53 protein-coding genes, 3 tRNA genes and 1 pseudogene (1 of these 57 cut by a window edge) are annotated in these 56,419 nt (G+C 68.0%); 35 read left to right on the plus strand and 22 right to left on the minus strand.

Annotation, left to right across the window (positions count from 1 at the left end):
- A pseudogene (locus Q9S36_RS40215) lies at positions 1–675 on the minus strand (heavy metal translocating P-type ATPase); the annotation flags it as partial.
- Between the two features lie 78 nt (positions 676–753).
- On the opposite strand from Q9S36_RS40215, the gene Q9S36_RS40220 reads away from it, so the two are divergent.
- The 4 genes from Q9S36_RS40220 (at position 754) to Q9S36_RS40235 (ending at position 3,956) form a co-directional block, all read left to right on the plus strand.
- The gene (locus tag Q9S36_RS40220; protein WP_311290354.1) at positions 754–1,086 is read left to right on the plus strand and encodes a metalloregulator ArsR/SmtB family transcription factor; all 333 of its coding nucleotides are present in this window, start codon (positions 754–756) and stop codon (positions 1,084–1,086) included.
- A gap of 91 nt (positions 1,087–1,177) precedes the next feature.
- Positions 1,178–1,513, plus strand: a complete 336-nt coding sequence (locus Q9S36_RS40225) for a metalloregulator ArsR/SmtB family transcription factor (protein WP_311290355.1) — start codon at positions 1,178–1,180, stop codon at positions 1,511–1,513.
- A complete protein-coding gene (locus Q9S36_RS40230) occupies positions 1,510–1,854 on the plus strand; it encodes a VCBS domain-containing protein (protein WP_311290356.1) in 345 nt (114 codons plus the stop codon). The genes Q9S36_RS40225 and Q9S36_RS40230 overlap by 4 nt, the downstream gene beginning before the upstream one ends.
- Positions 1,851–3,956, plus strand: coding sequence for a heavy metal translocating P-type ATPase (locus Q9S36_RS40235; RefSeq protein WP_396653942.1), 2,106 nt, complete (start codon positions 1,851–1,853; stop codon positions 3,954–3,956). The genes Q9S36_RS40230 and Q9S36_RS40235 overlap by 4 nt, the downstream gene beginning before the upstream one ends.
- 266 nt (positions 3,957–4,222) lie before the next feature.
- Here Q9S36_RS40235 and Q9S36_RS40240 read toward each other — a convergent pair.
- From Q9S36_RS40240 to Q9S36_RS40250, 3 genes are all read right to left on the minus strand, one after another.
- Positions 4,223–4,295 (minus strand) — tRNA-Phe (locus Q9S36_RS40240).
- Positions 4,296–4,360: 65 nt separating this feature from the next.
- Positions 4,361–4,434 (minus strand) — tRNA-Asp (locus Q9S36_RS40245).
- Positions 4,435–4,462: 28 nt separating this feature from the next.
- Positions 4,463–4,535 (minus strand) — tRNA-Glu (locus Q9S36_RS40250).
- A 296-nt stretch (positions 4,536–4,831) separates the two neighbouring features.
- Here Q9S36_RS40250 and Q9S36_RS40255 point away from each other — a divergent pair.
- On the plus strand, positions 4,832–6,187 hold the full coding sequence (locus Q9S36_RS40255; RefSeq protein WP_396653943.1) for a M23 family metallopeptidase: 1,356 nt from the start codon (positions 4,832–4,834) through the stop codon (positions 6,185–6,187).
- On the opposite strand, the gene Q9S36_RS40260 is transcribed toward Q9S36_RS40255, so the two are convergent.
- Both Q9S36_RS40260 and ppa read right to left on the minus strand, forming a co-directional pair.
- Positions 6,184–7,545, minus strand: coding sequence for a DUF2254 domain-containing protein (locus tag Q9S36_RS40260; protein ID WP_311290358.1), 1,362 nt, complete (start codon positions 7,543–7,545; stop codon positions 6,184–6,186). The two genes, Q9S36_RS40255 and Q9S36_RS40260, sit on opposite strands and share 4 nt — an antisense overlap.
- 9 nt (positions 7,546–7,554) lie before the next feature.
- Positions 7,555–8,088: an inorganic diphosphatase gene (gene ppa, locus Q9S36_RS40265; RefSeq protein ID WP_311290359.1), complete on the minus strand. Its 534-nt coding sequence runs from the start codon at positions 8,086–8,088 to the stop codon at positions 7,555–7,557.
- Between the two features lie 207 nt (positions 8,089–8,295).
- Between ppa and tilS the strand changes: the two genes are divergently transcribed.
- The 13 genes from tilS (at position 8,296) to lysS (ending at position 20,110) form a co-directional block, all read left to right on the plus strand.
- Positions 8,296–9,297, plus strand: coding sequence for a tRNA lysidine(34) synthetase TilS (tilS, locus tag Q9S36_RS40270; RefSeq protein ID WP_311290360.1), 1,002 nt, complete (start codon positions 8,296–8,298; stop codon positions 9,295–9,297).
- A 10-nt stretch (positions 9,298–9,307) separates the two neighbouring features.
- Positions 9,308–9,859 (plus strand): hypoxanthine phosphoribosyltransferase, encoded by a 552-nt coding sequence (hpt, locus tag Q9S36_RS40275; RefSeq protein WP_311290361.1) that lies wholly within the window; start codon positions 9,308–9,310, stop codon positions 9,857–9,859.
- A 135-nt stretch (positions 9,860–9,994) separates the two neighbouring features.
- Positions 9,995–12,004 (plus strand): ATP-dependent zinc metalloprotease FtsH, encoded by a 2,010-nt coding sequence (ftsH, locus tag Q9S36_RS40280; protein ID WP_311290415.1) that lies wholly within the window; start codon positions 9,995–9,997, stop codon positions 12,002–12,004.
- Positions 12,005–12,013: 9 nt separating this feature from the next.
- Positions 12,014–12,604 (plus strand): GTP cyclohydrolase I, encoded by a 591-nt coding sequence (folE, locus tag Q9S36_RS40285; protein WP_251454336.1) that lies wholly within the window; start codon positions 12,014–12,016, stop codon positions 12,602–12,604.
- Entirely contained in the window at positions 12,601–13,434 is an 834-nt protein-coding gene (gene folP / locus Q9S36_RS40290; protein WP_311290362.1) for a dihydropteroate synthase, read from the plus strand. Before folE ends, folP begins: the two co-directional genes overlap by 4 nt.
- Positions 13,410–13,781, plus strand: coding sequence for a dihydroneopterin aldolase (gene folB, locus Q9S36_RS40295; protein ID WP_311290363.1), 372 nt, complete (start codon positions 13,410–13,412; stop codon positions 13,779–13,781). The genes folP and folB overlap by 25 nt, the downstream gene beginning before the upstream one ends.
- Positions 13,778–14,311 carry a 2-amino-4-hydroxy-6-hydroxymethyldihydropteridine diphosphokinase gene (gene folK / locus Q9S36_RS40300; RefSeq protein WP_311290364.1) on the plus strand — a complete coding sequence of 178 codons (534 nt, stop codon included), beginning with the start codon at positions 13,778–13,780 and terminating at the stop codon, positions 14,309–14,311. Before folB ends, folK begins: the two co-directional genes overlap by 4 nt.
- Positions 14,308–14,802, plus strand: a complete 495-nt coding sequence (locus tag Q9S36_RS40305) for a DUF3180 domain-containing protein (RefSeq protein ID WP_311290365.1) — start codon at positions 14,308–14,310, stop codon at positions 14,800–14,802. The genes folK and Q9S36_RS40305 overlap by 4 nt, the downstream gene beginning before the upstream one ends.
- Before the next feature lie 157 nt (positions 14,803–14,959).
- On the plus strand, positions 14,960–15,460 hold the full coding sequence (locus tag Q9S36_RS40310) for a PH domain-containing protein (protein ID WP_311290416.1): 501 nt from the start codon (positions 14,960–14,962) through the stop codon (positions 15,458–15,460).
- Positions 15,457–17,082 carry a PH domain-containing protein gene (locus tag Q9S36_RS40315; RefSeq protein WP_311290366.1) on the plus strand — a complete coding sequence of 542 codons (1,626 nt, stop codon included), beginning with the start codon at positions 15,457–15,459 and terminating at the stop codon, positions 17,080–17,082. Before Q9S36_RS40310 ends, Q9S36_RS40315 begins: the two co-directional genes overlap by 4 nt.
- On the plus strand, positions 17,079–17,786 hold the full coding sequence (locus tag Q9S36_RS40320) for a DUF2520 domain-containing protein (RefSeq protein WP_311290367.1): 708 nt from the start codon (positions 17,079–17,081) through the stop codon (positions 17,784–17,786). Before Q9S36_RS40315 ends, Q9S36_RS40320 begins: the two co-directional genes overlap by 4 nt.
- 19 nt (positions 17,787–17,805) lie before the next feature.
- Positions 17,806–18,558, plus strand: a complete 753-nt coding sequence (locus Q9S36_RS40325) for a glycosyltransferase (RefSeq protein WP_311290368.1) — start codon at positions 17,806–17,808, stop codon at positions 18,556–18,558.
- Between the two features lie 31 nt (positions 18,559–18,589).
- Positions 18,590–20,110, plus strand: a complete 1,521-nt coding sequence (lysS, locus tag Q9S36_RS40330; RefSeq protein WP_311290369.1) for a lysine--tRNA ligase — start codon at positions 18,590–18,592, stop codon at positions 20,108–20,110.
- On the opposite strand, the gene Q9S36_RS40335 is transcribed toward lysS, so the two are convergent.
- Positions 20,103–21,224, minus strand: coding sequence for a DUF4192 family protein (locus Q9S36_RS40335; protein WP_311290370.1), 1,122 nt, complete (start codon positions 21,222–21,224; stop codon positions 20,103–20,105). The two genes, lysS and Q9S36_RS40335, sit on opposite strands and share 8 nt — an antisense overlap.
- A 129-nt stretch (positions 21,225–21,353) precedes the next feature.
- Here Q9S36_RS40335 and Q9S36_RS40340 point away from each other — a divergent pair, with 129 nt between their 5' ends.
- Entirely contained in the window at positions 21,354–21,569 is a 216-nt protein-coding gene (locus Q9S36_RS40340; RefSeq protein ID WP_311290371.1) for a hypothetical protein, read from the plus strand.
- A gap of 59 nt (positions 21,570–21,628) precedes the next feature.
- Positions 21,629–23,083 carry a cardiolipin synthase gene (gene cls / locus Q9S36_RS40345; protein WP_311290417.1) on the plus strand — a complete coding sequence of 485 codons (1,455 nt, stop codon included), beginning with the start codon at positions 21,629–21,631 and terminating at the stop codon, positions 23,081–23,083.
- Positions 23,084–23,106: 23 nt separating this feature from the next.
- Here the strand turns inward: cls and Q9S36_RS40350 are convergent, their stop codons facing one another.
- From Q9S36_RS40350 to Q9S36_RS40360, 3 genes are read right to left on the minus strand one after another with little or no spacing between them, the layout of a single operon-like run.
- Positions 23,107–24,117, minus strand: coding sequence for a polysaccharide pyruvyl transferase family protein (locus tag Q9S36_RS40350; protein WP_311290372.1), 1,011 nt, complete (start codon positions 24,115–24,117; stop codon positions 23,107–23,109).
- A complete protein-coding gene (locus Q9S36_RS40355; RefSeq protein WP_311290373.1) occupies positions 24,114–25,043 on the minus strand; it encodes a glycosyltransferase in 930 nt (309 codons plus the stop codon). The genes Q9S36_RS40350 and Q9S36_RS40355 overlap by 4 nt, the downstream gene beginning before the upstream one ends.
- The gene (locus Q9S36_RS40360) at positions 25,040–26,041 is read right to left on the minus strand and encodes a glycosyltransferase family 2 protein (protein ID WP_311290374.1); all 1,002 of its coding nucleotides are present in this window, start codon (positions 26,039–26,041) and stop codon (positions 25,040–25,042) included. The genes Q9S36_RS40355 and Q9S36_RS40360 overlap by 4 nt, the downstream gene beginning before the upstream one ends.
- 79 nt (positions 26,042–26,120) lie before the next feature.
- On the opposite strand from Q9S36_RS40360, the gene Q9S36_RS40365 reads away from it, so the two are divergent.
- The 6 genes from Q9S36_RS40365 to Q9S36_RS40390 all read left to right on the plus strand — a co-directional run bounded on the left by Q9S36_RS40365 (position 26,121) and on the right by Q9S36_RS40390 (position 32,872).
- Entirely contained in the window at positions 26,121–27,251 is a 1,131-nt protein-coding gene (locus Q9S36_RS40365; RefSeq protein ID WP_311290375.1) for a hypothetical protein, read from the plus strand.
- Positions 27,252–27,425: 174 nt separating this feature from the next.
- Positions 27,426–27,713: a PqqD family protein gene (locus tag Q9S36_RS40370; RefSeq protein ID WP_311290377.1), complete on the plus strand. Its 288-nt coding sequence runs from the start codon at positions 27,426–27,428 to the stop codon at positions 27,711–27,713.
- A 26-nt stretch (positions 27,714–27,739) separates the two neighbouring features.
- Complete coding sequence (locus Q9S36_RS40375; RefSeq protein WP_311290378.1) at positions 27,740–29,116, plus strand: O-antigen ligase family protein; 1,377 nt, start codon at positions 27,740–27,742, stop codon at positions 29,114–29,116.
- Between the two features lie 35 nt (positions 29,117–29,151).
- On the plus strand, positions 29,152–29,979 hold the full coding sequence (locus Q9S36_RS40380) for a 2-nitropropane dioxygenase (protein WP_311290379.1): 828 nt from the start codon (positions 29,152–29,154) through the stop codon (positions 29,977–29,979).
- 93 nt (positions 29,980–30,072) lie between these two features.
- Entirely contained in the window at positions 30,073–31,710 is a 1,638-nt protein-coding gene (locus tag Q9S36_RS40385; protein ID WP_311290380.1) for a polysaccharide biosynthesis tyrosine autokinase, read from the plus strand.
- Complete coding sequence (locus tag Q9S36_RS40390) at positions 31,694–32,872, plus strand: glycosyltransferase family 4 protein (RefSeq protein ID WP_311290381.1); 1,179 nt, start codon at positions 31,694–31,696, stop codon at positions 32,870–32,872. The genes Q9S36_RS40385 and Q9S36_RS40390 overlap by 17 nt, the downstream gene beginning before the upstream one ends.
- On the opposite strand, the gene Q9S36_RS40395 is transcribed toward Q9S36_RS40390, so the two are convergent.
- Entirely contained in the window at positions 32,833–33,810 is a 978-nt protein-coding gene (locus Q9S36_RS40395) for a glycosyltransferase family 2 protein (protein ID WP_311290382.1), read from the minus strand. The two genes, Q9S36_RS40390 and Q9S36_RS40395, sit on opposite strands and share 40 nt — an antisense overlap.
- A 45-nt stretch (positions 33,811–33,855) precedes the next feature.
- Here Q9S36_RS40395 and Q9S36_RS40400 point away from each other — a divergent pair, with 45 nt between their 5' ends.
- The 3 genes from Q9S36_RS40400 (at position 33,856) to Q9S36_RS40410 (ending at position 37,410) form a co-directional block, all read left to right on the plus strand.
- Entirely contained in the window at positions 33,856–35,001 is a 1,146-nt protein-coding gene (locus Q9S36_RS40400; RefSeq protein ID WP_311290383.1) for a glycosyltransferase family 4 protein, read from the plus strand.
- Positions 35,001–36,173, plus strand: coding sequence for a glycosyltransferase family 4 protein (locus tag Q9S36_RS40405; protein ID WP_311290418.1), 1,173 nt, complete (start codon positions 35,001–35,003; stop codon positions 36,171–36,173). The genes Q9S36_RS40400 and Q9S36_RS40405 overlap by 1 nt, the downstream gene beginning before the upstream one ends.
- A gap of 76 nt (positions 36,174–36,249) precedes the next feature.
- Positions 36,250–37,410 carry a glycosyltransferase family 87 protein gene (locus Q9S36_RS40410; protein ID WP_311290384.1) on the plus strand — a complete coding sequence of 387 codons (1,161 nt, stop codon included), beginning with the start codon at positions 36,250–36,252 and terminating at the stop codon, positions 37,408–37,410.
- Here the strand turns inward: Q9S36_RS40410 and Q9S36_RS40415 are convergent.
- The 7 genes from Q9S36_RS40415 to Q9S36_RS40445 all read right to left on the minus strand — a co-directional run bounded on the left by Q9S36_RS40415 (position 37,353) and on the right by Q9S36_RS40445 (position 45,732).
- Complete coding sequence (locus tag Q9S36_RS40415; RefSeq protein WP_311290385.1) at positions 37,353–38,219, minus strand: hypothetical protein; 867 nt, start codon at positions 38,217–38,219, stop codon at positions 37,353–37,355. The genes Q9S36_RS40410 and Q9S36_RS40415 overlap by 58 nt on opposite strands.
- Positions 38,220–38,266: 47 nt before the next feature.
- Entirely contained in the window at positions 38,267–39,280 is a 1,014-nt protein-coding gene (locus Q9S36_RS40420) for a glycosyltransferase (RefSeq protein WP_311290386.1), read from the minus strand.
- A 59-nt stretch (positions 39,281–39,339) separates the two neighbouring features.
- On the minus strand, positions 39,340–41,028 hold the full coding sequence (locus Q9S36_RS40425) for an ABC transporter ATP-binding protein (protein ID WP_311290387.1): 1,689 nt from the start codon (positions 41,026–41,028) through the stop codon (positions 39,340–39,342).
- Between the two features lie 169 nt (positions 41,029–41,197).
- Positions 41,198–42,316, minus strand: a complete 1,119-nt coding sequence (locus Q9S36_RS40430; RefSeq protein ID WP_311290388.1) for a glycosyltransferase — start codon at positions 42,314–42,316, stop codon at positions 41,198–41,200.
- Between the two features lie 31 nt (positions 42,317–42,347).
- On the minus strand, positions 42,348–43,472 hold the full coding sequence (locus Q9S36_RS40435) for a glycosyltransferase family 4 protein (protein WP_311290389.1): 1,125 nt from the start codon (positions 43,470–43,472) through the stop codon (positions 42,348–42,350).
- Between the two features lie 64 nt (positions 43,473–43,536).
- The gene (locus Q9S36_RS40440; protein ID WP_311290390.1) at positions 43,537–44,652 is read right to left on the minus strand and encodes a glycosyltransferase; all 1,116 of its coding nucleotides are present in this window, start codon (positions 44,650–44,652) and stop codon (positions 43,537–43,539) included.
- A 27-nt stretch (positions 44,653–44,679) separates the two neighbouring features.
- A complete protein-coding gene (locus Q9S36_RS40445; protein ID WP_311290391.1) occupies positions 44,680–45,732 on the minus strand; it encodes a glycosyltransferase family 4 protein in 1,053 nt (350 codons plus the stop codon).
- 92 nt (positions 45,733–45,824) lie between these two features.
- Between Q9S36_RS40445 and Q9S36_RS40450 the strand changes: the two genes are divergently transcribed.
- Positions 45,825–46,847, plus strand: a complete 1,023-nt coding sequence (locus Q9S36_RS40450; RefSeq protein WP_311290392.1) for a MauE/DoxX family redox-associated membrane protein — start codon at positions 45,825–45,827, stop codon at positions 46,845–46,847.
- Between the two features lie 15 nt (positions 46,848–46,862).
- Here the strand turns inward: Q9S36_RS40450 and Q9S36_RS40455 are convergent, their stop codons facing one another.
- Positions 46,863–48,809: a glycosyltransferase gene (locus Q9S36_RS40455; protein WP_311290393.1), complete on the minus strand. Its 1,947-nt coding sequence runs from the start codon at positions 48,807–48,809 to the stop codon at positions 46,863–46,865.
- Positions 48,810–48,811: 2 nt separating this feature from the next.
- On the minus strand, positions 48,812–49,924 hold the full coding sequence (locus Q9S36_RS40460) for a glycosyltransferase family 1 protein (protein WP_311290394.1): 1,113 nt from the start codon (positions 49,922–49,924) through the stop codon (positions 48,812–48,814).
- Between the two features lie 84 nt (positions 49,925–50,008).
- Here Q9S36_RS40460 and Q9S36_RS40465 point away from each other — a divergent pair, with 84 nt between their 5' ends.
- The 4 genes from Q9S36_RS40465 (at position 50,009) to Q9S36_RS40480 (ending at position 53,074) form a co-directional block, all read left to right on the plus strand.
- The gene (locus Q9S36_RS40465) at positions 50,009–50,674 is read left to right on the plus strand and encodes a hypothetical protein (RefSeq protein ID WP_311290395.1); all 666 of its coding nucleotides are present in this window, start codon (positions 50,009–50,011) and stop codon (positions 50,672–50,674) included.
- 147 nt (positions 50,675–50,821) lie between these two features.
- Positions 50,822–51,415: a hypothetical protein gene (locus tag Q9S36_RS40470; protein WP_311290396.1), complete on the plus strand. Its 594-nt coding sequence runs from the start codon at positions 50,822–50,824 to the stop codon at positions 51,413–51,415.
- 179 nt (positions 51,416–51,594) lie between these two features.
- On the plus strand, positions 51,595–52,335 hold the full coding sequence (locus Q9S36_RS40475; protein ID WP_311290397.1) for a hypothetical protein: 741 nt from the start codon (positions 51,595–51,597) through the stop codon (positions 52,333–52,335).
- 1 nt (position 52,336) lies between these two features.
- Complete coding sequence (locus Q9S36_RS40480; RefSeq protein ID WP_311290398.1) at positions 52,337–53,074, plus strand: hypothetical protein; 738 nt, start codon at positions 52,337–52,339, stop codon at positions 53,072–53,074.
- Between the two features lie 13 nt (positions 53,075–53,087).
- On the opposite strand, the gene Q9S36_RS40485 is transcribed toward Q9S36_RS40480, so the two are convergent.
- Both Q9S36_RS40485 and Q9S36_RS40490 read right to left on the minus strand, forming a co-directional pair.
- Positions 53,088–53,318, minus strand: coding sequence for a helix-turn-helix transcriptional regulator (locus Q9S36_RS40485; RefSeq protein ID WP_311290399.1), 231 nt, complete (start codon positions 53,316–53,318; stop codon positions 53,088–53,090).
- On the minus strand, positions 53,315–53,938 hold the full coding sequence (locus tag Q9S36_RS40490) for a hypothetical protein (protein WP_311290400.1): 624 nt from the start codon (positions 53,936–53,938) through the stop codon (positions 53,315–53,317). The genes Q9S36_RS40485 and Q9S36_RS40490 overlap by 4 nt, the downstream gene beginning before the upstream one ends.
- Before the next feature lie 213 nt (positions 53,939–54,151).
- On the opposite strand from Q9S36_RS40490, the gene Q9S36_RS40495 reads away from it, so the two are divergent.
- Positions 54,152–56,419 carry the 5' portion of an ATP-dependent Clp protease ATP-binding subunit gene (locus tag Q9S36_RS40495; protein WP_311290401.1) on the plus strand. It continues 258 nt past the right edge of the window, so only the first 2,268 of its 2,526 coding nucleotides appear in the window; its start codon is at positions 54,152–54,154; its stop codon lies off the right edge, out of view.

The raw sequence follows: 56,419 nt of genomic DNA on the forward strand, positions 1-56,419 counted from the left end.
GGTGCCGGCGAACACACGGTTCGCGGCGGGCAGGGTGTCGACGGTGCGCATCGCCCGCTCCGGGTCGGCCACCGGCTCCTTCTCCACCGGAATCGACTCCCCGGTGACCGCGGACTGATCCACCGCGGACACCCCGGAGATCACGAACCCGTCTGAGGGAATGCGGGAGTTCGGGCGGATGACGACGATGTCCCCGACGACGATCTCCTCCACCGGCACCTCCACCGGCTCGTCCCCGCCGCGGCGCACCAGGGCGCTGCGGGGAGCGAGCTCGGCGAGCGATTCGATGGACTTGCTGGCACGGCTGAGGGCGTACTCCTCGAGCGCGTGGCCGAGGCTGAACAGGAACAGCAGCACCGCCCCCTCCGCCCACCGGCCGATGAGGGCGGCGCCGATCGCGGCCACCAGCATGAGGAAGTCGACCTCGAACTTCCCTCGCATCGTCGAAGCGATCGCGGTGCGGAACGTGAAGAACCCACCGAAGAAGTAGGTGGCGAGGAAGAACACCAACGGCCACCCGACCATCGGCAGCCCCAACGCGAACTCGGCGATCATCCCCCCGGCGTAGGTCACACCCGCGGCGATCGCGAACCACAGCTCCCACCGGGCCGAACCGTGGGAATGGTCGTGCGTCTCCGCAGCGGGCGCGGTAGTCGTCGGGGAAGAAGCAGTCATGCGACCAGGATACATCACAAGATCATGATATGTTGTAGTTGTGAATGATTATCGTGATCGGAGGGCACAATGGTGAGCATGGTCGGTACTGAGACGCGTCGGGAAGCAGGCTCCCTGTCCGTGGCGGATGCTGAGCGTCTCGCCGAGATCATGCAGGCGCTGGCGTCACCTGTGCGGCTGCGCATTCTGAGCGCGCTGAGTGTTCAGCCGAGCACCGTGACCGACCTCAGCGAACAGCTGCACATCGGACAGACGACCACATCGAACCATCTGCGGCTACTGCGGCATCTGAGCCTAGTCATCGGCACGCGCGACGGCCGGCACATCCACTACTCACTCTTCGACGACCACGTCTCCGAACTGCTCGAGGAAGCCATCGGGCACCTCGAGCATCTGCCCGGCGGAGGATGACGCGCGCTGTGCGCGATGCACCCGTCGATCGCGATCCTCTGCTACGCATCCCGCTCTCGCATTGATACAGCGGAGAATGTATAGTCAGCGTGTGCTGACTCTTACTTCTCGCCTCGATGTGATGAACCGACTGGGTCGGGCGATGGCCGACCCGACCCGTTCCCGAATCCTCCTCACCCTGCTGGATGCTCCGGGTTACCCGGCCGAGCTCGCACGAGATCTCGAGCTGACGCGGACGAACGTCTCGAACCATCTGACGTGCCTACGTGGCTGCGGGCTGATCGTCGCGACTCCGGAGGGGCGGCGCACTCGATATGAGATCGCCGACCCGCATCTAACCCAGGGGATGCGACAGCTGCTCGAGGCTGTTGTCGCCGTCGACGAGGGCGCCCCGTGCATGGATGATCAGTGCGAGTGCTGCGCATGAGCCTCGTCGACCGTGACCTGTTGCCGGTGGCCTGCACGCTGACGCCCGGCGCTGGCGCTGCACAGCTGGCCGCGTGGCAGGAGTTCAATGACGACTACCTCCTGGACCTCGACAAGACGGCTGGCCAGATCACCGTCCACTACCCGAAGATCGACGACGCGACCGCCCGGCTGACGGAGCTGGTCCGCACCGAGCAGACCTGCTGCACGTTCGTGACCTGGTCGATCGACACGACCCACCCCGACCTGCGCCTGACCGTGACCGGCACCGATGACGCACTGGCCGCGCTCACGTTCCTCGAGCAGACGCCCACCCCCGCAACGAAGGAGAGCGAGCAGTGAGTGAAGAGTGCTGCGGCCCCGACGAGCCGCGCAAGCCCGGCACGGTCCGGCGCATCGAACTGTCCCGGCCTCTCGCGACCGGTGACGCCTGCTGCGCCCCAGAACCCTCCTCCAAGACCACGACGCGAAGCGCGGCACACGAGGCGGGCGATGCCTGCTGCGGACCCGACCTCGCCACCACCGACGCCGAGGCAGCCGAGGAGCCGGAGGTCCGCCCGCCCTGGTGGCGCGACCTCGCCCTGCTCCCCTCCGCACTGTCAGGGCTGTTCCTCCTCGCCGGATACACGTTCGAGTGGACTGGTCTGTACATCCCGGCGCTGGTGCTGCAGTGGGCGGCGCTGCTCGCCGGCGCCTACACATTCGTCCCCGGCGCGATCCGCCGCCTGATCCGGGGCAGGCTCGGCGTCGGGCTGCTGATGACGATCGCCGCCATCGGCGCCGTGCTCCTCGGACACGTCGGGGAGGCCGCGACGCTGGCATTCCTGTTCTCCCTCGCCGAAGCGCTCGAGGACCGGGCGATGGACCGCGCCAAGGAAGGCTTGCGCGCCCTGCTGTCCCTCATCCCCGACACCGTCCGCGTCTCCCGCCTCACCGGCGACATCACGATCCCTGCCGCGGACGTGCGGGAGCTGGACATCCTCGTCGTCGGCGCCGGCGACCGCATCGCGACAGACGGCGTGGTCGTCGAAGGACGGTCCAGCCTGGACACGTCGGCGATCACCGGAGAATCCATCCCCGTCGAGGTCGGCCCCGGCGATGCGGTCGCCGCCGGCTCGGTGAACGGCTCCGCGACCCTGCGGATCGAGGCGACCGCGGACGGCCGCGACAACTCCCTCACACAGATCGTCGCCCTGGTGGAGCAGGCCCACGCCCGTAAGGGCGAGAGGGCACGCCTGGCCGACCGGATCGCTCGCCCCCTCGTCCCTGCTGTCCTGATTGCCGCGGCCCTTGTCGCGCTGTTCGGGCTGCTGGTCGGCGACCCGTGGACCTGGATCGAACGTGCCCTCGTCGTGCTCGTCGCGGCGTCCCCGTGCGCGCTGGCGATCGCTGTCCCGGTGACGGTGATCAGCGCGATCGGCGCGGCGTCGAAGTTCGGCGTCGTGATCAAGTCGGGTGAGGCGTTCGAGCAGCTCGGCACGATCCGCGCCGTCGCCCTCGACAAGACCGGCACCCTCACCCGCAACGAGCCCACCGTCGTTGATGTGCAACCCGCATCGGGCGTCAACCGCGACGACCTGCTCGCGTGGGCTGCGGCGGTGGAAGCGACCAGCACACACCCTCTTGCCGCCGCGATCACCAAGGCGGCGTCCGGCGTGCGTCCCGCCAGCGATGTGGTCGAGGACGCCGGGCACGGCATCACCGGAACCATTGACGGACGGTCGATCCGGGTCGGAAACGTCCGCTGGCTCGATCCCGGTGCCCAGCGGACTACCGCGGAGTCGATGGCCGAGCAGGGGATGACGGTCGTCGTGGTCGAGGCGGACCGGAAGATCGCCGGGCTGATCGGGGTGCGCGACGAGCTGCGCCCGGAATCGGCTGAGACCGTGCGGATGCTGCAAGCGCAGGGCATCGAGACGATCATGCTCACAGGCGACAACACCCGCACCGCCCACGCCATCGCCCAAGAGGCCGGCATCACCGATGTCCGTGCCGAACAACTCCCCGCCGACAAGGCCGCTGCGATCGAGGCGCTCGTTACGCAGCGGCCGACCGCGATGGTGGGCGATGGGATCAACGACGCCCCCGCTCTGGCGACCGCGACGGTCGGGATCGCGATGGGCGTGAAGGGATCCGCGGCGGCGATCGAGTCCGCCGACGTCGCCTTCACCGGCCACGACCTCCGCCTCATCCCCGGCGCCCTCGCCCACGCCCGCCGCGGCCGGCGGATCATGACCGCCAACATCGGTCTGGCGCTGGCGATCATCGTCGTGCTGTTCCCGCTCGCGCTGTTCGGCGTGCTCGGGCTCGCCGGCGTGGTCCTGGTGCACGAGATCGCCGAGGTTGTCGTCATCCTCAACGGCGTCCGCGCCGCCCGTCGCCCCGCTGCACTCCGGCAATTGGCCGCGATACCCGCTCGCGAGCCCGAACACGCCCATGCCTGACTGCGATGCGCGTGTGCCACGCGAGCGAATGGAGCCGATGATGAGACGCCCGAACTCCTGATCCTCGGTCGGAGCCTGACCCATTGCGCGGACGATATTCCGGGTGAACCGGCCCAAGACCGGCCCAACCTGGCGAACGTGTGGTCTTCGACTGGGTATGTCGTGGTAGCGATTCGGGTTCGCAAACAGATTGAGGCCGCTCGAAACGCGCCCTGACCGGGGGATACAAGAAACCCCCGTGCGTAGAAGCCACACGAGGGTCCCAGTGGCTCCGACGGGCGTCGATCCCGTGACCTCACGATTTTCAGTCGTGCGCTCTACCAACTGAGCTACAGAGCCGCGCAACATCCGCGGATGCCGCGTCCTAAACGAAAAGCCCTCCGAGAAGGGCTTGTCGCTCGGAGCGACCCTGACGGGACTTGAACCCGCGACCTCCGCCGTGACAGGGCGGCACGCTAACCAACTGCGCTACAGGGCCATGCATATTCAGTTGTGTCCGGCAAGAGTGACCCCAACGGGATTCGAACCCGTGCTACCGCCGTGAAAGGGCGGCGTCCTAGGCCGCTAAACGATGGGGCCGAGATGAACCCGGTGGGCTCTCGCTTGCCGACGCTCAAGCATACGAGATCATTCCGCGATTCGCCAATCGAGAACGCGTCCCCCTGGCGCGCAGGGGGGCATCGCGGTAACGTGCCCACACGCGGAGAGCGTCTGGGGCGCCTTCGTATGCGCGCCGCAGGGTTGCGGATGTGACTCGTGTTGCTAGTGTGAAACACGTTGTCGCGCGGAAGGAGGGGTCTGTGAGCTCACGGCACGACCTCGACGACTGCGGCTGCGCGCCCGCCGACGGCCCCCAGCGGCTCAGATTGCCGACCATGTCCCGGCGCAGCGCGCTCGGTCTCGGGATCCTCGGCGCCGCCGTCATCGGCGCCATCGCGACGCCCCTGCTCCCGGCCGCGTTCGCGGCGGACTACCCCACGTGGGACGACGTCCAGCGGGCGCGGAACAACGAGGCGGCCAAGGCCGGCGAGATCTCGAGGATCCAGGGTCTCATCGAGTCCCTCAAGGCGGACGTCGCGGCCAAGCAGGCGGCGGCGAAGAAGGCCGCCGACGAGTTCTACGTGGCTCAGCAGGAGTTCTTCGACGCCTCGTATCGCGCCGACCAGCTGCAGGTGCAGGCCGATGACCAGGCCGCCCTGGCCCTGGAGTCGGCCAACAAGGCCGGCCGTGTCGCGGCGCAGCTGTACCGCAACGGCGGCGACGACACATCGCTCGAGCTCTTCTTCGCGGGTTCCGCGGCCTCGGCCGACGACCTGCTCGCGCGCCTGGGCACGATGGACCGACTCATCGCCCGCAACAACGACATCTACGCAGAGGCGGTCACCGCCCGCGACACCGCCCAGAGCCTCACCGATCAGGCCGTCGTCGCGCGGGACGAGCGCGACCGCCTGCAGCAGATCGCCGAAGAGAAGATGGCCGCCGCGCGGAAGGCCGCCGAAGAGGCCGAGGCCGCGCTCGAGCGCCAGACCCAGTTCCTCTCCACCCTCGACGCGCAGCTCGCCGCGCTGAAGGACACCACGTCGAAGACCATCGCGGACTACCAGGAGGGTGTCCGCGTGCGCGAAGAGGCGGCCCGTCGCGCTCGCGAAGAAGCCGCGCGTCGCGCTCGGGAAGAAGCCGAGCGCCTCGCCCGCGAACGTGCCGCCGCAGCGGCTGCCGCGGCTGCCGCCGGCGGTGGCGGTGGCGGGGGCGGCTCGTCCAGTGGTGGCGGCGGTGGCGGTTCCAGCGGCGGCAACGGCGGTTCCGTCGCCGGCTCCGGCTGGGCGCGGCCCTCGTCCGGCTACTTCTCTTCCGGGTACGGCCCCCGCTCGGGCCAGTGCACGTCGAATTACTGCTCCAGCACGTGGCACCTCGGTGTCGACCTCGCCGCCGGCTGCGGCGCGGGCATCTACGCCGCCGCGGGCGGCACCGTCGTGTACGCCGGCTACAACGGCGGCTACGGCAACTACATCAAGATCGACCACGGCAACGGGATGGCGACCGGCTACGCCCACATACGTGACGGCGGCATCTTCGTCGGATACGGCCAGCGCGTCGGCGCCGGCCAGCTGATCGCCAGCGAGGGCCGCACGGGCAATTCCTTCGGATGCCACGTGCACTTCGAGGTGTACGAGTGGGGCCGGCCCATCAACCCGTCGCCGTTCATGTCGGCCCGGGGCGTCAGCCTCTAGAGCGTCGCTTCGAACGCCATGCGCGCGCTCTCCGCGTCGCGCGCGAACCTCGCCCGCTCGTGCTCGTCGTAGTCCGCGTCGGCGACCGACCGCTCCAGCCGCTCGAGCTGACTGCGAAGCACCGCGCGATGCTCGGGATGACGCACCCGCCACGCCACGTCCTCGATGACGCCGAACAGACGACGCACGACGTCCGGATCCCCGGCTCCGTAGCGACGGACCTGCTGCACCCCGATCTCGACCAGAGCGCCGAAGTCGTCCGCCGCCGGGATGAGTCGCACCACACCGCGCTCATCCGCGTAGCCGAGCGCAGGACGCTCGCCGTCGGCGAGGTCGCCGAGCAGCGAGGCGATGTGGCCGAGCGCGTGCACGGCGGTGGTCGGGTCGTTCACGCCGGGCGAGAGCGCCTTCGCGGCGATGTCGGCGAGCTGGCGCAGACCGAAGCCGACGTCCTGGTTCGCGGTCCGCTCGTACGCCGCGGCGAAGGCTGCCGTGACGCGCTCGTCGATCCCGTCTCGATCCGCCGAGGCGTCCGAAACCGGCCACCACTCCACCAGCGGCGTGCCCTCGACCACGGCGCTGCCGATCGTGCGCAGCTCGCGCACCACGATGTCCGCTTCAGCGGCCAGGCGCACCAGCTCGGCGCGGTCCACCCCGGTCAGGAATCCGGATGCCGGCGCCATCACCCGCCGCGCGTCTGCCGGTCGTGCCGGTATCGACGCGGCTCCCGCCGCTGACGCCGGAACGGCGATGCCCGGTTCGTCGTCGGCCTGGAGTGTGATCGTCCGGGACGCCTCGCGGTGGACGTCGCGCATCATCGTCTCGACCCGCAGCTGCCGGGCGAGATGCGCGAGGAAGAACGTGAGCACCACCACGCTCGCGAGCGTCAGCAGCGAGGCCGCCGTCACCGCCAGGCGGGGGACGAACTTGTCGGCATCGTCGGTGGCGTCCTCGACGGTGCGGAGGACCGTCAGCGCGTACGCGAAGGTTCCGAGGAACAGCGCGAGCGTGGCGTGGACCATCCCGTCGGACGAGAACATCCGCAACAGCCGCGGCGACGCCTGACTGCTGGCGAGCTGCAGTGTGACGACGGTGAGCGAGAAGGTGAGCGACGCCGCCGTGATGAGCGAGCCCGCGATCGCCGACAGGACGGCGCGTGCAGCATCCACCCCGCCGGAGAAGACGAGGTTCGCCACCGACGCCGGAAGGTCATCGTCGACGGCGCGGTCCACGAGGGGGAGCGCGATGCCGAGGATGACGGCCAGGACGACAGCGGCCAGCGGCACCGGCCACAGCCGAGAGGCGACGGCCTCGCGCGCCGAGGCCAGTCGCCGACGTACCGCCCCCTGCCGGGTCATGGTCGGAGGCTACAGCGTGTTGGGCGCTTCGCCCTCGCCCTGCGTGCGCGTCTCGCCCTCGTGCTGCTCGAAGCGCTCGAACGCCTCGGTCACAAGACGCTCCGCCTCGTCCGCGCCGGCCCACTCGTCGACCTTGACCCACTTGCCGGGCTCGAGGTCCTTGTAGTGCTCGAAGAAGTGGTTGATCTCGTTCTTGGTGAAGTCCGAGAGATCGGTGACGTCCTGGATGTGCGCCCAGCGCGGGTCCTTCGCCAGCACCGCGACGACCTTGTCGTCGCCGCCGGCCTCGTCGGTCATCTTCAGCACGCCGACGGGGCGGACCTTCGCCAGGATGCCGGGCGCGAGGTCGTGGTCGAGGAGCACGAGCACGTCGAGCGGGTCGCCGTCCTCGCCGAGGGTGTTCTCGAAGAAGCCGTAGTTGCTCGGGTAGCCCATCGGCGTGTAGAGGATGCGGTCGAGGAAGACGCGGCCGGTACCGTGATCGACCTCGTACTTGATGCGGCTGCCGCGGGGGATCTCGATGACGGCGTCGTACGCGCCCATACTGGTGCTCCTTCGAAGACGGTGGGGTGCCGCGACAAGCCTAGTGCGGGCGCATAACTCCTGCAGTTCGCGCGGGCCTGCCGTCGCCCGCCGCGGAATCACGCGGAAGAACGCCGCGCGCCCGCGCCGGGTGCAGGAGTTGTGATCCGCCCGGCGACCCGCCGCACCCCCCCGGCGACCCGCCCGCGCCGCCGGTACCGTGGCAGTGTGACCGACCACCGCCCGGGCCTGCACCCCGCCGTCGCCGAGGTGCGCCGGGCCGTCCGCGCCGCGCTGCAGCCCCTCGAGCCCGGCGGCCGCATCCTCGTCGCGCTGTCGGGCGGGCCCGACTCGCTCGCGCTCGCCGCGGCCGTCGCGTTCGAAGCTCCCAAGCGGCAGCTCGCCGCCGTCGCGGTGACGGTCGACCACGGCCTGCAGTCCGGCTCGGCCGAGGTCGCCGCCACGGCTGCCGCCCAGGCCCGCGCCCTCGGGCTCGATGGCCGTGTCGTCCGCGTCGACGTCGGTTCGGCCGGGGGCCCCGAGGCCGCCGCCCGCACCGCCCGCTACGCCGCGCTCGCCGCCGCGGCGCACGACCTCGACGCGGCCGCGATCCTCACCGGCCACACCCTCGACGACCAGGCCGAGACCGTGCTGCTGGGCCTCGCCCGGGGCTCGGGTGCGGCGAGCCTGCAGGGCATGGCGCCCCGCTCCGACCTCGACGGCATCCCGCTGCTTCGTCCGCTGCTCGAGGTCCGCCGCACCACGACCCGAGCCGCCTGCGCGGCCGAGGGGCTCGACCTCTGGGACGACCCCCACAACCTCGACCCCGCCTTCGCCCGGGTGCGCGCCCGCCGCACCGTGCTGCCCGTCCTCGAGGACGAGCTCGGCCCCGGGGTCGCGGAGGCCCTGGCCCGCACGGCCGCGCAGCTGCGCGAAGACGCCGAGGCCTTCGACGAGATGATCGACGAGACGATCGAGGACATCGTCGAGCACGCCGAGGCGGGCATCTCGGTGTCTGCGGCGGCTCTCGCGGCCAACCCGGCGGCGCTGCGCCACCGCATCATCCGCCACGTCGTCGCCAGCGAGTTCCACCAGTCCCTCTCGCGCACCCAGACCCTCGAGGTCGCTCGCCTGGTCACGGACTGGTCGGGGCAGGGGCCGATCGACCTGCCCGGATGCCGCGCCCGGCGCATCGGCGGACGCATCGAGTTCGCCGCCGCCGACTCCTAGACTCGAAGCCATGCGCGCGACCGACATCGAAAGCGACCTGAACGACGTCCTCGTGACCGAGGAGCAGATCCTGGCGAAGCTCGACGAGATCGCCGCGCGGGTGGCGGCGGACTACGAGGGCAAGGACCTGCTGCTGGTCGGGGTCCTCAAGGGCGCCGTCATGGTGATGGCCGATTTCGCGCGGGCCCTCCCGACCCTCGTGCCCATGGACTGGATGGCGGTTTCGTCGTACGGGGCGGGAACGAAGTCCAGCGGCGTCGTCCAGATCCGCAAGGACCTCGACACCGACCTCACCGGCAAGCACGTCCTCATCGTCGAGGACATCATCGACTCCGGCCTCACCCTCAGCTGGCTGCTCGACAACTTCGCCTCGCGCGGCGCCGCGTCGATCGAGGTCTTCGCGCTGCTGCGCAAGCCCGAGGCGGCCAAGGTGCACGTGGAGTGCAAGTACGTCGGTTTCGACATCCCCACCGACTTCGTCGTCGGCTACGGCCTCGACTACGACGAGCGGTACCGCAATCTGCGCGATGTCGCCGTGCTCGCCCCGCACGTCTATTCGTGAGCGGATGCCGCGGTGTACGCCGTCGGCGAATGCACAGATGACCCCTAGGTGACCCGCGATACCCTGAAACCCACTGTCGCCGGGGCATCCCGCCCGCGACGGCTGTCGACGAAGGGATCGGGCATCGCCCGCACCATGGACTTCAAGAAGATCACGCGCAATCCGCTTCTCTACGTGCTGCTGATCGCGGTGTTCCTGATCGTGGGCTTCACGCTCATCTCGAGCCTCAACGGGGCCAAGCAGATCTCCACGCAGCAGGGTCTCGAGCTGCTCGATCGCGGTGCGGTGACCGAGGTCCTCACCACCGACGGAGACCAGCGCGTCGACATGACGCTCGCCGAGCCCTTCGAGGGCTCCACCGAGGTGCAGTTCTACTACGTGACCGCGCGCGCCGACGAGGTCGTCGAGGCGATCAACGCCGCCGATCCCGAGGACGGCTTCAACGACGCCGTGCCGCGCGCGACGTGGTTCGACGGCTTCCTGTCGCTGATGATCCCGATCCTGCTGCTCGGTCTGCTCTTCTGGTTCCTGCTCTCGAACGTGCAGGGCGGCGGTTCGAAGGTCATGCAGTTCGGCAAGTCGCGGGCCAAGCTCGTGACGAAGGAGATGCCGCAGGTCACCTTCCAGGACGTGGCCGGCTCGGACGAGGCGATCGAAGAGCTCGAAGAGATCAAGGACTTCCTGAAGGACCCGTCGAAGTTCCAGGCCGTCGGCGCCCGCATCCCCAAGGGCGTGCTGCTGTACGGCCCTCCCGGAACGGGCAAGACCCTCCTCGCGCGCGCCGTCGCCGGCGAGGCCGGCGTGCCGTTCTACTCGATCTCGGGTTCGGACTTCGTGGAGATGTTCGTCGGCGTCGGCGCGAGCCGCGTCCGCGACCTGTTCAACCAGGCCAAAGAGAGCTCGCCCGCCATCATCTTCATCGACGAGATCGACGCCGTCGGCCGCCACCGCGGCGCCGGCATGGGCGGCGGCCACGACGAGCGCGAGCAGACCCTCAACCAGATGCTCGTCGAGATGGACGGGTTCGACCCCAAGGTCAACGTGATCGTGATCGCGGCGACCAACCGCCCCGACATCCTCGACCCGGCTCTGCTGCGTCCGGGCCGCTTCGACCGCCAGATCGGGGTGGACGCGCCCGACCTGAAGGGCCGCAAGAAGATCCTCGAGGTGCACGGCCGAGGCAAGCCCCTCGCGGACGGGGTCGACCTCGAGGTCGTCGCACGGAAGACCCCCGGGTTCACCGGAGCCGACCTCGCCAACGTCCTGAACGAGGCCGCCCTGCTGACGGCGCGCTCGAACGCCCAGCTGATCGACAACCGCGCGCTCGACGAGGCGATCGACCGCGTGCTGGCGGGTCCCCAGCGCCGCACGCGGGTGATGAAGGACAAAGAGAAGCTCATCACGGCCTACCACGAGGGCGGACACGCCCTGGCGGCCGCGGCGATGAACCACACCGACCCGGTGACGAAGGTGACGATCCTCCCGCGCGGCAAGGCCCTCGGCTACACGATGGTGCTGCCTCTGGACGACAAGTACTCCGTCACCCGCAACGAGCTGCAGGACCAGCTCGCGTATGCGATGGGCGGCCGGGTGGCCGAGGAGATCGTCTTCCACGACCCCACCACCGGTGCCTCCAACGACATCGAGAAGGCCACCGGCATCGCCCGGAAGATGGTCACCGAGTACGGCATGACCACCGACGTCGGGCCGGTCAAGCTCGGGCAGTCCTCGGGCGAGGTCTTCATGGGCCGCGACATGGGCCACGGCCGCGACTTCTCGGAGCGCGTCGCGGAGCAGGTCGACTCGCAGGTGCGCGCGCTCATCGAGCAGGCCCACGACGAGGCGTACGAGGTCATCAACGCCAACCGCGAGGTCCTCGACCGCCTCGCGCTGAACCTCCTCGAGAAGGAGACCCTCGATCACCTCGAGCTCGCCGAGATCTTCCGCGACGTGAAGAAGCTCCCGCCGCGCCCGCAGTGGCTCTCGAGCGACGAGCGTCCGGTCTCGACGCTGCCGCCGGTCGATGTGCCGCGCCGTGTCGAGGAGGCCGCGGGGGTCGCGGCATCCGTCGAAGCGGAGCAGCCCGCCGCGCAGCGCGCGACCCAGCGCCGCACGAGCGGTCAGGCGCGCCCCGCGACCGCGTAGGCTCGGCCCGTGGCCGTAGACCGACAGCGCGTCGCCGCGCTCGTGCGAGAGCTGCTCGAGGCGATCGGCGAGGACCCGGATCGTCCGGGCCTGCGGCTGACCCCCGACCGGGTCGCCGACACGTACGCCGATTTCTTCGGCGGTGTCGGTGAGGATCCGGGAGCGCCGCTGGCCAGCACGATCTCGGTGACGCGGGGACCCGCCCCCGAGACGCTCCCGTCGGGAGCGGTGATGCTCCGCGGCATCCGCTTCCGCTCGGTGTGCGAGCACCACCTGCTGCCGTTCCGCGGCACCGCCCACCTGGCCTACCTGCCGGGCGAGCAGGTCGTCGGCCTTGGAGCCCTGCCGAAGGTCGTCGACATCCTCGCCTCGCGCCCGCAGGTGCAGGAGCGCCTGGGCGAGCAGATCGCCGACGCGATCGCGAGCGCCCTCGACACACGCGGTGTGCTCGTCGTGCTCGAGGCGTCGCACGAGTGCGTCACCATGCGCGGCGACCGCCAGTCCGACGCCTCGACCGTGACCATCGCCGCACGGGGCGAACTGGCCGAACCGTCCGCCCGCGCCGAACTCATCGCCCTGCTGGGAGCACCCCGACCATGACCCTTCTCATGGGGATCGTCAACGTGACCCCCGACTCGTTCAGCGACGGGGGGCGCTTCCTCGACCACGAGGCCGCCGTCTCCCACGGTCTCGCCCTGTGCCGCGCGGGCGCCCACATCCTCGACATCGGCGGCGAATCGACCCGCCCGGGCGCCGAGCGGGTCGAGCCCGCCGTCGAGCAGGAGCGGATCCTCCCGGTGGTGCGCGCGCTCGCCGAGGCGGGCGCCGTCGTGAGCGTCGACACCATGAACGCCTCGACCGCTCGGGCTGCCGTCGACGCGGGTGCCCGCATCGTCAACGACGTCTCGGGCGGGCTCGCCGACCCCGAGATGCTGTCCGTCGTCGCGGCCGCCGGCGCCGATGTCGTCCTCGGGCACTGGCGGGGGCATTCCGCCGACATGTACGCGGCGGCCGAGTACGCCGACGTCGTGGGCGAGGTGGTCGGCGAGCTGGCGTCGCGCATCGACGCGGCGGCAGCCGCCGGCATCCCGCCCGCCCGTGTGATCGTCGACCCCGGCATCGGCTTCGGCAAACGCGGCGAGCAGAACTGGGCGGTGCTGCGCGCCACCGAGCGCATCGCTCGCCTCGGGCCCCGCGTGCTCGTCGGGACGAGCCGCAAGAAGTTCCTGGCCGAGACGCTCGATCCGTCCGACCCCGCATCGGTCGACGAGGATCGCCGCGACCTCGCCACCGCCGTCACCACGGTCCTGGCCGCACAGGCCGGGGCATGGGGCCTGCGCGTCCATGACATCAGCGCATCGCGCGACGCGCTGGCGGTCCGCCGCGCATGGGAGGGGGAGAGCCGATGGGCATCGACCAGATCACGCTGACGGGGCTGACCGTCGTCGGCCACCATGGGGTCTACGACCACGAGCGCCGGGACGGGCAGGAGTTCGTCGTCGACCTCGTGCTCGATCTCGACACGACGCCGGCTGCGGCATCCGACGACGTCGCCGACACGGTCCACTACGGCGAGCTCGCCGAGCAGGTCGCAGCCGTGGTCGCCGGCGAACCGGTGAACCTCCTCGAGACGCTCGCCGCCCGCATCGCAGGAGTCGTGCTCGAGCATCCCCCGGTGGACGCGGTACAGGTGAGCGTCCACAAGCCGCAGGCGCCCATCCCCGTCGCGTTCGGCGACGTCGCCGTCACGATCCGCCGCGAGCGAGGTGCGCGATGAGCCGCCGGCTCGCGCACGGCATCGACCGCGACGGTACGGTGCACGGGCTTCCGGCCGGGCACGCCGTCGTCGCGCTCGGGGCGAACCTGGGCGACCGCCGCGCGACCATCACCGCCGCCGTGCAGGACCTCGCGCGCATGCCGCTGACCACCGAGGTCGTCGCCGCCGAGCCCATCGAATCGGTGGCGATGAAGCCCGACGGGCCGGATGCCGGGGCTCCGGCATACCTGAATTCCGTCGCCCTGCTCACCACCCGCCTCGCACCGTCCGTGCTGCTCGGGTTCCTGCACGCGATCGAGGACCGTCATGGGCGCGAGCGCGCGGAGCGCTGGGGCGACCGCACGCTCGATCTCGACCTGATCGCCTTCGGCGATGCACGCAGCTCGGGACCCGGGCTCATCCTGCCGCACCCGCGGGCCGCGGAGCGGGCGTTCGTGCTCGTGCCGTGGCTGGCCGTCGACCCCGACGCGGTCCTCCCCGGCGCGGGCCGCGTCGACGAGCTGCTCGCGCGGCTCGAGGGGCGCTCGTGACGCGCACGGGCGCCGGCGTGCTGCTCGTTGCCGCGGTCATCGGCACCGCGGTGGGGTTCGCGCTCGACCAGATGCTGACCGCGTCGGGGCGGCCGACCTTCACCCCCGCCGTGACGCTGCCGATCCTGCTGATCGCGCTCGGCGGCGCGGTCGTGGCGCTGGCGTATCCGATCCACCGGGCGGCGCGCGGCGATGCCCCCGCGCGGATCGACCCGTTCCGCGCGGTCCGCGTCGCGATGCTGGCGAAGGCGTCGAGCATCGTCGGGGCCTCCGTGGCCGGACTCGCGCTGGGGCTCGCCCTGTTCCTGCTGACCCGCCCCGTGCCGCCCTCGGTAGGCTCGATGGTGGCGATCGTGGGCACGGCCGCGGCCGGCGGCATCCTCGTCGCCGCCGCCCTCTACGCCGAGCACCTCTGCACGATCCGGAAGGACGACGATGACGAACAGCCCGGACGCGCAGCCGGTGGGATCGCCCCCGAGCCCCACGACTGAGCCCGCAGCGCCGGAGGCATCGGCGGCGCCGGAATCCGCGTCGCCGCCTGCGCTCATCGACACCGGCGACGTGCCCGCGGCCTCCCCCTCCGCCGCCCCGGCCCCCGCCGGCGACGCTGCCGCGCCGGCCGGGCTCGACGACGGCACCTTCCCGCGGCTGGTCGAACCGCGCTCGCCCCACCGGCTCGTGCTCGAGAACGGGGTCTGGCACCAGATCTCGCCGAAGTACGTGCGGGTGCAGCTGATCTCGACGGGTTCGTTCCTGCTGCTCGTCGTCGCCGCCATGCTCGTCCTCACCCTGGGGCTGCAGCAGTGGTGGGCATGGATCCCGGGCGGGGTCATGACGGTGATCATGGTCTGGACGCTCGCGATCCTGCCGCGCCAGGCCCGCGCCATCGGATACCAGCTGCGCGACGATGACCTCGTGTTCCGCCGCGGCATCCTGTGGCAGCGGATGGTGGCCGTACCGTACGGACGCATGCAGCTGGTCGACATCACGCACGGCCCGCTCGACCGCGGATTCGGGATCGCGCAGCTGAAGTTCGTCACGGCGGCCGCGTCGACCGGAGTCGTCATTCCCGGGCTCGCGCAGGACGCCGCCGAGACGCTCCGCGACCACCTCGTGGCGGTGGCCGAGAGCCGGCGCACCGGGCTATGACCGACGTCGCCCCGCCTCCCCCCGAATCCGCGCCCGCACCGGCGCCGGCCCCGCCGCCCGCGCTCGTGCGGTCCCCGCTCAGCGACGGGGAGTGGCATCGCCTGCACCCCCTCACACCGCTGCTGCGGGGCGGGCTGACCCTCTTGGTCGTGGCCGGCGTGATCGTCGCGAACCTGCGCGACCGCCTGACGGCGGTGTTCCTGCCGTGGCTGATCCCCGAGTCGGGCGACGAGTTCACCGACTTCAACGGCGACGATCCCATCGACTTCGTCATCGAGAACGACCTCTACATCGTCGCGTTCGTCGCCGTGCTGGTCGTCCTCGCCGTGCTCGTGGGCCTGTTCTACCTCTCGTGGCGGTTTCACTCGTTCCGCATCACCGGTGACGACGTCGAGGTGCGAAGCGGCGTGCTCTTCCGCACCCAGCGGCGCGCGCCGCTCGACCGCGTGCAGGGTGTCAACCTGACCCGGCCGATGATCGCGCGCCTCGTGGGGCTGGCCAAGCTCGAGGTCGTGGGCGCCGGCGCCGACGCGAACGTCAAGCTCGAGTACCTCTCGACCGCGAACGCCGAGACGATCCGCGCCGACATCCTCCGCCTGGCCTCCGGTCGCCGGCTGGGGGCCGCGGGGGTGGATGCCGCGACGGCCAAATCCCGCGGAGTCGCCGCCCTGGGCCACACCGTGAGCCGTGGCATCACCGGTCTCATCGAAGGCGAGGAGGCCCCCGTCGCCGAGCCCGCCTCGGTCGTGCGCATCCCGGTCGGACGCCTCATCGCCTCGCACGTCCTCAGTCCGACCACGCTGTGGCTGCTGGCCGGGCTCGTCGCCGTCGTCATCGGCGTGGCCAACAGCACCCCGTGGCTGCTGTTCGGGTTCATCCCGGCCATCATCGGCGTCGGCGCCTACTGGGTGCGCTCCATCACCCGGTCGCTCCGGTACTCCATCGCACCCACCGAGGACGGTGTGCGCATCACGTTCGGCCTGCTGACCACCGTGACCGAGATCGTGCCACCCGGCCGCATCCACGCCATCGAGGTGTCGCAGTCGATCCTCTGGCGCCCCGCCGGCTGGTGGTCCGTGCGCATCAACCGCCTCTCTGGCCGGAGCGCGTCGGACGGCAGCACCGATCAGTTCACCACCGTGCTGCCGGTCGGCACGACGGCCGATGTCGAGGCGGTGCTGCGTCTGGTCCTGCCGCACGTGCCCGAGACGGAATGGCCGCTCATCGTGCACGAGGGAGTGCGGGGCACCGGCGCCGCCGACTCGTTCACGACCTCGCCCCGACGAGCCTGGCCGATCCGTCCGCTGTCGTGGCGTCGCAACGGCTTCCTCCTCACCGCTGACGCGCTGCTGCTTCGCCGCGGCGCGATCTGGCGCACGCTGACCATCCTGCCGCTCGCCCGCCTGCAGAGCCTCGCCATCCACCAGGGCCCGGTCGATCGGATGCTGCGCGTGGCGTCGCTGCGCGGCAACGTCGTCGCGGGGCCGGTCACCACCGACCTGGCGGCCGTCGATCGCGACGTCGCGCTGGCCGCTTTCGGCGCGGCGGCCGACGGCGCCGTGCGCGCCGCCGGCACCGATCGGACCCACCGATGGTGGGCCACCGAAGAGAGCGCGACATGAACCGCGACGGACGCCTCGGCGTCGGCGTCATCGGCGCCGGCCGGGTGGGGCCGGTGATCGCGGCGGCCCTCGCCGGCGCCGGACATGCCCTGGTCGGCGTCACCGCGGGCTCGGACCCCGAGCGGGTCGAGGCGATCCTCCCGGGCGTGCCGGTGCTCGACGCGGTCGAGGTCGCCCGTCGCAGCGAGCTCGTCATCGTGGCCGTGCCGTCGACGGAGCTCACGGGGCTGATCGCCGGCCTCGCCGACGTGGGCGCGTGGCAGCCCGGACAGCTCGTGCTCCACACCGATGCGGCCCACGGCACCGGCATCCTCGCCCCCGCGGTCGCGCGTGGAGCCATCCCGCTCGCCATCCACCCGGCCATCGCCTTCACCGGGACGTCGATGGATCTGCGCCAGCTGACCAACGCGTTCGCCGCCGTCACGGCACCCGGGCCTGTGCTGCCCATCGCCCAGGCCCTCGCCGTCGAGCTCGGGTGCGAGCCGGTCGTCGTGGCGGAGGCAGACCGTGCGGCGTACGCGGAGGCGATCGCCACCGCCACCGAGTTCTCGCGATCGATCGTCGGGCAGGCCGCGGGGCTCCTCGCCCAGGTCGGGGTTCCGAGCCCCGGCCTGTACCTGTCGGCGCTCGTGCACTCCACGATCGACCACGCGCTGGCCGACCCGCCTTCCGGGCCCGCCGAGCCCCCCGTGGGCCTGGTCTGACGATCCTCGGGAGGATGAGATGCGCATCGCGGTCGCCATGACCACCTGCAACGGTGCGCGTCACCTCGGCCGGCAGCTGGAATCCCTCTCCACCCAGGAGCGCGTGCCCGACGTCCTCGTCGTCAGCGATGATGCCTCCGCAGACGGAACGCTCGACATCCTCGAGCGTTCCACCGGCGACGCGCCCTTCCCGGTGGAGGTCATCGTCAACACGACCCGGCAGGGGTTCGCCCGGAACGTGAGTGCCGCTCTCGCGCGGGCGGCGACGCTCGCCGAGGTCGTCGCCCCGTGCGACCACGACGACGTGTGGCCGGCCGGAAAGCTCGTGGCGATCGAAGACGCCTTCCGGGCCCGTCCGGCGGCTGCGCTGTGGTTCTCGGACGCGGAGCTCATGGACGAGAACGAGCTCGACACGGGCGTGCTGCTGTCCGAGCTCGTGTCGCTCGACGCCGCCGCGCTCGCGCACCTGGAGTCGGGCGGAGGAGTCCGCCGGCTGCTCCACGGCGGCACGATCAGCAACGGCACGATGGCGGTGCGCTCGGAGGTCATCGGGTTCGCCCTCCCCGTTCCGGAGGATCGTGAGGGCGCGTATCCGTACTTCTTCGCCGACGCCTGGCTGGCGATCATCGCGACCCTTCGGGGCGAGATCGCGACGGATCACCGCCCCCTGCTCCGGTACCGGAGACACGCCGCGTACGCCCGCTTCGCGGGCGGAATGCGCACCTTCGCGAGCGACCTGCTCCCATCAAGGGTGACGAGCCCGCGCCGGTAGACTTGCCCGGACTTTTCGAGGAGCTCACCCCATGACCGATTCCGCCGCGCCCGCCGACACCGAACCCACCGAGGAAGAGGTCTTCGAGCAGAAGGCGGTCCGTCTGGCCAAGCGCGAGCGGCTGATCGACGAGCGGGCCGACGCCGCGGGCGGCGCCTACCCGGTGGCGGTGCCGGTCACCGACACCATCCCCGCGCTGCGTCAGCGTTTCGGCGACCTCGAAGCGGGCGCCGAGACCGGCGTGACCGCGGGCGTCGCCGGCCGGATCGTGTTCAGCCGCAACACCGGAAAGCTGTGCTTCGCCACGCTCCAGGCCGGCGACGGCAGCCGTATCCAGGCCATGGTCTCGCTCGCCGCGGTCGGTGAGGACTCGCTGCAGGCGTGGAAGGAGCTCGTGGACCTGGGCGACCACGTGTTCGTGTCGGGCGAGGTCATCTCGAGTCGCCGGGGCGAGCTGTCGATCATGGTGGCCGAGTGGCGGATCGCCGCCAAGGCGATCCTGCCGCTGCCGAACATGTACGCCGAACTCAGCGAGGAGAGCCGGGTGCGCAGCCGCTTCCTCGACCTCATCGTGCGCGACCGGGCTCGCGAGACGGTGCTCGCCCGCTCCGCCGTCAACGCCAGCCTCCGCCGCACCTTCGCAGAGCGCGGGTTCGTCGAGGTCGAGACGCCGATGCTGCAGGTGCAGCACGGCGGGGCCTCCGCGCGGCCGTTCGTCACACGCTCGAACGCCTTCGATGCCGACCTGTACCTCCGGATCGCGCCCGAGCTCTTCCTCAAGCGCGCCGTCGTCGGCGGCATCGACCGTGTCTTCGAGATCAACCGGAACTTCCGCAACGAAGGCGCCGACTCCACCCACAGCCCCGAGTTCGCGATGCTCGAGGCCTATGAGGCCTACAGCGACTACAACGGCATCGCCGACCTCACCCAGCAGCTGATCCAGGATGCCGCGACCGCCGTCGCCGGCTCCACGACCGTCACGTGGGCCGACGGCACGGCGTACGACCTGGGCGGGCAGTGGGACCGCCTGTCGATGTACCCCTCGCTCTCTGAGGCAGCCGGTCGGACGATCACCCCCGAGACGCCCTTCGACGAGCTCGTCGCGCTCGCCGAGTCGGCCGGCGTCGACCTTCCCCCGCACCCCATCCACGGCAAGCTCGTCGAGGAGCTGTGGGAGCACTTCGTCAAGCGCGACCTCGTGCGCCCGACATTCGTCATGGACTTCCCGCTCGACACCAGCCCCCTGGTCCGCGAGCACCGGTCGATCCCCGGCGTGGTCGAGAAGTGGGATCTCTACGTGCGCGGCTTCGAGCTGGCCACCGGGTACTCCGAGCTCGTCGACCCCGTCATCCAGCGCGAGCGCTTCGTCGAGCAGGCGAAGCTCGCCGCCCGCGGGGATGTCGAGGCCATGCGCATCGACGAGGAGTTCCTGCGCGCGCTCGAGCACGGCATGCCTCCGACGGGCGGCATGGGCATGGGCATCGACCGCCTGCTGATGGCCATCACCGGTCTCGGCATCCGCGAGACGATCCTCTTCCCGCTCGTCAAGTAGCGCTCGCCCGTGCCGGGGTGAACGCCCACTCGGGCAGGTGACCGGCGCCGACGAACGAGGCGACGATCTCGGCGAGACCGTGCTCGGGCTCGATCTCGCACGCCCATCCGGCGTAGAGCGCCGCGTGCGTGGACTTGCCGAGCGCCCACGACAACCACCCGCACATCGCCAGCGCGCCCGCTCGTCGTGGCTCGGGGCAGAGCGCCGCGAGGGTGCGGGTCAGCGCGAGCGCCGACTGGAGGCGCCCCGGTTCGGGCCGATCGCCTTCGCCCCACATGACCATGGCCAGGTGCGCGGGGTACTCCGCTCCCTGCTCCCACCTGAGCTGCGCCTCGAGCGCCTCGTCGCCGGCGACGACACCACCGCACCACCCCACCATGGCGATGTCGCGCAGCGACGGGCGCTCGAGACACCAGATCATCGCCGCGGCGTCATAGGGTGCGAGCGCCTCGGCGTCCCAGCCGAGCGCCCGTTCGAAGAGCCGGGGCAGATCCTCGAGCACGCACGCGGTCGCGAGCGCCTGCGGGTCGATGCGGCGATCCGTGCGCGCGCCGGATTCGCACAGGAGGGTGACCGCGTCGCCGAGCGAACGCAGCGCGTCCGCGACGCGTCCGACGGTGTCGTCGTCGATCACGGGCAGTTCCGCGCCGGCGGACTGGTCATCGGCGGGCTCGGGGAGGTCGCCCCAGAACGCGGGGGCGGCATCCCCCAGCTGTGCGAGCGGCCGGGGCTCGCCATGCTCGGTGAGATACGAGCCCCACGCATCGGCGGCGACGCAGAGCGCGTCGACCACGCGCAGCCCGCACGCATCGGCCCGGGTCTCGATCGCCCGCACCAGCCCGGCGTGCGGGATGCCGTCCGCGAACGTCGCTGAGGTGAACGCGACCACCGCGATGCCGTCCGCGTCGGGGATCTTGCACGCGAGGCCGAGGAAGGTCGCCGCGAGTCGTTCGATCTCGTCGCCGTCTCGCGGGAGGTCGAAGCGCATGGCGCCGCACGTGCGTGCGCCGTCGAAGGGGACGAGCACCAGGCTGTCGGTGGGGTGGTAGCCCAGCAGGCGGGGGACGAGTGACAGGAACTCCGCCGCGTTCGCGGCCTTGACGATGGTGGTCATGCGTCGACTGTGGTCGGCGCGAGCACGGCGGATCGAGGGTACGGGCCGGCTGGGGACGATCGGTCGCGCGGCGGCCCTTGGGGAGGGCAGCCTGAGACCCGGACAGTGCACGGCACGTACACTTGGGGGGTGGACGAATACTGGCTCGCGGTGCTGTGGTCGCTTCTGCCGACCGTGGTCGTGAGCGCGCTGTTCTTCTACGTGCTGCGAAGCACCGTGCGGGCCGACCGCAACGAGCGCCGCGCCTACGCCCGCATCGAGGCGCAGGAGCGCGCCAAGCGCGGTCTCCCGCCCGCGCCGGCGGCGGCGGCATCCGAATCGTCCCCGGTCACCGCCGAGAACTGACCCACGCGCACACTACGCTGGGCTCAGCCGGTCCGGCGTCGAGGGGAGGCGCGGTGGAGTTGACGATCACCAGCTGGGCGCTGATCGCGGTCATCGTGTTCGACGTCATCGTGCGCGTCACCGCCGTCATCGTCGTCCCCCGCAACCGCCGCCCGACGGCGGCCATGGCGTGGCTGCTGGCGATCTACTTCATCCCGATCATCGGTGTGTTCCTGTTCCTGCTGATCGGGAACCCGCGGCTGCCGCGCAAGCGCCGGCAGATGCAGGACCGTATCAACGACTACATCCGCGAGACCAGCCGGGGTCTGGACTTCGGCACCCTGCGCCCGGGTGCCCCGACATGGTTCCGCTCCCTGGTGACGCTGAACCGGACGCTGGGCGCGCTGCCGCTGGCCGGCGACAACGCCGCCACCCTCATCCCCGACTACCAGGAGAGCCTCGACACGATGGCCGAGGCCATCCGATCGGCGAGGGCCTACGTCCATGTCGAGTTCTACATCCTGCAGTCGGATGTCTCGACCGACAACTTCTTCCGTGCGATGGAGGAGGCCGCCGAGCGCGGCGTCGTGGTGCGCGTGCTCCTGGACTACTGGGCGAACCGCGGTAAGCCGTTCTACAAGGAGACGACACGGCGCCTCGACCGGATGGGCGCCCACTGGCGGCTGATGCTCCCCGTCCAGCCGCTCAAGGGCAAGTACCAGCGCCCCGACCTGCGCAATCACCGCAAGCTGCTCGTCGTCGACGGCCGCATCGCGTTCACCGGTTCGCAGAATGTCACCGATTCCACGTACAACCTTCGCAAGAACATCAAGCGCGGACTGCACTGGGTCGACCTGATGGTGCGCGTGCAGGGTCCGGTGGTCGCGTCGATCAACGCCGTGTTCCTCTCGGACTGGTACAGCGAGACCGAGGAGATCCTCACCGAAGAGATCAACCTCTTCGACGTCAAGCCGGGCCCGGGCGATCTGGACTGCCAGATCGTGCCGTCCGGTCCCGGGTTCGAGTTCCAGAACAATCTCAAGCTGTTCGCCGGCCTCATCTACGCCGCCCAAGAGCGGATCATCATCGTGAGCCCCTACTTCGTGCCGGATGAGGCGCTGCTGCTGGCTGTCACCACGGCCTGTCAGCGCGGCATCCACGTCGAGCTCTTCGTCTCGGAAGAGGGGGACCAGGCGATGGTCTACCACGCGCAGCGCAGCTATTACGAGGCTCTGCTGCGCGCGGGCGTGAAGATCTGGATGTACCGCAGGCCGTACATCCTCCACTCCAAGTGCATGACCATCGACGACGAGACCGCGATCATCGGCTCGAGCAACATGGACATGCGCTCGTTCGGTCTGAACCTCGAGATCTCGATGCTCGTGCGCGGCGAGGAGTTCGTGCGGCAGATGCGCGACGTGGAGGCCGACTACCGCGCGCTCAGCCGCAACCTCACCCTCGAGGAGTGGGAGAAGCAGCCGCTGCGCTCGACGGTGCTGGACAACCTGGCGCGGCTCACGAGCGCGCTGCAGTAGCTACCCGGTCTCATCGGTTGCTGTCAACGGTCGCGGAGGAACTCGACGACCTGCTCCGTTGCTCGGGCGGAGTCGGTGGCGAAGCGAACGTCCGAGAGGCGGCCTAGGTAATCGCCCACGATCGTCGAAACCTTGTGGTTCCCGTTGTCCCGCGCGACTACCGGAATTCCCATCAGCGCGGCAAGCACCACCGCATGCAGGCGGTCGGTGACGACCACGCTTCCTCTAGACAGGATCCGCTCCGCTGAGCGCAGAACCAGACGGGTGAAGCTGTTGTACGGCGGTGCAATGTCGCGGACGCCGGTCGAAGGGAACTGGCGGAGAACGCGTCGACCGACTGCGCGCGGCGCCCTGAGCGCCGCCCAGCGGAACTGTTCGACGGAGCTGAGTCCCCAGTCCATTTCCTCCGTCGTGATGTCGGGCTGGTGGCTGAACAGCGAACCGGCGGCGACGGACTCGCTGTCGTCGCGTTTCAGTTCCATGACGTCGACAGCTGGTCTTCGCCGTCTTCTCGCGGCCGAGTACCCGAAAGCGAGGTCGGGACAGAACTCCGTATCGATGTCAGGAAACAGCGCCTCTGCTGCGCGGACGCTGCCCGAATCGCGCAACAGCACCGTGAGATTGGGATGCTGGCGGTAAAGGCCACGGACGCGGACCGCGGTCGCCGGTGCCATCTCGATCGTTTGCGGCAGCTGAACGATGTGGCGGTCGGGGAAATCGGAGATCACGCGCTCCCTGAACTCCTGATGCGCCGGCCACCGATCACCGAAGTTGCCGCCACCCTGAAGCAGGATCGGTCCTCGCGGGTGTCTCCTGGTGAGCTCGTCGCGGCTGTAGCGGTCATGCCGTTCCTGGTAGCGGACCTCGACCTGGAGATCGTCGAGATACGCGCGTGTGCCCGCCCAGATGAGCACATCGCCTGCGTTCGGGTAGTACGGGTAGTCCAGAAGCGCAACTGATGAACCGGGCTCGATTCGACGCGCGAGGACCTCGCGGGTACGAACGCGGATGGCGCGCAGCGAGTCGAGCATCATGGCGAAGGCGGATCAGCCAGTCGAACGCTCGGCGCCGGGTAGTTGCGTGGTGACCCTTCGATTCTCCTCAACTCATCGATGAAAGCGATCTTCGCGACGAGCTTCAGATCGCGGTCGGACTGATGTCGTCGCAACCAGGGCAGTGTCGCGATGCGCGTCAGGCGGAAGACGACGGATTTCACGAACAGATGAGGCGCGACTCCGTAAGCCCAGTGGTACCAGATGTATCCGGAGCCACGACCGGCTCTGGCAGCGAGGGCGTGGATCGCCGACCTCTGCAGGCGTGAAGGGTCGAAGTGGTGGACGACAGGATCGCCGGCGACACCGACGATCCGGAAACCACGTTCCCGTGCCTGCACACCGAAGAAGCCGTCTTCGTGTCGCTGATACGGTGCGGCACCGAGCCGTTCATCGAAAGGGATCTCGAGAAGGACCGTCTTCAAAGCACCGAAGTTCGCCCCCACGACACCCGGATCGACGGACTGCTGTTCGGGATAGTGCGCGAAGTTCTGCAGGAGCCAGGGCGACATCCACGTCCGGCGAAGGCTTTCGTCCACGCTGATGCCGCCCACGACGATCTCGGCGGCGCCAGCGATCAGCGGCGCGGAAAGGCGATTGACCCAATCAAGGGGTACTTCGACGTCGTCGTCGGTGAACAAGATCACAGGAGCCTTGGCCGCGCGCACACCCGTGTTTCGAGCAATGGAGATGCCGGGCGCTCCTTCGTGCACGAGCAAGACCGTCGGAAAGCGCCGCGCGACCTCTTTGGTGGTGCCGTCGACCGAGCCGTTGTCGACGACGATGATCTCGGTGTCTCGGCTGGATGCGGACGCCGCGTCGACGATCGACGGGAGGCGGGCGATCAAACTGGAAACCCTGTCTCGTGTGCATACGACGATCGAGACAGCGGGTGTGCATTCCGTCATTCGGGCACATCCGAGATAGGCGCCATTGCGCGAGCAACCGGGCGGGAGTACGGGATGCGACCGGAGAGTACGAGCATCACGCCGACCGTGATGCCTGCAGTGGTGCTCACAGCCTTCGTGAGACCGCGGGCCACTCCACTGGCGATCGACTCAGGACCGAGCAGACGCCGTCGCCCAAGTGCACGCACGGCATATGCGACATCTTGCCGAACCTGCGCCGCTGCGACCCGAAGGTAGCGGGAGAAGCGGCGATCCGCGCGGCCGACAACACGGCCGAGCAGCACGAAGTGATTGCGCTGGGCATAGTACGAATATCGCGCATCGAAGCGGCGACCCTTCGCGTAAGGGCCCGCGACGTGTTCGACGACCGCATCCGGCGCGTACACCAATCGCCAACCCGAGAGACGCGCACGCAACGCGATTTCGCTCTCTTCCCGCAAGCAGGTTCCGGGATAGTAATCCCGGATGCCGCCGAGCTCCTCGATCGCGGCGAGACGAAGCGACATGTTGGCGCCGAGGAGATGATCGACATCGACGTCTGTTTCGGGGTTAGCGGCAAAGTGGCCGCTGAGCGTTCCGTCGAGATGGAACTTACCTATGTCGTCGAGGCCGACGTTCTCTTCGCCGGCCTGGCCGTTGGAGGCACGACCTCCCACGCCGGCCACGTTCGGATCGGTATAGCGGCGAAGGAGCTGCTCCAGCCAGTCCGGTGCCGCGAATGCATCATCGTCGATGAAGGCGATCACGTCGGCATCACCGGCGAGAGCAACTCCGAGCATTCGTGACGTCGCAGTGTGGCCCGGGCCGAGCGGATTGCGAACATACGTGACGCCGTGCTCGCGCGCCACGGCCTCAGAACGTTCATCGGACGAACTGTCCACGACGATGACCGTTGCCGGTGCGACAGTCTGATCCGCCAAGCGCTCCAGGCAGGTCCGCAGGTAGTCCGGTCGGTTGAAGGTCGCAATGAGGACCGCGGTGGCAAGAGGCGGGGGCACGACCACAGGATACCGGCGCATCAATCACCTGCGCGGGGCGGTGTCAGGCAACCGACCGGGCGGGCACTATCTTGTGACCGTGATCCACGTGCGATCGATCCCCACACCGGGTACCCGGATGGCGTCCCTCGAGTTATCGGGCATGCCCGACGGGTCGTGCCAGGCCACCTACTGGGCGGATGTCACGCTGGACGACCGCGGGCACGCCTGGCTGCCCGCCTCGCTTCCGATCCTGATGAGGATCGCCGAGCGGGCGACTTTCGATGATCTCCTCGATCCGGTCGGGCTCGCGGGGTCCGAGCGGGCGCAGGACCTGCTGATCGGCTGGTACCCGGCATTGCATCGCGTGGCCATCAATGCGGAGACGGGCGAGAGTGGAAGCCCGCATCCCGGTGTCGGATGCTTCTTCTCCGGCGGCGTGGACTCCTTCTACTCCGCGATCGTCCGGAGCGCGCAGATCACCCACCTGATCTTCGTACACGGATTGGACGTGGGGTTCGATGACGTTCGCCGGGGGGAGATGGCACTCGCCGCGGCTCGAGCCGCCGCCCACGAGCTCGGCAAGCCTCTGATCAGCGTACGCACCGACATCCGCCGAGTATCCGATCGGTGGTCGCCGTGGGGGGAGGAGTACCACGGTGCTGCGCTGGCATCCGTAGGGTTGCTCCTCTCGGAGCACGTAGGGCATGTGATCGTCCCGGCGACATACCAGACCCCCGACATGAGCCCGTGGGGGTCCCACCCGAAGTTGGACCCCCTGTGGTCCACCAGTCGTGTCACGTTCGAGCACCACGGAGTCGAGTTGACACGAACGGAAAAGATCGCGGCCATCACTCCGAACGATATTGCGATGCGATATCTCAGGGTGTGTTGGGAGGGAGATGGCGAAGCCTACAACTGCGGCCGCTGTTCCAAGTGCCTGCGCACGATGGCCAGCCTGCGGGCGTACCGGGCGCTCGATGCGTGTGCCACCCTTCCTCATCAGGCAGACTGGCGGCTCCTGAGGGATGTGAGGAAGCCGAAGCACTACGAAGTCGTCGACGCGAAGGCGATCCTTGAGGCGCTCGCTGCTCGCGGCGTCCGCGAGCGGGGTCTGCGACGCGAACTGCAGGGCATGGTGCGGCGCGACCGACTGTGGCGGTCTGCACGTCGCCTGCGGGCGGCAGCGCGCACCACGCTGAAACGTGTCCGCGTCCGCGACACAGAATAGAGGCACCCCGAATCATCCTTCACCTACCCGCCCCGAAGCAATCGAAAGACTTGATGTGCTGACCGCCCCCGAGTGTCCCGGAACGACGGGCCCCAGAGCCCGAAGTAGCGCATGGAATGAGTCGGGAAAGAGGGCTGCGAAGGCCGCACCCGCTATTCGGAGACGGAGCTGACGGTGGCTTCGTCGCTCCGCGCCGCCCCGCACGTCGCCGAGCAATGGTCGGGGGCGACTCTCTACCTCGCGCGCCTGCCGGCCGGACCGATCCACGTGCTGGATCCTGTCGGCGGCCTGATTTGGAGCGAAGTGACCACGGGTCACGGGGGCGATCTCTTGAACCGCCTCGCGGCCAGACTCGGCGTCGAACCTCAGGAGATCGCGCCGGCTGTCTTTGCCTTCATCGACGAGCTGGTTGCCCGAGAGCTTCTCGTCCAGGCCCCGATGAGCGACGAGCTGGAATACTGAGGAGATCGGCGCGGAGGGGGAAGCGTGTGAAGTGGAACAGCTCCACGGGTTCGATCTTGCGCTCTCGCGTAGGCGAGTGGTGGGCGAACGCGTGGCGCTGGATAGTGATGGCTGCCGGGACGGCGCTGGTCGTCTTCCTCATACTCGATCGAGCGCGCCCCTACGGCCTCACACTCGCGTTCGCGGTGGCGGTCCTGGTCATAGGCCTTGTTCTGACCGGATCACGCCCGCTGGCCATCGTCCTTCTTTCGATGCCGGCTTTGCTCGTGTCACTGCGCGTGGGCCTCGGCGGCGGCGATCTCACCGTTTCGGACGCTGCACTTGCTGCCGCATTCGCGGTATCGGTGCTCTTCGGATATCGCCCATACAGTCGTTCCCTGAAAGCCCTCCTGTGGCTCAACGCGCTCTACCAGTTCGCTACCCTTTTCACGGTCATCGTTCATCCGTATGTCCAGAATACGGTCGAATGGTTTCACGCCTGGCTGCTGATATCGGGAGCGCTTGTCGTCGGGTGGGCCGCCGGCCGTGCAGGATACGCAGGGCTCGCTTTTGGCGCGCTGCTCGCGGCTGGATGCGTGCTCGCTGTTGGCACGATCATCACGGGGGTTGCTCAGTACGCCCAGGGTGACTTCGGTGCTGTGTATCCCGCAGTTCCCTGGGCGTTGCACAAGAACTTCGTCGGCACCACCCTCGCTTTTCTCGTGCTGGTGGCGTTCATCAATCCCTCGTGGGCGGGTTTGTCGAAGGGATTCGTGCGCGCCGCATTCTGGCTGATGCTCGTCGCGGTCGCGATGTCGCAGTCGCGTCAGGCCTGGATCGGGCTCGCGGTGGCACTCAGCATCGTCATCTTCCGACGCGGCGGCCACCGTGGGCTGGCAGTCATGATCGCCATCCCTGCGGTGTGGGTGGCCATCGTGATGGTCATCGACCAGGTGAACTCGCAAAACCAATTCAACTCTGTCTTCCAGCGGCTCAATTGGTTCCGCGAGGTGGTGCATTACTGGAGAACCGATCCGATTCTCGGACACGGCCTCCGGTTCTGGTACGTCGACCCCGACTTGCCCTATCAGCCCCCGCAGGGCGTCCTCGAAATCCTGGCCTCGGTGGGGCTCGTGGGTTTCGCGGCATTCGTGGTCATGTGCATCGGCATGCTTGTGGTGCTCTGGCGTGTGGATCCCCGGTATGGAACCCTGGCGGTGACAGTGGTACTGAGCCGACTCGTGCAAGGTCAGTTCGATCTGTTCTGGATCTCCGTCGCAGTCTCAGTCCCGTTCGTCATCGCGGGAGTGTGTCTCGGTGCCCTCGCCCGTGACGAGTCGGTCCCTCTGAGCGAACACAGTGAAGAGGTGCGGTCGCGCGACGCGGTCGAACTTCGCCGCTTCGCGGACTCCCCGACGCGATGACACGAACACCGACAGCACCTGCCGTACCCATGGGTGTGCGTCTGCTCTTCGGTCGCGCGGCAGTACAGGTCGCCGCGACGCACGCCGCTGTGGACATCCTGCACATCAAGGGGAACGCGACGGATCCTTCCCTGCGGTCGCGTGACGCGACCGGTACGGATGTGGACATCCTTGTGCGACCTGTCCAGGTGGACGCGCTCGATGAAGCCGTACGTGCGTACGGGTGGGAGCTGTACAGCACATTCGAGGACGGCTCACCATTCGCCCACGCGCAGACCTATCTGCACCCGGAGTGGGGGTTTCTCGATCTGCATCGCCGCTTTCCCGGGATCGGCCTGGCTGACGACACGGCATTCATCAGGCTCTGGGAGAAGCGTCGAACGGTGTCGTTCTGCGGCGTGCCCTGTGAGGTTCCCGATGTGGCCGCGCAGGCTGTCATCCTGTTGTTGAACGCGGCCCGCGCAGGACGCGCCAACGACCTCGACACGCGTCGCGCGTGGCACGAGGCTGCGGCCTGCACCCGCATGGAGGTGGTTGCAGAAGTCGACAACTTAGATGCTCGTCTGGGATTCGACGCCGCGCTCGGCCAGGTCGACCTCCATCGCGGAGAACGCGAGTACTTCCTCTGGCGGGCAGTCTCGCGCGGAGGTGGTCGGTACGAGGAGTGGTGGGGGCGGTTCGTTGCCGCGCCTACACTCCGCGCAAAAGGACGAATCGTCGTCCGGGCGGTTATGGTCAACGTCGAACACCTGGGTCTGCGCCTGGGCCATGTCCCGACGAGAGGCGAGATCCTGAAGGAATTCCTGGCCCGACCCGCGCGAGGCCTGCGCGAGCTGACTCCCTGGTCTCGGCGTCGTCGCTGACGGCTCGCAATATTCATCGAGAACGTGGGCAGGTGGGGTGGCATACGATGGAGCTCGGCCTGATCACGGGCGGAGCGTCAGGAGGGGCTGCACATGGAATTGCGCGACTACCTCCGAGGCTTGCGCCGACATTGGATCGCCGTCGTGCTGATGACCATGGTCGGCGTCGCCACCGCGTTCGGCTGGGTCCTTTTGCAGACGCCGGTGTACGAAGCGACCGCCAACGGCCTGGTGCAGTCCAAGGCGACCGCCGAGCAGGGTGGCGCTGTGTATGGCGACAGTTACGCGGCGACGAAAGTGCCCACATATCTCGAAATGGTCACATGGAAAGTCGTGGCTGAGCGGGCGGGCGAGATACTACAGAGTGATGAGTCTCCCGAGGAGCTGGCGGCACGAGTCAATGTCGTGAATCCGCAGGGAACCTCGATTCTCAAGTTCACGGCCCAGGCGGGTTCTCCCGCAGAGGCTGCCACCCTCGCGCAAGCGTGGATCGACGCACTCGGAGAGACGATCGATCAGGTTCAGAGTACGAGTTCCGATGGGGGGGCGCCTATCGGGATCTATTCTGCTGCCGCAGCCAGCGTCTCTAACGCCCCGGTCTTTCCCGATCAGCGCACCGCGATCCTTGTGGGCGGGGTGCTGGGTCTCGGCGTGGGAATCGCTTTCGCGCTCGTACGTACGGCATCGGATCGTCGTGTACGCCAGGCCGACGATGTTCAGGCGCGCATGGGGGTTCCGGTCGTCGGCACAGTGCCGGCGTCGGCCGCGCTCGCGTCGGATCATCGTCTGATCGATCCGTCGATCACGTCGGAAAAGGGGGGCGGGTTCGCTCTTTCCGAGGCATTCCGCGCCTTGCGCACAAACTTGAAGTTCATGGACGTGGACAACCCGCCGCGGACCATCGTCATCACGAGTCCCCTCGCTGGTGACGGCAAGTCGACGATCGCATGCAATCTGTCCGTCGCGCTCGCGGCGAACGGTGAGCCAGTGGTGCTGGTCGACGGCGACCTTCGGCGTCCAACTGTCGCACGGACCATGGCATTGCCGGGGGACGCAGGTCTCAGCGACGTGCTCGCGGGTCGCGTCGAGTTGGCTGATGTGCTGCAGCGAACCGCCACTCCGAATCTGTTCGTCCTTGCGGCCGGGAGCATTCCCCCGAACCCGAGCGAGCTGCTGGGCTCTGACCGCATGAGGCGCGTTCTGGACGAGCTCGCCACCCATGCCATGGTGATCATTGACGCGCCGCCGTTGCTGCCGGTCACCGACGGTGTGGTCCTCACCCATCAGGCCGACGGTGCACTCGTGACGCTCAGCGTGGGCAAGACCACCTACGACGTGGCGGACAAGGCGATCGATGCGCTGCATAAGGCCCAGGGTCGCGTGCTCGGTGTGGTGCTCAACAAGGCGCCGCTGAAGGGCGTCGATTCGTCGGCGTACTCGTACGAAGTACGAAAGGGCTACGTTCCGGACCCCTCCTCGCCGCCAAGCGCATCGGCGAGTCCTGAGAGTGATGTCCTCGGAACTATTGCCTCCAGCGCGTCGGCTCCGACGTTCGAGGGTCGGCCGCAACGTGAGGCTACGGCGGCCACTGCGGGACCCGACTTCGCTCAGGAGAGCACCTTACTGACTGAAGAGGCCGCGGAGTCGGGCGAGGTCAGGTTCGACGATCTGGTGCTGGACGCGTCTGAAGTGACCCCGAGCGGGCGCAAACGCCGTGCGCGGCGGAACTAGGCGTAAGCAGAGCAGCAGGGACGCAGATGCGTCGTTCCGGGTAGCTCTGGTTTCGTCGTCGTTCGCTCCGCACATCGGCGGAGTCGAGACCCACGTCGCGCGCGTCGCAGCCGGTCTCAAGACTCGTGGTCATGCCGTCGAGGTTTGGACTGTCGATCGGGGCGAGGGTATCGGCGTTCGGAGTGTCGACGGCATAGTGACCCGCGTTATGCCTGCCCCCCTGCCTACGGCATCCTTCCGAGGGCTCTCGCGATTTCTGCGAGTTGTCCCGCGTGCGTGGCGCATGTGGGCGAGCGCGTATTCCTCTTTCGCGCCGACTGTCGTCCATGTTCACTGTTTCGGCCCCAACGGTGCGTACGCACTCGCGTTGAATCGCCGATTCCCGGTGAGGCTGTTTGTCACGTCGCACGGCGAGACGTTCATGGATGACAATCGTCTCTTCGAGACGTCGACCATCATGCGGCGGGCGCTGAGGTCGGCACTCACTCGCGCGGAAGTCGTGACGGGGCCTTCGCGGGTGGTTCTCTCAGACCTCACCGCACGGTTCGGGCTGCAGGGCGGAGTGACGATACCGAACGGAGTCGACCCGAGTATTCGCCCCCGCCACAACAGAACGAAAGGTCGGTACATTCTCGCGGTCGGGCGCCTCGGCGTGACTAAAGGGTTCGATCTCCTTTTGGAGGCGTTCGCTCTGGCGGACCTCCCTGACGATGTGAGCCTGGTGATCGGTGGAGACGGGCCCGAGCGGGGCGGCCTTGACAGGAGAGCGGCGGAACTGGGAATCGCGTCGCGCGTTCGGTTCGTCGGCTGGTTGGACGAACAGGCCATTGCGGACTTGATGGGTGGCTCGACTGCGGTCGTGGTGCCGAGTCGGATCGAGGCGTTCGGCATCGTTGCCTTGGAGGCGTGGCGCGCTGGCGCGCCCCTCCTGATGACACGGCATGGCGGAGCAACGGAGTTCATGCGGGACGGACACGACGCGATCCTGATCGACCCCCACAATGTTCACGCGTCGGCCGAGGCGATTCGCCGAATCTTCTCCGACGCGCGACTGCGCCGAAAAATAGCGAGTGGAGGAGCGGTGAGCGTGCGCGGCTTCACGTGGGAAAGCGTCGTCGACCGCTACGTCTCCTTGTACTCGAGCAGGCCCACGCCGCGGTAGTCGTATCGCCGTGGGGTTCCGCGGAGCGACCGCATCTCTCGATGGAACGCGAGCGCGCGGCGCGCGGCGAGCACGCGCTCGTCGAAGCGATTTCCGCGAGCGCGAACGCGGGCGTAGTGCAGTCGCATCGTTTGTTTGGCAATGCGCATCCGGCTGAGCGAGTACTGCGCATGCAGCCAATGGTGGAAGAAGTACGCATCGCACCGGCCGTAGCCGGCGGCGAGGGCTTCGAGGCGATCGGCGTCAAGGCGTGCGGCGTCGAAATGGTGGGTGACCGCCGCATCACTCACTCCGACTACGCGGTACCCGGCCTCCAACGCCTGCACGTACACAAGGACATCCTCTGCTCCCGGGTATCGTGCTGTGCCGAGCATCGGATCGAACGGGATGAGTGTCCCGATATCGCGCCGGAGCGCCATGTTCGCGCCGACGAGGCCGGGGGCGACAGCGGGCGGTTCCGGGACATGCGCAAAGTAGCGAGCGACGAGGTCGCCCGTCATCCATGGGCGCCAGAGTCCCTCCGCCATCGCTACCCCGCCGGCTACTGCGTCTGCCTCGCCACCCACTATCGGACGCAACATAGCCCTGATCCATTGTTGCGGCACGACGATGTCGTCATCAGTCCAGAGGATGATCGCGCCCGTCGAGTGGCGAACCCCGCACTGTCGAGCGTTACCGATTCCCGGTCGCGGTTCGACCACAAAGCGGATGCGGCGGTCTGATGCTGCCGCTGCCGCCAGCACTGAGGCCGTATCGTCGGTCGAGCCGTTGTCGACGACGAGCAGCTCGCCCGAGAGCTCGGGAGTACAGTCCATCGACACGAGGATGCTCATCAGGCATCGGGCGAGGCGTGATGAGCGGTCACGCGTACATACCACGACCGAATAGTCTCGTGCTATCCCAGAGGGCGATTCGCTCACCACGGACCACGGTACCATCGGCTGACGGGTGGGAGGGGCTCACTGGTAGGCCGAAGGCGGCGGATGTCCGATTCCATCATCCTTATCAACAACAGTCGCGAGACGTTCACCTCTGATCGCAGCGGCGCGATCGCGACGTGTCTGTGGGAGCTCTGTCGGGCGGCGGATCGAGTGGGCGTCCAGCCACACGTCATCAGTCGACGAGGCGAGGGCTTCGCGTACGACTGGCCGGCGCTCACGTGGCTTCCGCCTCTCGTCAGCAGGAGGGGGGTGCGCGAGACTGTGGAACGAATGCAACGACGGGCAACGGGCTGGGCGCGCCACGACCAGCGCGCCTACGCGAAGCAGGTTGCCGCGCATCTCCGGCATGTACAACCGCGGATAGTCGTAGTCAACAACGACCCTGAGGTCGCGGTCTATCTCCGCCGCGCGTTCCCGGAGACCAGGATCGTGCACTGGTTTCACAACTTAGAGGTTGCCGGTGACCGATTCCGCCGTCGAATCGTCCTTGACGGACAGTTGGAGATGGTTGCCGTGAGCGACTATCTGGCGCGGGCCGTCGAGACCGTTTACGGTCTGGCGTCACTTCGAGTCGCTACGGCGCGCAATGGCGTCGATTCGGATCGGATCCGCCCCGGCGACCATCCGTCGCCCGCGCCCGTTATCGGATACCTCGGCAGGTTGGCCGTCGAAAAAGGGGTTGATGTTCTGCTCAGTGCATGTGCGCTCCTTGTTGAGCGTGGGGCGGGTCCTTTCTCGCTGCAGCTGGTCGGCGACACAAACTGGGGTTATTCGGATGGTGGTTCCTATGCCCGCAAGATCGCTTCTGCGATCGACGGGTTGGAAGCCCGTGGTGTCTCCGTCAGCCGCGTAGGTCACGTCGCTCGCGACCAGATTCCGGATGCCCTGAGAGGAGTGGATATCCACGTCGTGCCTTCACGGTGGGACGATCCGATGCCGCTGACGGTTCTTGAGGGTATGGCAGCAGGGTTGGCCGTCGTTGCATCATCCTCGGGCGGAATCCCGGAAGTGCTCTGGGATGTCGGTCGTCTCGTGCCGCGTGATGACGTCGGTGCCCTCGCATCGGTGCTCCACGGGCTTCTCCAGGACGCCACAGAAAGGGAGCGGCTGGGCAGAGCTGCGCGCGCCCGCGCAGAAGAGCTCACGTGGGACGCGACGTGGACAGATCTCACGGGCGCGACTCGCTGATGGGGGATCCGACAGAGGGGGGACGATTCGTCTTCGTCGTCCCTGAAGAGGAGCGTTACGGGCCCGGGCGCGGAGGTGCGATCGCGACGTGCATACGAGAGATGTCGCGGGAGATGCTGGCCACGGGGTCTACAGTCCGGGTGATCTCCCCGAGGTCGGGGGAGGCCCCTTACCGCGAGGGGATGGTGACGACTCTGGCAAGGTCAGGCGATCCCCGCTCGACCTTCGAGCGTGTGATCCGCAGTGCGCTGGGGCGAGTGCTTCCGCGCCATTGGGGACCGCGCGCCCGCTACGTAGCGGGCGTTCGCAACGCCGTCCACTCAGGAGAACGCGTCGTCGTTTCGAACGACCCGGAGCTCGCGGCCCTGCTTGCAGGCGATGGCACTGAGGTCGTTCTCTGGGTGCACAACTATCTCAGCGGAGCCGCGCGCGACGCGCTGGGCCGTCTCCCTCGTAGCGTGGCGATCGCAGCCGTCAGCGATTCGGTACGGGAATGGACGGAGCAGTCCGTAGGGCCCGATGCGAGTCGACCCGTCACCGTCTACAACGGAGTCAATCGAGCGACGTTTCCTCCCGCCGTGCGTACCTCGGATGCCGTGGCCCCGGTTCGGGTGATCATCCCTGGTCGCATCGATCCGAACAAGGGACAGCTGCTGGCAATCAACGCGGTCGCAGAGGCGTATAGACGAGGGATGCGGTCGGTGGAAGTCAGCGTCATGGGGGGAGTGCAGACGTTCGGGCACGCGTACGAAGCGGTCGCGACGTATCAGGACGAGCTCTTGCGAGCGGGGCGGGAAGTCGGAGCGGTTTTCCTCGGTCGTGTCGACACAGATCATGTGGGGTCGATCCTCCGCTCACACGACATCGCGCTGGTGCTGCCACTCGTGCCCGAGCCCTTCGGATTGGCTGCACTCGAGGCGATGGCATCCGGCTGTGCCGTGATCGCCGTGCCTACCGGAGGCTCCACCGAGGTTCTCGGCGACGGGGCGATGCTCGTCGGTCCGGACGTGGGTGAGGTCGCGAGCGCACTCCAACGACTGGTTGAGGACCCAGAACTCCGCCAGCGATTGTCGAAACGCGCGATCGATACATCCATGCGATTCAGCTGGGCGGAGAGCGCCGCCGCGCTACTGGACATCACGGGGAGAGGGCGACGTGCGGCTACAGGTTGAGCGGCGGGGGTCCGGTGCCCAGCGGTGGGAGCTATGGGGGACCGTCGCAGCGTGGGCAATCGCGGCACTGATCACGATGGCGCTGGTCTCGCAGCGCTACCTCGCCGCGATGAGCCAGGTGCAACCCGACCTTGCGGTCTACTTCCTGCCCGCGGCGCGAGCGATCGCCCGTGGGGGCTCGCCGTACGGGGTGGAGGGCTACTTCTATACGCCCCTCCTCGCTGCGGTTCTGGTACCGATGGAGGCTGCGCAGTGGGCTCAGATTGCGTGGACCGCGGCCATGCTTGCCGCGGCCTGCGGGATGGCGTTCTTCGCCGTGCTCGCCTGTACGCCGAACTGGAGTTGGCTGCACCGCGCCTGGGTCTTCGCCGTCGCCATCGTCACGCTGTTGTGGAGTTGGCCCATCACGATGGAGTTCTTCCTCGGGCAGGTGAACCTCTTCGTGGGACTCGCGATCGCTCTCGCGGCGTTTTTCGCATCTCGGGGGTACTTCTTCTCCACCGGTCTGGGGCTCGGGCTGGCAGCGGCCATAAAGACCTGGCCGGTCCTCCTGCTTCTGTGGGTCTTCCGTCGCGGAGGTCGAGAACGGATTCGCACCCTTTCGGCAGTCCTGCTGTGGGGCGCCATCATGATCGCCCTGGCCGTGAGCCTGGGGGGCGTTCCAACTCTGGTCTCGATGATCACGAGTCCTTTCCGGGGGACAAATCAGGACGTGCTCGCCTATTCGGTGTGGGGACTGGGTCGAGCGCTGTTCGAGGGTGTTCAGGACTTTCCGCCGCTCGTCGTCTCTCCGCTCGCCGAGGTCTTGGTGTCCGTCTTGTCGGCTCTCGTAGTCGCGGGGTTGCTCGCACTCGCGCTGCGCGCCCCGGGCACGGACGTCATATCGCTCTACAACGTCGTCTTCGCCGTGATTCTTCTCATTCCGATCTCGCATCAGGTCTACGTCCTCCTCCCCCTTCCGGCGCTCTGGTGGTGGCTCGCCAGAACGGCCCAGGCACCTCGAGAAATCCGGAACTGGTGCGTCACGTCCGTCCTCGTCGGCTGGTGGATCGTCACCTTTCGCCTGGTCGAGTTCGGACTGGACAAGCAGACAGCGGTCTTGACCGTGGTCGGGCTCGTGGTGGCCACTCTCGTGGCTGCAGGCGCGAGCACGATAGGGGCGGCGACGGTCCGGAGCCCTCAGCCCGGCGTGGAACCGTCGGGAGCGGGAATCTCCCGGACAGGTGGGCTCGCCTGACCCGTCACGCGGTCCAACAGAACACGCAGCTGGTGACGGATCGCGCGATACGCCATCGAGAGAAGGTCGCGAAGGGGCCTGTCGCTCCGCCTCGGCGCCAGGAAGCCGGCGACGAGGTTGCGCATCGCCTGCTCCCGCTGGTCGAGGTCATCCAGGAACGCATCCATCTGCGCGGTCGCGTCGGATGTGTCGTAGCCGCGGGTCATGGGATGTTCCACGTGAATCGAGATATCGACGAGAACGTCCCTGCCGGTGGCGAGCGCGAATGCCGCAGCTGCCCAGTCGATGCCCCAACCTACGTTGTTGGCGCGATAGTCGAAAGCGGTGAGCCTTTCACATACCTCCGCGGATAGGGCCCACACGATGCCATCGATGATCGCCACGTGCCTGAGTGGTCCGGCCGCGGTGTTGAGCGTGGTCAGACGGGCGGGCCAGGGGGTGAAGTTCACATCCGGCGCCCACACGGCGACGTTCGCGCTGACGGTGAACGCCCGTCGGGCCGCAGCAACGAGCGCTGCCCAGTCATCGCAGGATGCATCCGCCTGGACCTGCAGCATCACGTCACTCCCGAAGAGCTCGAGTGAACGCTTGAACTTCATGCCGTAGAAGTAGCTGTCGGGCACGATCTCCCACCCCCGAGTTCCCGCGGGAGCGACCCCACTCGGATCGGAGTGGATGACCGTGAGCTCATCGACGTGCTCACTGATCTCGTGGGCGATCTTCATCGCCGCCTCGGCTCGTCCGTTCCACGAGATGATGAAGGCATGGATGCGTACGACGTCCGGCGCTGTCGAAGCTTCGTGTGGCATTCCGTCAACTCCTACTGATGCGTCGAGACTGGGCTTGTGTGGGGAACTCACGCCAGCGCGTTCCAGATGCGCGCATGTTCCAGCGCGCTCCGCTCCCACGTGAAGCCGTCGGCGTGGGCGCGCGCGCGGGTCGCGAGGGTCCGAAGCTCGCTATCCCCCGAGGTCGCAGTCAGCAGTCCCTCGGCGATCTCGGGTCCGGTCGTGCCGGTGAGGATCGCGCACCCCCCTGCTACCTCCGGAAGGCTGCTCGTTGCAGCAGCGACGACGGGCACACCTGCCGCCATCGCCTCGAGTACCGGCAACCCGAAGCCCTCGTAGAGCGAGGGCACCACGACCGCTTCCGCGCCGGCGACGACGGTCGGCATGATCTCGTCGAGGATGCGCCCGGCGAGCATTGTTCCGCGAACGCGTGCGAACAATGCGGTGCGCCGCGGATGCGCCGGCCCTGCCAGGACCAGCGTCAGCGTCGGACGCTCAACCTGCACGCGCGGCCAGGCAGCGGCAAGACCCTCGAGGTTCTTCCGGAGGGCGGCGCCGCCGGCATGCAGCACATAGCGCGCCGGCAATCCGAGAGCCTCACGGGTCATCGCGTCGGGGGGCGCTGCAGTGAAGTAGCGGACGTCCACACCGTTCGGCACGACTCGGACGTCGTGCACGCCGAGGAAGTCCGTCGCCTCTTGCGCGGTGAACTCCGACACGCAGATCACCGCGTCGGCCCGCTGCAATTCGTGGCGGGCAGCGGCGACCGGTGCAGTCTCGTCGGGAAAGCGCCACGCCACGATGTCGTGCAGAGTGACCGCGTCGCCTCGGGGGGCAGGAGGCAGCTCGAGGTTCATGCGGTGCGTCACATCACTGCCGGCGTAGAGAGTGCGGCCGAGCGCGCGTCGAGTGCTCTCCCCCGCAGCGGCGACCGCGCGCAGAGGCAGCCGTCGATTGCCGCCGAGCGATGACCGGAGCGAGCGCACGACGAGCCGTCGCGCATTCCAGCGGCCGACACCGAATTCATCGAGGCATGCCTGTGATCGCCGCCAGACCTGATCTTCGTATGCCTGGGCGCCCATCGGCTCCCCAGCCGCGAGCGAGGCTATCGTCAAGCGTCTCGGCATCCGATTGTCCGCGCTCAATCTAGTTCGCCGAGCTTCACGAGGTGAGCGAAATCCGTGCTGTTCGCGCGGACCTCGGCGAACGAACCCTGCGCCTCGATCTTGCCGTCCTTGAGGAACACGATCGAGTCGGCATTACGCACAGTGGACAGGCGATGAGCCACGATGATGATCGTCATGCTGCCACCGAGCGTCGACAGCGTTTCCGAGATTTCGTGCTCGGTGGCGTTGTCCAGCGCCGACGTCGCCTCGTCCAGTACGAGTACCCGGGGTCGACGGTAGAGCGCTCGAGCGAGTCCGATTCGCTGTCGCTGACCGCCCGACAACCGGACGCCTCGCTCGCCTACCATGGTGTCGACCCCGTCGGGCAGCTCGGCGATCAGTTCGGTCAACTTCGCCATCCTGAGTGCTTGTTGCACTCCTGCGTCATCGACGGCGCTCGGGTCGAGGCCGAAAGCGACGTTCGAACGTATCGTGTCATTGACCAGGAAGACATCTTGGGGTACGACACCCAGCTCCCGGTACCAGCCCGCGAGATCGTCTCCGATGGATCGACCCCCGCAAGTGATGCTCCCCGCTGTCGGCTCGAGCAATCCGAGAATCAGGTCGAGAAGAGTGCTCTTGCCGGCGCCGCTCGATCCTACGAACGCAACGGTCCGGTCGTGCTCGATGGTCAGCGAAAGGTGCTCGAAGATGGGACGGTCGGAGTCCCGGTAGCTGAATGCGACATCGCTCAGCTCGATGTCGCCCGCGTACCGCTCCGATGTGACGGGCTGCTCGCGGAAGGATCCGCCGCGCTCCAAAGTGTCATTGACTTCGAGCAGGATGTCTAGTCCGACTCCTCCGGTGCGAACGATCGCGAAATTGGCGGCCACACGCGTGAGCGTCGGCAGAGCTCGCAGCGACGCCGCGGCGAAGACGCCGAGCACGGTGATGGCAGCTTGCGGCGTGCCGGTGGCGAACAGGTAGTAGGAGACACCGCCGATCGCAATCACGAAACCGATCTCGAGTGCGTAGCGCGGAAGATCGGAGAGGATGCCGAGACTCCGTGCGGCGTTCGCTCCTCGGACCCGCGCGCGGTGGAACCTGTCGATGAACACCGACGCACTCGACGTGAGCCGGGCTTCTCTGAATCCGTCGAGGCTCGGCAGCAAGAACTGCCAGGCCTCGAGATTCGCCGCCGCTACTTCCTCTCCGATGCGTGTCTGTCTGCGGCGCAGAAGTCGTTGGATTCCGGCTACGAGCACGACGAAGATCGCTACGGAGATGAGAGTCACACCCGTAGACGTTGCTGCGAGCACGATCACGATCGCACTCAGCATCAGCACATCGGTGAAGATGCCGATCACCGCGAGCAGCACAGAGGACGCTTGAGCCGTGGCATCGTTGACGTTTCGGTAGGTTTCGCTCAACCGACGGGCCTTGTGGTCGGGGTAAGGGGCGAGAACATATCGGCGGAGCAGTTCGGTTGCGGCGTCCGCCGTCAACCGGCTGGTTCGGCCCAGCAACCACCAGCGGAACCACAGAGCCGCCGCGCTCTTCACCACGAAGAGCGCGGCGATCGCTCCGGCGATGACGGGAATCAACTCAGCCGCCGTGGTCAAGCCGGTGGCATCCGAAATTGCTCCGAGCACTCCGGAATCCGGCTCTGCACCACCGATGAGCTGCGTCAGCGGGATCATCGCCGCGACCCCGACGGTGTCCATCGCCGCCAAGATGACCGACACAGCGACAGTGCTCGCTATCCACCCGGCGGGACGTGCGCCGACGAACGTGAGAAGCCAGCCGAGCTTGGAGAGCAGCGGTCCCTCACGTGTGGTCCGCACAACCGTCCCCTCCGCTGCGCCAAAGGGGCTGACGCATGCTCAGGCGATCCTATCCGCGCTCTCGCGCCACGCGATCCGCGAGGTCCAGATACCGCTGCGCGATCAGCGTCCACGAAAACGCGGTCGCCGACTCGCGCGCACTCTCGCTCCACGGTGCGAGGTCTTCGTCCATGAGTCCTTCCATACGATCACCGATGACATGAGCATCTGCCGGCACGAGGAAACCGGTCTTGCCGTCCGCAATGGTCGCGGCGGCCCCGCCGACGGGTGTGGCGATCACCGGCAGCCCGCATGCGAGAGCCTCGAGGAGCGCGAGGGCGTTCGCCTCATAGGCGCTGGGCAACGCGAAGACGTCCGCGGCATGGAGAAAAGGCAAAACGTCTGGCTGTCGCCCGACGAACAGCACGCGTTCGGCGACACCTGCTCGTTGCGCCTGCCGCCGCGCCGTCTCGATCTGACGACGGTCGCCTCCCACAACGAGCAGGAGCGCGCGCGGTGCGTGCTGCAGAGCTCGCACAAGAAGCGGCAGTCCTTTCCGGTCGAACTCGTGGCCGACGAACGCGAAGACGCGATCCGAGTCCCTCAGCCCGAGGCGCGTGCGCGCGGCGAGGCGCTCCGCTGGGGTCGGCGGTCTGAACCGGTCGAGGTCCACCCCGTTCGGAATGACCACGACAGGCGGGTGCACTCGCCCGAACGCCTTTCGCAGCGCCGCCGCCTCGGTGTCGGCAAGGGCGACGACGACGCGATGCGTGTCGCCGCGATATCGACGGCGGTCGCGAACGTGGGTGAAGATATGCATCGGGTTACGCAGGTAGCGGAAGGCCACCATCCCTCGCGCACGCATCGCGGCGTGCAGCACCCCGTGATTGACGTAGATGTCACCCACCACCGCGTCGTTGTGGCAGATCGACACAGCATCCGGCCGCTCGGCCAGGAATCGCTCGATGAAGCGGGTTCCTTGGATGCTGAAGAGTACGACCCGCTGCATTGTGGCCAGACGCGCCGAGATTGGCCCCCGCGGAGTGATGCTGCGCGGGGGTGAGGTCATCGAGTACGTGATCGTTTCGGTTTCCACACCGAGCTTGCGAAACTCACGGTCGAGATTCCATGCGACCCCCGCGACGCCACTCCCGGGCCCGATGGTTGGCACGATCTGCACGATGCGCACGGGACCTCCTCGAAGTCGTTTCGGCAGAACGCTACGGCACCGACCGGTCTCGCACCTCATTCAAGAGTGCCAGGTACTTCGTCGCGACCGCGCGCCAGTCGTGCCCCGCAACAGTTCGTCGCGCGTCGTCGGCATAGCCGCCCGGATTACGCCGGCCGATCTGCTCCATCCGCCGTCCGAGCTCTTCCGGATCGCGTCCGACCAGGAAGCCGTTGACGCCGTCTTCGATCACCTCCGGCGCACACCCGACCGCAGTGCTGATGACGGGCAGCCCCGACGCAAGCGCCTCCAGGATGACGAGGCCGTAAGGCTCATAGTGACTCGGCAGCACGAGCATGTCCGATGCCGCGAAGAAGAGCTCGAGATCGGTTCGTGGACCCATCAGCAGCACCCTCTGAGCCACGCCGAGTTGCTCAGCCAGGTCGCGCGCCCACGAGATCCACTCGGGGGTTTCGCCGCCGGCGACCAGAAGCAGCACTGTGGGGGCATGGACGAGTGATTCGATCGCGGAATCCAGGCCCTTGCGCCCGAATTCGTGACCCACGAAAAGCGCCACCCGAGCTTCATCGTCCAGCGCGAATGCCGCGCGCGCGGATCGGCGCTCGTCCACCGTCGGAGGCCGGTACACGTCCGGTTCTACGCCGTTGGGGATGACTTCGATCGACGGCTTGATACGGCCGTATGCGCGAAGGAGTGCGACGCGTTCGCTCGGTGAGAGTGCCACGACGACGCGATGTGTGCTGCTGTGGTAGCGGACGAAGTCGCGCATGTACGTGAACGGGTGGGTCGGGTTTTGGATCATGCGAAGCAACCCGTGACCCCGCGAGCGCATGGCTTCGCTGACGACGCCGTGATTGACATAGACGTGTCCGGCGAGCGGCGCACCATGGCAGATGCTGACGCACCGCGGCCGCGCCGCGAGGAAACGGCGGGCCCTCATGGTGCCCACTGTCGAGAACCAGATCGTGCGACGGAACATGGCGAGCGCGCGCAGGTGCCTGTTTCTCGGCCAGGGTCGCTCTCGCCAGCCGGCTGTGCGCAGAGTGAACTGTTCCACCGTGTGCCCCATCGCCCTGAACTGACGTTCCAGGTTGTACGCGACACCTGCGACTCCGCTGCCGGGGCCGATGTGCTGTGCCAACTGGACGACGTGCATGACTCCCAAGGTAGCGATCCGCGGCCGGGGCCGCTGTGAGAGCGGTCGCCGATCGACCCCCGGCTCATGAGGGCATTCGGCTGAGGATGTCGCGCAGATCGGTGGCACGATCCTCCCAGGTGGCCACCCTTGTGTGGGCGCCGACCGGAAATCGAGTCGTCGCCGGAACGACGGAGGCGACCGTTCGAGGAAACTCCGCCCGCGACGCGACACGTACGGGCGGCTCTGCGTCCCGGAAGCCCGCGACGGCGGTAGCGACCACAGGTCGCCCCACCGCGGCGTACTCGTACAGCTTTATCGGGTCGAGACTGTCCGTGAACTCCGTGACGACATGCGGCACGACGAGGGCGTCCGCGTGCTGCAGATAGCCGACGACCTGCTCGTGCGGTCGCCTTCCCAGAAGTGCCACGCCGGCTTCCCGGAGACGTTCGGCGTCCGCGCGGCTCAGAGCGTCGGGTCCGACCAGCACGAGCGTGCCGCGTCCGACAAGCTCGCGCGCAGTCTGCTCGCACAGCTCGATGTCCAGCCGGTCCCGGTGGAGCGTTCCGACGTAAACCGCCGAAACCCGTGGCAAATCATCGGGACGGGCTGCCGGCGTGCGGTACTTGAAGACATCCACGGCGTTGGGGACGAGATGGATCGGGCGCGGTGCCCGTGATGGTGCCTTGCGACGCACGAGTTCGGCCGAGCAGGCGACAACCTCCGCGGCATGCTCGAGCAGCCAGTCTTCTGAGGTGCGAACACGGGCAAGGGAGCTCGGCGTGCGGTCGGCGACCGCCCAGTCGTCCGTGATGTCGTACAGTGTCGGCCAGCGGGAGATGCAGGAGAGGGTTGCTGCGCTCGGATCGTTCGCCCAGAGGAGCGGACGGGTCATCCGGGCTGTCATGGCCGCGTGCATGATCCGGTGAGCCAGACGCTCATCGACGCGAGGGTCGAGTCGCCGCGGCAGGAGCTTCACCGGCCGGTAGCGCAACAGTCGACCATGGAAGCCGGCGACTTCTGAAACCGGGACGCCCCGACCGGCGCGACGGCGAGAGATGAGGTCGTGCAATGGATCTGCGGCGGGCTCGACGAACAGCACGCGCAGAGTCGGGTCGTCTCTGAGGAGTCGCGAAACCAAGTGCTGGTTACGTCGCCATACCGTGTCCCAGGCCTCCAGCGATGCCACGACCAGGTCCATCGCGCCAGCATATGGCTGATGGCTACGTCAGCGGCGTCCGGGCAGCGTCATCGAACGACGGTATACCGCCTCCGTCGCCTCTCGCTGGGCGTCGAGGCTGAACGCGCTCTGCTGGCGTCGTCGCTCCGCGTCTCCCAGGCGATGTCGACCGTCAGAATCGCTCACCAGTTCCCGCAGGCGGCGCGCGGCACCGGCGATATCGTCGACGGGGAAGAGGACGCGGGGGTCCAGATTCGAGAGAGTCTCCCGGTGTCCGCCGGCGTCGGAAGCGACCACCGGCAGTCCCGACGCCATCGCCTCGAGCACCGTCAGCCCGAAGTGCTCGAACTCCGCTGTCGCCAGCAGTAGCCCAGCCGCATCCATCAGGTTCGGAACATCAGTTCGGAACCCCAGGAATGTCACGACATCGGTCAGGCCGAGTTCCGCCGCGGTCGTCTCCAGCAGGAGCCGCTCGACGCCCTCCCCGGCGATCATCAAGCGCCATCCGTCGCGGGCGACACCGGACGCGGCGAACACTTCCATCGCCATCCGGGTTCGCTTCTCGGGTTCAAGCCGTTGGGCGACCAGGACGGTCCGATGTCGCGCGGCGTGATCGACTGCGTCGCGCTTGGGCACTCCCGGATGGACGACTGTGCTCGGACCTTCGATCGCTGCGGCCACCGCTTCGCTGATCGCGATCTCTGCGCTTATCCGGCTGGCGACAACTCGGCCGACAGGCAGCGCGGCCAGGCGGCCCCGTCGGCGCGCGAAGTGTCGTGTCGAGACGAGCGGAGGCGCGTCCCGCAGGCCGGCGAGAGCCACGGATGCGGCGACGTCGGCCGCCGTCATGTGCGAGTTCACGATGTCAGCATCCCCGGCGTGTCGGTGAATCGCTTGCGCGACGGCCCAAGCGCGATCGGCGGTCGCTGTGTGCCTGACACCGGCATCAGCAAGAGGGCGCGCCATACGCGCGGGATCGCCTCCGATGACGTGTACAGTGCTGCCCGCGTCTGCCTGGGCGATCGCCAGACGCAGGACGAGCTGTTCGACTCCGGCAAAGCCATCGGAGCGGATCGCGTGCAGAATTCGCACCGTGCTCACCCCCACTTCTTGCCGACCACGATAGCCGGACGTCGTCATGGCTTTTGGGAGTCCATCGTGCCCGTAGTCGCCTACGTCGATAGCATCGCCATATGCCCGAAGCCCTGGCGATCGCTTTCCCGCTGACGCTCGCGGGCGTGCTCATCGCCAGCGGGGTGAGCAAGTTCCGGGCCGCGGACGACCTGGCCGCGTGGGCTGAGCTCGGGGTGCCTGCACCATTGCGCAGGGAATGGCTGCGCAGACTCCACCCTTGGGGGGAAGTGGCGCTCGGGCTCGCGATCGCTGTGGTCGGTGGCGCGCCGGCTCTGGTCGCCGCGCTGGCTGCGGCCGCCCTGATGGCCGCCTACACATGGCTTGTCGTGCGCGCCGTGCGCGAGGAGAAGGATGCGTCGTGCGCGTGCTTCGGAGCGCGGAAGCGCGTCACAAAGGTCACCATCGTCCGCAACGTGTGGCTGACCGCACTCGCCGTCGTGACTTCGGCGAGCAGCTGGACGACACCCCTCATCGGGGGACCGCTGCGCGAGGCCATTGGAGAAGGACCATGGGTATTCGGACTCGTGGTGGCCGCCATCACGACCGCGCTGATCCTGTGGCCGGAGCGTGGGTTCGAAGTGCCGCCTGCCAACCTGAGGGTCTCAGCGGGAGAGGATGGCGAGGACGGCGACTACGTTCGCACCCGAACACCGGCAGTGCCGGTGACGTTCGCGGACGGGCGCGTTGAGAACCTCCGCACTCTCGCCGCGCGCAAACCGATTCTGCTGCTCTCCGTCTCCCCGACATGTGCGCCGTGCGCGCCGGTCATCGAGAAGGTCGGCTTCTGGCGAGATTTGTTGCCGGAGGTCGACGTGCGCCTTCTTCTCGCGGCCGCACCCGAAGACAGTGCGCTGATCGAGACGGCCGAGCCCCAGTCTCTTCACGATCCGGATGGGTACGCGCGCCAGTCTCTGGATATACCGTCAACCCCGACAGCCGTGCTCCTCGGCGCGGACGGACTGCTCGCAGGCGGCCCGGCGGTCGGTGCAGACGATATCGATGATTTCGTCGCCGATATCTATGAGTCGTTGCACGGGGAGCGACCGCAAACCGCGTCGACGGCAGCGGACCACCACAGCTGATCTCGGGGGTACCGATCATGCGCGTGGGGCGATCCGTGCCTCGACTCGTATCGGCCCCAGCCTGTACAGCGCGGCGCGGCGGCGGGCTTCGTCACGCCGCTCACCCCGCAGGAGTGCGGCGCGCACCATCGAGCCCACCCACACCGCGCTCCGAGCGACCTGCCAGCCGCGCGCCCCGAAGTGCTTGCGAAAGTATCGTTCCTGCGACGCGTGGAAGCGGGCTTCGCGCGATCTCGAGTCCGTGCTCGTGGCGCCACCCTCGTGAACGGCCCACACTCCGCTCGCCACCGCATGGCGCCAGCCGAGTCGGCGCGCGCGGTACGCCCAATCCGTCTCTTCCGCGTAGAGGAAGAAATGTTCATCGAAACCGCCGACGTGGGCAAGCGCCTCCGCCCGCAGAAGAAGCACCGAGCCGATGACGAATGAACCGCCGCCCTCGAACCTGCCGAGTCCGACCGCTTCGAGCCACGCGTTCACAGGTGACGGGAACGGCCACTCCACGCGGGCCGCCCTGCCCGCTCGATCCTTCTGCTCGGGGGCGATGCTCGCCAGGCGCGGGTCTGCATGCAGCGCCGCCTGGAGATCGTGAATCTGAGAGGGAGACACGACCGCGTCGGGGTTCAGCAGAAGGACGTCGGCGCCGGGGCGTTGCCGGTGCCTCAGGCCGATGTTCACTCCCGCGGCGAATCCGGCATTCCTGCCCGGGTCGATGTAGACGGCGCCGCGATCTTCGCACAGCGCCCTGATCTCGGCGGAGGACGAATTGTCGACCACCGTGACAGGGAGTGTCTCCACTGCCTCGAGCGCTGCGCGCAACAGGTCCTGCGCGCCGTAGGCGACGACGATGATCTCCACGGGTCTCGACGCGTCAGCCGAATCGACTCGTGCCGCTGACCGATACAGATCGAGGTAGTGCAGAGCGACCGCGTCCCAAGTGCACTCGGCTGCGCGGGCGATACCTCGTTCACGCAACCTCTGCGCGCTTCCCGTCGCTGCGTGCGCGAGCGCGTACGCGAGGGCGGCGGCATCTCCGTGAGGCACGAGCAGGCCCGCGTCGCCGACGACTTCGGGCAGCGCGCCCGCATCGCTCGAAACGACAGGGACACCGCAAGCCATTGCCTCGATGGCGACGCGGCCGAACTGCTCCGTCCAGCCCGCGCGGGGAATCGAGGGGACCGCGAGAACGTCGATCTCACGGTAGAAGGCGACCACTTCAGACGGGTCCAAGGCGCCGACGAGCTCCACGCGCGCCCGCACGCCCCGCCGAACAGCTTCGTCGCGCACGCGATCGGCGAGGGGACCGCCGCCAGCCATGCGGGCATGAAGTCGCTCGTCGAGCGCCAGAGCATGCACAAGCACGAGCACGCCCTTCTCCTCGACCAGTCGTCCGATGTACCCCACGGTGATCGTCGGGCCAGGAGGGCGAGCAGGACTTGGGGTGAATCGACTCGGATCTATGCCGAGAGGGATGACGCGTGCCTGACCGGGGAAGCCCTTTCGTTCCACGATCCGAGCCGCCTCGGAATTGCACGCCGAGATACCGGACGCGTGTCGGAGAGCCCATCTCTCGAGCTGGCGGAACGGAGTCGGGTATCGCTTGTCGAGATTCTGCGCCGTGTAGAGCACATAAGGTGCGCGGCATCCGCTCAGCCATCGCAGCGCGAGCACCTCGGCGGTGGCCAGCGCGAACGGCTCCTCGTGAATGTCGATGACGTCCGGGTTGCGGCGCAGTGCCCGCCACAGCGGCCGCGGGTCGTAGACGAATAATGCCGGGTGCGTGCCGACGGTTCGCACTCCGGTCACACGCTCACCGGGTTGGGCGTGAGGCGTGACCATCGCGCCGCCCTCGGTCCATTTCTGTGCGCACAGCGTTTCGATATCGAGGCCGAGGTGCTGCAGCGCACGCTCACGACCGCGCCATTCGTCGACGCTGGCACTGTGGGAGATCGCGAGTGCACGCATCGTCATCCCTTTCGTGCCGAGCCCGCGACGATCGCCAGCACCCGTTTTGCCGAGTCGTCCCAAGAATATCGGCTCGCATTCATGGAGCCGTTCTTGATCAGCTGCTCCCTCAACTCGGGCGAGCGACTGACGTGCGCGAGCGCGGAGGTGATGGATGCGGCATCTTCCGGATCGCACCAGACGGCGCTGCTTTCTTGGAGGAGATCGGTGAAGGGACGGCGCCGCGAGACGATGACGGGGGTGCCGACGCTCTGAGCCTCCAGCGGGGGGATTCCGAACCCCTCGTACAGCGAGGGGTAGACGAAGGCCATGGCATTCGCGTACAGCCCCGCGAGTTCGTCATCGGTGACCCTGCCGAGCGCGATGACCCCGGGCCGATCGTCTGCGGTCGCGGTGGGACGGAAGCCTTTCGAGTCGCCCCCGACGATGACAAGGGCGGGTGCATCCACCTGTTCGATTCTGAAACGCGCGTACGCATCCAGGAGCATCGCCGTGTTCTTGTGGCGGGCTGCCGAGCCGACCGCGAGAAAGTAGGCCCGCCCGTCGAGTGGTGGCGTGCGGATTCTGGCGGTCGCGGACCCGAGAGTGCTCACGCCGTTCGGCACGACCGTGATCCGGTCCGGGGGGCAACGGAGGGTCCGGATGATCTCGTCGCGGGAGAAGGTGCTGACGGTGGCTACGTGCGCCGCCCGGCGGATCAGGGTGCCTGCGATGACGCGGTACATCAACCGGAACAGCGGACGATAGCTCTCGGGATGCGTGATGAACGCGACGTCGTGCAAGGTGTACAACTGCTTCCGCCAGAGCAACGGCCCGGTGTTGGCCAGGTCGACGAGCGTGGGAGATCCGAGCGAGCGCAGATACCCCGGAAGACTCACCTGTTCCCACAGATGTCCGCGCAGGCGGCCGACCGGCTCGACGGTCTTTCCCCGTACTCGCGTACCGGGCTCGATATCCGGTGGAGCCACCAGCGTGATGTCGGGGACGCTCTCCACGAGGCGCGCCGTGATCTCGTATGCGAATCTCTCGACACCCGTGACGGGGCGGGTGAGAAAGCGGCAGTTGACGACCAGGCCATCCTCGGACACGTCAATGCTCCAATCGTCATCGGCCACCGAACGGCTGCGTGATGGACATCGGAGGTAGGCTCGCTCGTGAGGCGTGCCGCCCTGGGCGGACCGGGGTTTGGGGGACGACCGATGACCGCCGATTTTAGCCTGCTCATCGTGTGCACCGGCAACGTGCACCGTTCGGCTCTCGCCCACGACCTCCTGGCGACCTGGGCGGGATGGTACCTCCCCGCCGCACTGGCCACGCGAGTGCATGTCGTCAGCGCCGGCACGCGCGCTCCGGTCGGCGTTCCGATGGGCGGCGCGACCCGCCGTATCGCCGCTGAACTCGGCGCGGAAGATCGCGGGCATCGGGCGGCACTTCTCACGGCGGATCTTGTTGAGAGCGCAGACCTCATCCTCGCGTCCGCCCGCGAACACCGCGCGGCTGTGCTCGCACTTTCACCCCGCGTCCTGCGACGCACCTTCACGATCCGGGAGGCCGGTCGCATCGCGACGGCAATGCGACCGGCCGCCGTACACGAGGATGGCGCTGCGCTATCGGGTCGCGCCGCGCGCTCGGCGCCGAGCTCGGTCGCGAGTCTGTGCGCGGCCGTCGTGCGACTTGACGAACTGCGCCCCGATTACCTCGATCCGCTGGCCGATGATGTCATCGACCCCGAAGGCCGCGAACCCGCTGCCGTCGAAGAAATGGTGCGTCAAGAAGTTCCCGCGCTCGTCGAGCTCGCCCGGGTTCTGTGGGGGATGCCGCCCGGTGATGTCGATGCGTACCTGCGCGCCGTGGCTCAGAGCTAAGGAGTCAGGGGGCTCACGAGCCGCGCGCCTCTCGCGCAATCGAATTGTCGATGCGTGCGGCATGCGCTACAATCACACCAGTCGTCGATACCTGGGGATACGGCTTGCATGTGGGGTGCGTAGCCGCACAAGGGGAAGGTTTGCGCCATGAGTTCAATCGAAGAGCCCGGCTCGGACGGCGTCAGCCGTCGAACCGTTGCCAAGGCAATGGCGTGGGCCGTTCCGGCCATCGCGGTCGCCGCGACCGTGCCGCAAGCGGCAGCATCGGCTCCGCCGCCGCCGGTGATCGACTTCGGCGGCGCGTGCGGCAACACGGGGGCACTGCAAAAGGGTTGCGGTTCAGACAAGTCGTTGCAGGTGCCGTTGACGTTGACGAACCCGACTGCCCAGCCGATCGTCTTCCAGATCACGAGCATGACAACCGCCAACGGGACCGATCCCGCGGACGTCACGAACGCGGTCACCCTTTACTCGACGACAGCCTTCGACCCGGACAACATCTGCGCTTCGGTTACTTCCTCAACCTGTTCCGGTGGAGTTGCGAGCATCGTCGTCCCGGCCAACACCGTCGTTCCTCTCAAGTTCTGGATCGTATCCGGGTCACTGCAGAACTCGAGCAGCTTCCTGTCCACGATCAACTGGCGACTTCTGGCGAACAACCCTGTCAACTGCACGGTCTTGTCGACCGGTACGGCGCAGACAGCAAACGCCATCTCGCCGGAGAACTGCACCGACAAGTAGCTCGAAGAGAAACGCTCGTCGGCTTTGCATCATCGCCCTACCGAGCGAGGCCAGAATGCTCCGTGAGTTTCTCACGTCTCCATGACGGGCTGGACCTCCCTAGTCCGACGTCGCGTCCGTGACCGCACCGTGACCGTTTTCCCTGGCGAAGCCCAGACGGCATGCGAAAAAATCGGGGAATGACCCTCGCGCCCCGTCTTCTGGCCCTTCCGGCCGTCGTCCTCCTGTCCGCCGGTGTACTCGCCGGCTGTGCGACGCAGGCCGCGACCGCACCGGAGACCGATCCGACCTCCGGGAGTCCTGCGGGTGGTGACGTCACCGAGGTCGAGGTCGACGCCGCGTGGCTCGATGACGGGCGCATCATCGGTCTCGTGACCTCCGGCAGCTCGACGTGCGTGCCGCCGGCGGACGGCGCGACGCTCGAAGCGGACGGTTCGCTGTCGGTGACCCTCATCGAGCCCGATGCCGATCAGCCCTGCACCCGTGACCTGGTTCCGAGGGTCACGCTCGTCGACGTGCCCGAGGGCGTCGACCCTTCCCAGGACCTCGCGATCAGCGTCACGGGAGACGGCTACATCGGCTCGACCGACCTGGAGGGCGCGGAAGGCCTCACCGGCGGCGGGATGACGGACTATCTGCCGAGCGCCGGGTGGACCGACACCGAGGGTCAGTTCGTGCTCCTGTCCTGGGGGTCGTCGACGTGCGTGCCGGTCGTCTCCGAGGCGACGGCATCCGGCCCCGCGGAGGTGACCGTCACGTTCGAGACGCCGCCCGCCGACCAGGCCTGCACGATGGACATGGCGCCGCGCGCCTCGGTGATCGGGGTCGACGGGCTCGAGGAGGACAGCGACGTCGCGCTCGTCCTCGCGGGCACGCCGGAGTTCGACAACGTCCGCATCACGATCAACGGGGAGAACTGACATGCGCGGTCCGCTTACTCGCCTCACCGCCGCCCTCGGCTTCGTCGTCCTCGCGGGCGGGGTACTCGCCGCGTGTGCCACGACCCCCGGCACGACCGGGACGCCGGAGCCGTCCGAGACCGCGATGCCCGAGGTCCTCGAGCTCGATGCCGCCTGGCTGGACGGCGGGCGCATGGTCGGACTCATCACGCAGGGCTCGTCCACGTGCGTGCCGACCGCGGAGGTCGAGGGGTACGCGGACGGCGTGCTGCGCGTCACGTTCGTCGAGGACACCGAGGGCCCGTGCACCGCGGACTTCGCGCCGCGCGTCTCGCTCGCCCCGGTTCCCGACGATGTCGACGCGTCGGAGAACCTCGTGATCGAGGTGAACGGCGAGGGCTACGGTGGCGAGGTCACCCTCCCCGGTGTCGACGGACTCGTCTTCGAGAGCCCGTCGGAGCAGATGCCGAGTGCGGGCTGGTCGACCGGCGCCGGCACGTTCGTCGTGCTGCTCTGGGGCTCGTCGGGCTGCCCGGAGACCATCACCGCGACCGAGGTCACCGGCGACGCTGCGGTGACGGCATCCTTGTCGGGCATCCCGGCCGACAAGGCGTGCACGGCCGACGTCGTGCCGAACCCGGTCATCGCGGGCGTCGAGGGTCTCGAAGGCGTGGCCGACGTCGAGCTCACTCTCGTCTCGCCCACCGGGCAGTCGTACGTGACCCCGATCCTCGGCGTCGACGGCGCTTCGGCGGACTGACCCGGCGCGGAGTTCAGTCGACCCGCACGAGCAGGTCGCCGATCTCGCACTCGAGCGCCCGGCAGATGGCGGACAGGGTGGAGTAGCGGATCGCCTTCGCCCGGTCGTTCTTGAGCACCGAGAGGTTGACGAGCGAGACTCCGACGATCTCGGACAAGCGCGTCAGCGTCATGCCCCGCTCGGCGAGCAGCTCGTCGAGCCGGCAGTGCACCCCGCTCGGGCCGTCGTCCTCTGCCGGGCTCACACGAGGCCTTCCGTGTCGCGCTGCAGGCGGTCGCCGACCGTGAAGGTCGTCGCCGCGAGCGCACCGACGAACGCGACGATGAAGAGCTGGGGCAGCTCCGCCGTCAGGATCACGTTGTCGAACGTGCGCTCCGAGATCCACGCGAAGGCGCCGTTCGCGCCCATGTTCGCGAAGAACGGTGCGAGCGCCACCCCGAGGAACGTCACGATGCCGGCCGTCGCGACCAGTCGCGTGTTGGTGCGGTTGAACATGCGGCCGCGGAGGATGTTCCACGTCAGGAGCAGCAGGCACGTCACGACGGCGACGACGGATGCCGCCACGACGAGCGGCTCGAGCACGAGCGCGGCGATCGACGCGATCGGCAGCTCCGGAGGCAGCAGGTACGCGGTGTCCAGCTCGACGGCGACGGGAGCGCCGTCCGGCCCGATCGGAACCTCCGCCATCGTCCCCGAGAACTGCGCGAATACGCGCACCGTGCCGCCCGAGAGCACTTCCACGATGCGGATCACGGACTGGACGACGGTGTACACCGCGAATCCTGCGCCGATGACCATGAACATCGCCATCGAAAGGGCATCTCCTCGGGACATGAGGCGGGGCGTATCGGTCTGTGCGGTCATCATCGGCTCCTTATCGATAATCGTTGTTATCGAAAAACGATATGGCGGCGGGATGCCGGTGTCAAGCGCACCGGGGCGGACGGGCGCCGGGTGCGCTCCGTGCGTGAGCCGCTATGCCGAGGGCGAACACCGGCATGCGGCATCCCCCCGCTCGTTAGCCTCTATGTACAGCGCCCGCAGTGGGCCTATCGCCCCGAGCCGGAGGGAAGAGCGATGTTCGAGAGATTCACCGACCGAGCCCGTCGTGTGGTCGTCCTCGCCCAAGAAGAGGCGAAGATGCTCAACCACAACTACATCGGCACCGAGCACATCCTGCTCGGCCTCATCCACGAGGGCGAGGGTGTCGCCGCCAAGGCCCTGGAGTCCCTGGGCATCTCGCTCGACGCCGTGCGCGAGCAGGTGCAGGACATCATCGGCCAGGGTCAGCAGCAGCCGACCGGCCACATCCCCTTCACGCCACGCGCCAAGAAGGTGCTCGAGCTGAGCCTGCGCGAAGCGCTGCAGCTCGGACACAACTACATCGGCACCGAGCACATCCTCCTCGGCCTCATCCGCGAGGGCGAGGGCGTCGCCGCTCAGGTGCTGGTCAAGCTCGGCGCCGACCTCAACAAGGTGCGCCAGCAGGTCATCCAGCTGCTCTCGGGCTACCAGGGCAAGGAGCCCGCCGCGGTCTCGGGCGCCGCGAACGAGTCCCAGACGTCCGCGCAGGGCGGCTCGCAGGTGCTCGACCAGTTCGGCCGGAACCTGACGCAGGCCGCGCGCGACAACAAGCTCGACCCCGTCATCGGGCGCGAGAAGGAGATCGAGCGCGTGATGCAGATCCTCTCGCGCCGCTCGAAGAACAACCCCGTCCTCATCGGCGAGCCCGGCGTCGGCAAGACCGCCGTCGTCGAGGGCCTCGCGCAGGCCATCGTCAAGGGCGATGTGCCCGAGACGCTCAAGGACAAGCAGCTCTACTCGCTCGACCTCGGCTCGCTCATCGCCGGCTCCCGCTACCGCGGTGACTTCGAAGAGCGGCTCAAGAAGGTCACGAAGGAGATCCGCACGCGCGGCGACATCATCGTCTTCATCGACGAGATCCACACCCTCGTGGGTGCCGGCGCCGCCGAGGGCGCGATCGACGCCGCCTCGATCCTCAAGCCGCTGCTCGCACGTGGCGAGCTCCAGACGATCGGCGCGACGACCCTCGACGAGTACCGCAAGCACTTCGAGAAGGATGCCGCTCTCGAGCGCCGCTTCCAGCCGATCCAGGTCGCCGAGCCGAGCCTCCCGCACGCGATCAACATCCTGAAGGGGCTGCGCGACCGGTACGAGGCCCACCACAAGGTGCAGATCACCGACGGCGCGATCGTCGCTGCGGCGAACCTGGCCGACCGGTACATCTCGGACCGCTTCCTGCCCGACAAGGCGATCGACCTGATCGACGAGGCCGGCGCCCGCCTGCGCCTGTCGATCCTGTCCAGCCCGCCCGAGCTGCGCGAGTTCGACGACAAGATCGCCAAGGTCCGCGAAGACAAGGAGCGCGCGAGCGAAGACCAGGACTTCGAGAAGGCCGCGTCGCTGCGCGACGAGGAGAAGTCGCTGCTCGCCGAGCGCCTGCGCCTCGAGAAGCAGTGGCGATCCGGTGACGTCGCGACCCATGCGGTCGTCGACGAAGGACTGATCGCCGAGGTGCTCGCCCAGGCCACCGGCATCCCGGTCTTCAAGCTGACCGAAGAGGAGTCGAGCCGTCTCGTCTTCATGGAGAAGGCGCTGCACCAGCGCGTCATCGGCCAGGAGGAGGCGATCTCGGCGCTGTCGAAGACGATCCGCCGCCAGCGCGCGGGTCTGAAGGACCCCAAGCGCCCGTCGGGCTCGTTCATCTTCGCCGGTCCGACCGGTGTCGGAAAGACCGAGCTCGCCAAGGCCCTCGCGGAATTCCTGTTCGACGACGAGGGTGCGCTGATCTCCCTCGACATGTCGGAGTTCGGCGAGAAGCACACCGTCTCGCGGCTGTTCGGTGCCCCTCCCGGGTTCGTCGGCTTCGAAGAGGGCGGCCAGCTCACCGAGAAGGTGCGGCGCAAGCCGTTCTCGGTCGTGCTCTTCGACGAGATCGAGAAGGCCCACCCCGACATCTTCAACTCGCTGCTGCAGATCCTCGAAGAGGGTCGACTGACCGACGGTCAGGGCCGCGTGGTCGACTTCAAGAACACGGTCATCATCATGACCACCAACCTCGGCGCGCGCGACATCGCGGGCGGCCCGGTCGGGTTCCAGGTCGAGGGTGACACCGCGACGTCGTACGACCGGATGAAGGGCAAGGTCAACGAAGAGCTCAAGCGTCACTTCAAGCCCGAGTTCCTCAACCGCGTCGACGACATCATCGTGTTCCCGCAGCTGAGCAAGCCCGAGCTGGTGCAGATCGTGGATCTGTTCACCAAGCGCCTGGCAGAGCGCCTGCTCGACCGCGACATGACGATCGAGCTGAGCCTGCCCGCCAAG

This window comes from Microbacterium sp. ARD31 (genome assembly GCF_031844425.1).

What these genes read in the sequence shown, in the direction of transcription:
- Q9S36_RS40260 (WP_311290358.1), bottom strand. Translation starts at nt 7,545, where the DNA reads ATGACCCGGCAGGGGGCGGTACGTCGGCGACTGGCCTCGGCGCGCGAG.
- Q9S36_RS40455 (WP_311290393.1), bottom strand. Translation starts at nt 48,809, where the DNA reads ATGCGTGCACTCGCGATCTCCCACAGTGCCAGCGTCGACGAATGGCGC.
- Q9S36_RS40420 (WP_311290386.1), bottom strand. Translation starts at nt 39,280, where the DNA reads ATGGGCGCCCAGGCATACGAAGATCAGGTCTGGCGGCGATCACAGGCA.
- folB (WP_311290363.1), top strand. Translation starts at nt 13,410, where the DNA reads ATGGGCATCGACCAGATCACGCTGACGGGGCTGACCGTCGTCGGCCAC.
- Q9S36_RS40415 (WP_311290385.1), bottom strand. Translation starts at nt 38,219, where the DNA reads ATGCCACACGAAGCTTCGACAGCGCCGGACGTCGTACGCATCCATGCC.
- lysS (WP_311290369.1), top strand. Translation starts at nt 18,590, where the DNA reads ATGACCGATTCCGCCGCGCCCGCCGACACCGAACCCACCGAGGAAGAG.
- Q9S36_RS40490 (WP_311290400.1), bottom strand. Translation starts at nt 53,938, where the DNA reads ATGACCGCACAGACCGATACGCCCCGCCTCATGTCCCGAGGAGATGCC.
- Q9S36_RS40405 (WP_311290418.1), top strand. Translation starts at nt 35,001, where the DNA reads ATGGGGGATCCGACAGAGGGGGGACGATTCGTCTTCGTCGTCCCTGAA.
- Q9S36_RS40435 (WP_311290389.1), bottom strand. Translation starts at nt 43,472, where the DNA reads ATGCACGTCGTCCAGTTGGCACAGCACATCGGCCCCGGCAGCGGAGTC.
- Q9S36_RS40355 (WP_311290373.1), bottom strand. Translation starts at nt 25,043, where the DNA reads ATGACGGAATGCACACCCGCTGTCTCGATCGTCGTATGCACACGAGAC.
- Q9S36_RS40475 (WP_311290397.1), top strand. Translation starts at nt 51,595, where the DNA reads ATGACCCTCGCGCCCCGTCTTCTGGCCCTTCCGGCCGTCGTCCTCCTG.
- folK (WP_311290364.1), top strand. Translation starts at nt 13,778, where the DNA reads ATGAGCCGCCGGCTCGCGCACGGCATCGACCGCGACGGTACGGTGCAC.
- Q9S36_RS40425 (WP_311290387.1), bottom strand. Translation starts at nt 41,028, where the DNA reads ATGGACACCGTCGGGGTCGCGGCGATGATCCCGCTGACGCAGCTCATC.
- Q9S36_RS40410 (WP_311290384.1), top strand. Translation starts at nt 36,250, where the DNA reads ATGGCGCTGGTCTCGCAGCGCTACCTCGCCGCGATGAGCCAGGTGCAA.
- hpt (WP_311290361.1), top strand. Translation starts at nt 9,308, where the DNA reads ATGCGCGCGACCGACATCGAAAGCGACCTGAACGACGTCCTCGTGACC.
- ftsH (WP_311290415.1), top strand. Translation starts at nt 9,995, where the DNA reads ATGGACTTCAAGAAGATCACGCGCAATCCGCTTCTCTACGTGCTGCTG.
- Q9S36_RS40470 (WP_311290396.1), top strand. Translation starts at nt 50,822, where the DNA reads ATGAGTTCAATCGAAGAGCCCGGCTCGGACGGCGTCAGCCGTCGAACC.
- Q9S36_RS40450 (WP_311290392.1), top strand. Translation starts at nt 45,825, where the DNA reads ATGCCCGAAGCCCTGGCGATCGCTTTCCCGCTGACGCTCGCGGGCGTG.
- folP (WP_311290362.1), top strand. Translation starts at nt 12,601, where the DNA reads ATGACCCTTCTCATGGGGATCGTCAACGTGACCCCCGACTCGTTCAGC.
- Q9S36_RS40220 (WP_311290354.1), top strand. Translation starts at nt 754, where the DNA reads ATGGTCGGTACTGAGACGCGTCGGGAAGCAGGCTCCCTGTCCGTGGCG.
- Q9S36_RS40350 (WP_311290372.1), bottom strand. Translation starts at nt 24,117, where the DNA reads ATGATGCTCGACTCGCTGCGCGCCATCCGCGTTCGTACCCGCGAGGTC.
- ppa (WP_311290359.1), bottom strand. Translation starts at nt 8,088, where the DNA reads ATGGGCGCGTACGACGCCGTCATCGAGATCCCCCGCGGCAGCCGCATC.
- Q9S36_RS40315 (WP_311290366.1), top strand. Translation starts at nt 15,457, where the DNA reads ATGACCGACGTCGCCCCGCCTCCCCCCGAATCCGCGCCCGCACCGGCG.
- Q9S36_RS40465 (WP_311290395.1), top strand. Translation starts at nt 50,009, where the DNA reads ATGACCGCCGATTTTAGCCTGCTCATCGTGTGCACCGGCAACGTGCAC.
- Q9S36_RS40255 (WP_396653943.1), top strand. Translation starts at nt 4,832, where the DNA reads ATGTCCCGGCGCAGCGCGCTCGGTCTCGGGATCCTCGGCGCCGCCGTC.
- Q9S36_RS40325 (WP_311290368.1), top strand. Translation starts at nt 17,806, where the DNA reads ATGCGCATCGCGGTCGCCATGACCACCTGCAACGGTGCGCGTCACCTC.
- Q9S36_RS40320 (WP_311290367.1), top strand. Translation starts at nt 17,079, where the DNA reads ATGAACCGCGACGGACGCCTCGGCGTCGGCGTCATCGGCGCCGGCCGG.
- Q9S36_RS40395 (WP_311290382.1), bottom strand. Translation starts at nt 33,810, where the DNA reads ATGGTACCGTGGTCCGTGGTGAGCGAATCGCCCTCTGGGATAGCACGA.
- Q9S36_RS40480 (WP_311290398.1), top strand. Translation starts at nt 52,337, where the DNA reads ATGCGCGGTCCGCTTACTCGCCTCACCGCCGCCCTCGGCTTCGTCGTC.
- Q9S36_RS40335 (WP_311290370.1), bottom strand. Translation starts at nt 21,224, where the DNA reads ATGACCACCATCGTCAAGGCCGCGAACGCGGCGGAGTTCCTGTCACTC.
- Q9S36_RS40230 (WP_311290356.1), top strand. Translation starts at nt 1,510, where the DNA reads ATGAGCCTCGTCGACCGTGACCTGTTGCCGGTGGCCTGCACGCTGACG.
- Q9S36_RS40440 (WP_311290390.1), bottom strand. Translation starts at nt 44,652, where the DNA reads ATGGACCTGGTCGTGGCATCGCTGGAGGCCTGGGACACGGTATGGCGA.
- Q9S36_RS40400 (WP_311290383.1), top strand. Translation starts at nt 33,856, where the DNA reads ATGTCCGATTCCATCATCCTTATCAACAACAGTCGCGAGACGTTCACC.
- Q9S36_RS40385 (WP_311290380.1), top strand. Translation starts at nt 30,073, where the DNA reads ATGGAATTGCGCGACTACCTCCGAGGCTTGCGCCGACATTGGATCGCC.